The 57,671-nt window shown below is 59.8% G+C and carries 45 protein-coding genes, 1 tRNA gene and 1 pseudogene (1 of these 47 running past the window's edge); 29 read left to right on the top strand and 18 right to left on the bottom strand.

The window, feature by feature from the left end; translation table 11 throughout:
- The 3 genes and pseudogenes from CORAM0001_RS11710 to CORAM0001_RS08350 all read right to left on the bottom strand — a co-directional run.
- Positions 1–312 (bottom strand): annotated as a pseudogene (locus CORAM0001_RS11710) (IS110 family transposase) (its annotated part extends 500 nt beyond the left edge of the window); the annotation flags it as partial.
- Between the two features lie 316 nt (positions 313–628).
- Positions 629–1,606, bottom strand: a complete 978-nt coding sequence (locus CORAM0001_RS08355) for an alpha/beta fold hydrolase (protein ID WP_005511334.1) — start codon at positions 1,604–1,606, stop codon at positions 629–631.
- Between the two features lie 94 nt (positions 1,607–1,700).
- The gene (locus CORAM0001_RS08350; protein ID WP_005511335.1) at positions 1,701–2,201 is read right to left on the bottom strand and encodes a phage holin family protein; all 501 of its coding nucleotides are present in this window, start codon (positions 2,199–2,201) and stop codon (positions 1,701–1,703) included.
- Positions 2,202–2,405: 204 nt separating this feature from the next.
- Between CORAM0001_RS08350 and CORAM0001_RS08345 the strand changes: the two genes are divergently transcribed.
- The gene (locus CORAM0001_RS08345) at positions 2,406–3,413 is read left to right on the top strand and encodes a Fic family protein (protein WP_005511343.1); all 1,008 of its coding nucleotides are present in this window, start codon (positions 2,406–2,408) and stop codon (positions 3,411–3,413) included.
- 24 nt (positions 3,414–3,437) lie between these two features.
- Here the strand turns inward: CORAM0001_RS08345 and CORAM0001_RS08340 are convergent, their stop codons facing one another.
- A complete protein-coding gene (locus CORAM0001_RS08340; protein ID WP_005511336.1) occupies positions 3,438–4,319 on the bottom strand; it encodes an HAD family hydrolase in 882 nt (293 codons plus the stop codon).
- 367 nt (positions 4,320–4,686) lie between these two features.
- Between CORAM0001_RS08340 and CORAM0001_RS11095 the strand changes: the two genes are divergently transcribed.
- The 9 genes from CORAM0001_RS11095 (at position 4,687) to CORAM0001_RS08300 (ending at position 11,060) form a co-directional block, all read left to right on the top strand.
- Positions 4,687–5,070 carry a phospholipase A2 gene (locus CORAM0001_RS11095; protein WP_081451121.1) on the top strand — a complete coding sequence of 128 codons (384 nt, stop codon included), beginning with the start codon at positions 4,687–4,689 and terminating at the stop codon, positions 5,068–5,070.
- Between the two features lie 9 nt (positions 5,071–5,079).
- The gene (locus CORAM0001_RS08335; RefSeq protein WP_040361682.1) at positions 5,080–5,472 is read left to right on the top strand and encodes a hypothetical protein; all 393 of its coding nucleotides are present in this window, start codon (positions 5,080–5,082) and stop codon (positions 5,470–5,472) included.
- A gap of 291 nt (positions 5,473–5,763) precedes the next feature.
- The gene (locus tag CORAM0001_RS08330) at positions 5,764–7,140 is read left to right on the top strand and encodes a CpaE-like family protein (RefSeq protein WP_244262037.1); all 1,377 of its coding nucleotides are present in this window, start codon (positions 5,764–5,766) and stop codon (positions 7,138–7,140) included.
- Positions 7,133–8,290 (top strand): TadA family conjugal transfer-associated ATPase, encoded by a 1,158-nt coding sequence (locus tag CORAM0001_RS08325; protein ID WP_081451120.1) that lies wholly within the window; start codon positions 7,133–7,135, stop codon positions 8,288–8,290. Before CORAM0001_RS08330 ends, CORAM0001_RS08325 begins: the two co-directional genes overlap by 8 nt.
- A gap of 60 nt (positions 8,291–8,350) precedes the next feature.
- Positions 8,351–9,223 carry a type II secretion system F family protein gene (locus CORAM0001_RS08320; protein ID WP_005511344.1) on the top strand — a complete coding sequence of 291 codons (873 nt, stop codon included), beginning with the start codon at positions 8,351–8,353 and terminating at the stop codon, positions 9,221–9,223.
- Entirely contained in the window at positions 9,220–9,873 is a 654-nt protein-coding gene (locus CORAM0001_RS08315; RefSeq protein ID WP_005511368.1) for a type II secretion system F family protein, read from the top strand. The genes CORAM0001_RS08320 and CORAM0001_RS08315 overlap by 4 nt, the downstream gene beginning before the upstream one ends.
- Positions 9,874–10,079: 206 nt before the next feature.
- Entirely contained in the window at positions 10,080–10,352 is a 273-nt protein-coding gene (locus CORAM0001_RS08310) for a DUF4244 domain-containing protein (RefSeq protein ID WP_005511372.1), read from the top strand.
- Complete coding sequence (locus tag CORAM0001_RS08305; protein WP_050773635.1) at positions 10,345–10,698, top strand: TadE family type IV pilus minor pilin; 354 nt, start codon at positions 10,345–10,347, stop codon at positions 10,696–10,698. The genes CORAM0001_RS08310 and CORAM0001_RS08305 overlap by 8 nt, the downstream gene beginning before the upstream one ends.
- Positions 10,695–11,060: an Rv3654c family TadE-like protein gene (locus CORAM0001_RS08300; protein ID WP_040361675.1), complete on the top strand. Its 366-nt coding sequence runs from the start codon at positions 10,695–10,697 to the stop codon at positions 11,058–11,060. Before CORAM0001_RS08305 ends, CORAM0001_RS08300 begins: the two co-directional genes overlap by 4 nt.
- Here CORAM0001_RS08300 and CORAM0001_RS08295 read toward each other — a convergent pair.
- Positions 11,044–13,380 (bottom strand): DEAD/DEAH box helicase, encoded by a 2,337-nt coding sequence (locus CORAM0001_RS08295; protein WP_040361672.1) that lies wholly within the window; start codon positions 13,378–13,380, stop codon positions 11,044–11,046. The two genes, CORAM0001_RS08300 and CORAM0001_RS08295, sit on opposite strands and share 17 nt — an antisense overlap.
- A gap of 316 nt (positions 13,381–13,696) precedes the next feature.
- Here CORAM0001_RS08295 and CORAM0001_RS08290 point away from each other — a divergent pair, with 316 nt between their 5' ends.
- Complete coding sequence (locus CORAM0001_RS08290) at positions 13,697–13,900, top strand: cold-shock protein (RefSeq protein WP_005511370.1); 204 nt, start codon at positions 13,697–13,699, stop codon at positions 13,898–13,900.
- 896 nt (positions 13,901–14,796) lie between these two features.
- Positions 14,797–17,769 (top strand): type I DNA topoisomerase, encoded by a 2,973-nt coding sequence (gene topA, locus CORAM0001_RS08285; protein WP_040361669.1) that lies wholly within the window; start codon positions 14,797–14,799, stop codon positions 17,767–17,769.
- Between the two features lie 46 nt (positions 17,770–17,815).
- Here topA and CORAM0001_RS08280 read toward each other — a convergent pair whose 3' ends face one another.
- Entirely contained in the window at positions 17,816–19,138 is a 1,323-nt protein-coding gene (locus CORAM0001_RS08280; RefSeq protein WP_244262036.1) for a DUF418 domain-containing protein, read from the bottom strand.
- Between the two features lie 238 nt (positions 19,139–19,376).
- On the opposite strand from CORAM0001_RS08280, the gene CORAM0001_RS08275 reads away from it, so the two are divergent.
- Together CORAM0001_RS08275 and CORAM0001_RS08270 are read left to right on the top strand one after the other, a co-directional pair.
- Positions 19,377–19,967, top strand: coding sequence for a hypothetical protein (locus tag CORAM0001_RS08275; protein WP_005511352.1), 591 nt, complete (start codon positions 19,377–19,379; stop codon positions 19,965–19,967).
- Positions 19,968–20,171 carry a helix-turn-helix domain-containing protein gene (locus CORAM0001_RS08270; RefSeq protein ID WP_005511351.1) on the top strand — a complete coding sequence of 68 codons (204 nt, stop codon included), beginning with the start codon at positions 19,968–19,970 and terminating at the stop codon, positions 20,169–20,171.
- An 87-nt stretch (positions 20,172–20,258) separates the two neighbouring features.
- Here the strand turns inward: CORAM0001_RS08270 and CORAM0001_RS08265 are convergent, their stop codons facing one another.
- Positions 20,259–21,785 (bottom strand): adenylate/guanylate cyclase domain-containing protein, encoded by a 1,527-nt coding sequence (locus tag CORAM0001_RS08265; RefSeq protein WP_040361666.1) that lies wholly within the window; start codon positions 21,783–21,785, stop codon positions 20,259–20,261.
- A gap of 82 nt (positions 21,786–21,867) precedes the next feature.
- On the opposite strand from CORAM0001_RS08265, the gene CORAM0001_RS08260 reads away from it, so the two are divergent.
- The 3 genes from CORAM0001_RS08260 (at position 21,868) to CORAM0001_RS08250 (ending at position 24,612) form a co-directional block, all read left to right on the top strand.
- Complete coding sequence (locus tag CORAM0001_RS08260; RefSeq protein WP_040361664.1) at positions 21,868–23,223, top strand: DNA polymerase III subunit delta'; 1,356 nt, start codon at positions 21,868–21,870, stop codon at positions 23,221–23,223.
- 134 nt (positions 23,224–23,357) lie between these two features.
- Positions 23,358–23,430: transfer RNA gene (locus tag CORAM0001_RS08255), tRNA-Thr, on the top strand.
- A gap of 210 nt (positions 23,431–23,640) precedes the next feature.
- A complete protein-coding gene (locus tag CORAM0001_RS08250) occupies positions 23,641–24,612 on the top strand; it encodes an N-acetylmuramoyl-L-alanine amidase (RefSeq protein WP_050773634.1) in 972 nt (323 codons plus the stop codon).
- 8 nt (positions 24,613–24,620) lie between these two features.
- On the opposite strand, the gene CORAM0001_RS08245 is transcribed toward CORAM0001_RS08250, so the two are convergent.
- On the bottom strand, positions 24,621–26,672 hold the full coding sequence (locus tag CORAM0001_RS08245; RefSeq protein ID WP_005511342.1) for an acyl-CoA dehydrogenase family protein: 2,052 nt from the start codon (positions 26,670–26,672) through the stop codon (positions 24,621–24,623).
- Positions 26,673–26,891: 219 nt separating this feature from the next.
- Positions 26,892–28,235 carry an MFS transporter gene (locus CORAM0001_RS08240; RefSeq protein WP_005511356.1) on the bottom strand — a complete coding sequence of 448 codons (1,344 nt, stop codon included), beginning with the start codon at positions 28,233–28,235 and terminating at the stop codon, positions 26,892–26,894.
- 818 nt (positions 28,236–29,053) lie between these two features.
- On the opposite strand from CORAM0001_RS08240, the gene CORAM0001_RS08235 reads away from it, so the two are divergent.
- Complete coding sequence (locus CORAM0001_RS08235) at positions 29,054–30,343, top strand: MFS transporter (RefSeq protein ID WP_005511337.1); 1,290 nt, start codon at positions 29,054–29,056, stop codon at positions 30,341–30,343.
- Positions 30,344–30,472: 129 nt separating this feature from the next.
- Complete coding sequence (locus CORAM0001_RS08230; protein WP_040361700.1) at positions 30,473–31,438, top strand: GDP-mannose 4,6-dehydratase; 966 nt, start codon at positions 30,473–30,475, stop codon at positions 31,436–31,438.
- A 62-nt stretch (positions 31,439–31,500) separates the two neighbouring features.
- On the opposite strand, the gene CORAM0001_RS08225 is transcribed toward CORAM0001_RS08230, so the two are convergent.
- The 7 genes from CORAM0001_RS08225 to CORAM0001_RS08195 all read right to left on the bottom strand — a co-directional run bounded on the left by CORAM0001_RS08225 (position 31,501) and on the right by CORAM0001_RS08195 (position 39,612).
- Positions 31,501–32,496: a DsbA family protein gene (locus CORAM0001_RS08225; RefSeq protein WP_005511359.1), complete on the bottom strand. Its 996-nt coding sequence runs from the start codon at positions 32,494–32,496 to the stop codon at positions 31,501–31,503.
- A 49-nt stretch (positions 32,497–32,545) separates the two neighbouring features.
- Complete coding sequence (locus CORAM0001_RS08220) at positions 32,546–32,968, bottom strand: DUF2304 domain-containing protein (protein WP_005511345.1); 423 nt, start codon at positions 32,966–32,968, stop codon at positions 32,546–32,548.
- Positions 32,965–33,657, bottom strand: a complete 693-nt coding sequence (locus CORAM0001_RS08215) for a glycosyltransferase family 2 protein (RefSeq protein WP_040361698.1) — start codon at positions 33,655–33,657, stop codon at positions 32,965–32,967. The genes CORAM0001_RS08220 and CORAM0001_RS08215 overlap by 4 nt, the downstream gene beginning before the upstream one ends.
- A 23-nt stretch (positions 33,658–33,680) precedes the next feature.
- Positions 33,681–34,502, bottom strand: a complete 822-nt coding sequence (locus CORAM0001_RS08210; protein ID WP_005511348.1) for a glycosyltransferase — start codon at positions 34,500–34,502, stop codon at positions 33,681–33,683.
- Between the two features lie 90 nt (positions 34,503–34,592).
- Complete coding sequence (locus tag CORAM0001_RS08205; RefSeq protein ID WP_005511325.1) at positions 34,593–35,954, bottom strand: lipopolysaccharide biosynthesis protein; 1,362 nt, start codon at positions 35,952–35,954, stop codon at positions 34,593–34,595.
- Positions 35,955–35,972: 18 nt separating this feature from the next.
- Entirely contained in the window at positions 35,973–37,433 is a 1,461-nt protein-coding gene (locus CORAM0001_RS08200; RefSeq protein ID WP_005511358.1) for a M1 family metallopeptidase, read from the bottom strand.
- 10 nt (positions 37,434–37,443) lie between these two features.
- On the bottom strand, positions 37,444–39,612 hold the full coding sequence (locus CORAM0001_RS08195; RefSeq protein WP_005511374.1) for a prolyl oligopeptidase family serine peptidase: 2,169 nt from the start codon (positions 39,610–39,612) through the stop codon (positions 37,444–37,446).
- Positions 39,613–39,694: 82 nt separating this feature from the next.
- Here CORAM0001_RS08195 and lpdA point away from each other — a divergent pair, with 82 nt between their 5' ends.
- Positions 39,695–41,110, top strand: coding sequence for a dihydrolipoyl dehydrogenase (gene lpdA, locus CORAM0001_RS08190; RefSeq protein WP_040361686.1), 1,416 nt, complete (start codon positions 39,695–39,697; stop codon positions 41,108–41,110).
- Between the two features lie 211 nt (positions 41,111–41,321).
- Here the strand turns inward: lpdA and ramB are convergent, their stop codons facing one another.
- Together ramB and aceA are read right to left on the bottom strand one after the other, a co-directional pair.
- Positions 41,322–42,746: an acetate metabolism transcriptional regulator RamB gene (ramB, locus tag CORAM0001_RS08185; protein WP_040361684.1), complete on the bottom strand. Its 1,425-nt coding sequence runs from the start codon at positions 42,744–42,746 to the stop codon at positions 41,322–41,324.
- A gap of 214 nt (positions 42,747–42,960) precedes the next feature.
- Positions 42,961–44,253 carry an isocitrate lyase gene (gene aceA / locus CORAM0001_RS08180; RefSeq protein ID WP_005511364.1) on the bottom strand — a complete coding sequence of 431 codons (1,293 nt, stop codon included), beginning with the start codon at positions 44,251–44,253 and terminating at the stop codon, positions 42,961–42,963.
- A gap of 1,019 nt (positions 44,254–45,272) precedes the next feature.
- Here aceA and CORAM0001_RS08175 point away from each other — a divergent pair.
- The 9 genes from CORAM0001_RS08175 to CORAM0001_RS08135 all read left to right on the top strand — a co-directional run bounded on the left by CORAM0001_RS08175 (position 45,273) and on the right by CORAM0001_RS08135 (position 57,560).
- Positions 45,273–47,483 (top strand): malate synthase G, encoded by a 2,211-nt coding sequence (locus CORAM0001_RS08175; protein ID WP_005511361.1) that lies wholly within the window; start codon positions 45,273–45,275, stop codon positions 47,481–47,483.
- Between the two features lie 313 nt (positions 47,484–47,796).
- Entirely contained in the window at positions 47,797–48,570 is a 774-nt protein-coding gene (locus CORAM0001_RS08170; protein ID WP_005511360.1) for an HAD family hydrolase, read from the top strand.
- Positions 48,571–48,585: 15 nt separating this feature from the next.
- Entirely contained in the window at positions 48,586–51,201 is a 2,616-nt protein-coding gene (locus tag CORAM0001_RS08165) for a glycoside hydrolase family 65 protein (protein ID WP_005511350.1), read from the top strand.
- A 416-nt stretch (positions 51,202–51,617) separates the two neighbouring features.
- Positions 51,618–52,358, top strand: a complete 741-nt coding sequence (locus tag CORAM0001_RS08160) for a succinate dehydrogenase cytochrome b subunit (RefSeq protein ID WP_005511349.1) — start codon at positions 51,618–51,620, stop codon at positions 52,356–52,358.
- A 19-nt stretch (positions 52,359–52,377) separates the two neighbouring features.
- Positions 52,378–54,396, top strand: a complete 2,019-nt coding sequence (locus tag CORAM0001_RS08155) for a fumarate reductase/succinate dehydrogenase flavoprotein subunit (protein ID WP_005511378.1) — start codon at positions 52,378–52,380, stop codon at positions 54,394–54,396.
- Complete coding sequence (locus CORAM0001_RS08150; RefSeq protein ID WP_005511353.1) at positions 54,396–55,145, top strand: succinate dehydrogenase/fumarate reductase iron-sulfur subunit; 750 nt, start codon at positions 54,396–54,398, stop codon at positions 55,143–55,145. Before CORAM0001_RS08155 ends, CORAM0001_RS08150 begins: the two co-directional genes overlap by 1 nt.
- A 40-nt stretch (positions 55,146–55,185) precedes the next feature.
- Positions 55,186–55,584, top strand: coding sequence for a hypothetical protein (locus CORAM0001_RS08145; protein ID WP_005511333.1), 399 nt, complete (start codon positions 55,186–55,188; stop codon positions 55,582–55,584).
- A gap of 190 nt (positions 55,585–55,774) precedes the next feature.
- Complete coding sequence (locus tag CORAM0001_RS08140) at positions 55,775–57,124, top strand: DUF445 domain-containing protein (RefSeq protein ID WP_005511357.1); 1,350 nt, start codon at positions 55,775–55,777, stop codon at positions 57,122–57,124.
- 124 nt (positions 57,125–57,248) lie between these two features.
- A complete protein-coding gene (locus CORAM0001_RS08135) occupies positions 57,249–57,560 on the top strand; it encodes a DUF2516 family protein (protein WP_042388363.1) in 312 nt (103 codons plus the stop codon).
- Positions 57,561–57,671 lie beyond the last annotated feature (111 nt).

The following is a 57,671-nucleotide window of genomic DNA, read 5'->3' as shown; positions in this document are numbered from 1 at the left end:
CAGGCTGGGGTAGATTTGGGTGAGCACGCTGCGTAGCCGGTTGACGGTTCTGGTGCAGTCACGAGGTATGTCATCGTCAAAGCCGGATAGCATCTTGAGGGCTGAGAGTACTTCGCTGTTTCGACCAACCGACCGCAGGGTGTGCGGCATTGTTCGTGCAGTATCGGCGATGATGAAGGCGTCGCGATTGTCGGTTTTCGCCTGTACAGGGTAGGGATTCGTGGCTTTTCGCATGGCCAAGCCTGGTGAGTAGCCGACCTGGCAACCGCGTTGGCGGGCAACCGCAATGGGTAGCGCTCCGATGGTGTTGGGATTTGCCTACATCTAGGCCAAGGAAAATGTCGATGGGAGTATCCTGCGACATGGATGGTTCCTAGGGGGAAACGTGGTGGATTTGCCAGTCGCTGGTGTCATGGCATTCGTGGAGCACACCCACGTCTACATTGAGACCTGGAGATTCCGGCTGCGTCCCTATTAGCTGTCATCGAATGTCCTGGTGCCGGGTGGCACTACTCCCGGATTATTGAAACTACAGGGCGATTAAGTCATGCCCAGCCCAGCGACTATCCCCATTATCGGGGATGACTTCAAGGTAACGGGGCAGGTAGAGGGCTAAAAGGCCCGATCCTTAAGACCCCTCCGGCAACCAGTGCAGGTGATCCCTGATTGCCTGCACCACAGCCTGCGGTTTCTCTACCGGCAGGAAGTGCCCACAGCCCGGGATGACGCGCACATGGGTGGAGCTGAGCTTCACCAGCGCACGTGGGGTACGAGTGTCCTGCTCGCCGACGAGCAGCACCGTGTGCTCATCGCTTGTCGACGACCCCTCCATCGCACCCAACCACTTGCGGAAAGCGACCGGAGCCGGTCGCGTCCACCAATTCATGTGTGCCAGTGCAGGACGGAGTGCCCCACTGGCCAGGCTGTCAGCCATGAGTTCCGCGGTCTGTTTTCCCTTGGGGGCCTCGGCAAACCCCTGCCCGGTGGTGGACATGGACTCGCGCACGATGCGGTCAATGAGCCGCTGCTGGCGAGCCTCAGCCGCCTGTGTGCTGAACTTATTGCGACGCAACCTTGGTACTCGCGGTCGCGAGTCCCACCACGAACGGCGCAGCAGCGGAGCCAGGCTACTGCGGAAGTCCTCCGACCACGGGCTCTTCAACTGGTTGAGCCACACTTTCGGATGCGCAGCACCACAACCAATGATTCCGGCAACAAGGTTTGGCTGTCGCGAAGCCAACGTCCACGCCACCCACGTGCCGAACCCCTGGCAGACCAGCAGCGCGGTCGAGTGCCCCAACGAGCGAATCGACGAGGCGATGTCCTGGGCCGCCTCAAACGGGTCGTAGCCTTGCGGTGTTCGGTCGGACTGGCCGTAGCCACGCATGGAAATAGCCACAGCGTGCACGGGGAGGGGGTCTCCCGAGTCGTCGTTAAGCAGTGGCAAAACCTCGCGCCATTCAAACCAACCGCCAGTCGAGCCGTGAATAAACAACACGAGCGGGTCGGAGGGGCGGCCGCACTCGGCGATGTGTAGGCGCTGGCCGCGGACGTGAATGAGACGATGACGCCAGGGGCCAGTGAGAGAATCGCTGAGGGAGGTCATGAGGCGAAAATACCTTATCCGAAGGGCTTAAACCGGGACTGAATAAGACAAAAGGGTGAGACCAACAAAGTCCCGCCCAATTTCTTTCAAGCCTTTAGGTGTACATACCGTTCGGCTGCGAAGACTTCTTCGCCGACCCCGACGGCACGACCCCCTTCAGCTCCTGCATCGACTCGATGGTCTTCTCCGGCTTGCGGATCGACTTGACCTTCTTCAGACCCAGCAGTGCTGCGACACCGGCGATGACCAGCATCAGAACGAAAACGATGAGGAACGCAGCCCAGGTTGGCAGCCAAACATCCAGCAGCCAGCCGAGGAAGAAGAAAAAGAAGAACGAGGAGTACAGCGCGACGACGCCGGCAACCGCGAAGAAGCCACCGCCAACTGCGCCTTTCTTAGCCTCGCCAGCAATTTCAGCCTTGGCCAGCTCAATCTCAGAGCGAACCAGAGCGGAAATCTGCGAAGAAGCATTAGACACGAGCTGGCCGACGCTAGCATCGCCCGAAGCGTTGCTATCCACATCACTCAGCGGGATAGCGGTAACACGCGGTTCGGTGCCGTCGGTAAAGAGACCCTTCGTATCGTCGTTGCTCACGTGTACTTCCTCCTACGCAGATGGTTGGAAAAGATGGTTTGAAACTTTAAAACTGCAGTTACAAACTGCCATACTACCTCTGATTGTGGGTAGAGCGCGCCATAAGGGCGAAAAAGCCAAGAACTCGTTGAAGTTTTTCTCATCTTTGACCATTTCTATATAAGTTTGTCACTTACTTAGCGGTGAAGAATTAGGGTGTGGGATATGAACAATCAGCCTGAGAACGTGCGTGGAGCCGATGGAGTTGGTGCCGGTGCTAGCAATGGTGTTGGCAATGGCGCCGGTGCCGGAAAGAGTGGCCTAGCTGGCATGAGCCTGGGTGTGTCCTCCGTGTCGGCGAAGAAGCGCGCAGAGCGTGAGGCAGCGCAGGCGAAGGCATCTGAATCGGGTGCCGGTGGCGCTGACAGTGCTCCCGCCGCTGCTATTCCGCAGCTTGACCCCAAAGACCCCCTCGCGCCGCTGTGGCAGCTCGACGGCGTTGCGCACGCGGCAGATGTCGCGGCCAAGGCTATCCAGGCCGTCCACAGGCACAAGGCCAACCTGCGCAAGCACAACGTCACCGGCTCCGAGTCGGTCCTGCGTGGCGCTCGGGCATCGGCGTGGCTAGAAGGCGGCGAGCCATCGCTTCCCGACGACGGCAACATCACCGACCCCGTGCTCGCAGCAGCCCTGCGGGTTGCCGACACCATTTCCCCCGAGTCGATTGGTGAGACCACTCGCGTGTGGCAGCGCGCTCCGCAGCAAGTGCTGGCCAAGTTTGCGTTGAACGCATCGCCCGCAGGTGAGACTGAAGACGGTTCCGAAGCGCGGATGAAGGCCGGCCGTCCGGTCGGTGACGACAAGCTCTCGTCTGCGATGAAGGAGCAGCGTCTGCACGTGCTCGGTGACTTCATCACTGGCCGCAGTCAGGTCCACGCTGGTGTGCTCTCGGCGATTGTGCACGGTGAGCTGCTGACTCTGCGTCCATTCGAGTACCACAACGGCATCATCGCCCGCGCCGCCTCGCGGCTGACAACTGTCGCAACCGGCCTGGATCCGCGTGGCTTGGCCGTGCCCGAGGTCTACTGGACTCGCCACCGTCAGGAGTATTTCGAGGCCGCAGAGGGGTTCGCGTCGGGAAGCGCCGATGGCCTGCGTGCGTGGATTCTCCTGCACCTGGAGGGGCTGAAGGCCGGTGCCGTGGAAGCACGCGGTATCGCCGAAGCTGTGTAGGCGGGCCGGCTGCCGGATGGTGGGTTATTCGGCCTTTGACTCGTCGTCGTTTTTGCGCAGTGCCAACAGCGTCGCACCTGCGCCAAGCGCCAGTGTGACGCCGGCAAGAATTGCAGCATTGCGTTTCGACGGCGCGCGAAACAGCGGGACGGGATTCCGGAATTGGCGCACAGGCCACTCCCGCTCTGTCGCGATCTTGCGCAGAGCGCGATCGGGATTGACCACAACGGGATGGCCGACTGCAGCCAGCATGGGCTCATCAGTGATGGAATCCGAGTATGCGAAGCATTCGGCCAGGTCGAACTGGCGCTTTTCCGCTATCCGACGCATTTGCACGGCCTTGTTTTCGCCTCGGCAGAAGAACTCCGTTTCACCCGTGAAGAGCCCATCGCGGACCTCCAGCTCGGTGGCCACCACGTTGTAGACACCGAGCGCCTGCGCAATGGGCTCAACAATCTGCCGAGCCGAAGCCGAGATAATGAACACCTGATGCCCCTGTGCGCGGTGTTCACGAATGAGCTCCAATGCCTCGGCGTAGATGTACGGCGTGATGTTCTGCTCTAGGGTTTCGATGGCGACCTGGCGCAGCTCCCTGGCGCTGTGACCAGCGATAAGGGCGGAAAACTGCTCGCGGGTGGCCTCCATTTGCGCCTCATCGTGCCCCTGCGACATGTACAGGGCGTGGCTGAGCGCCATTTGCAGCATGTCCGTCGGCGAAATGATGCCGCGCTCGAGGAATTGCTTGTTGAACGCATATGCCGAGCTCTTGGCAATAATGGTTTTATCCAGGTCAAAGAACGCAGCGACGCGAGCGTCAGCGGTGGCGGGGGCATCTTCCGTGATGCGTGTGTCCGTAGAAACGTGCGGCTGCGGCGTTGTTGAAGCCTTGTTCTCGCCGGTGTTCATAGACTCTGAGCTTACCCATGGATGTCGGGCTCGTGGAGAGCATTATGAGTGTTTAACTGCTGGGTGGGGGACTGGGGGGCTGGGGCAGTCCGGTTGGGGCGGTGGCCTTCGGGGCAGCGCGATTAATCGAGGAGACGTGACATCGAACATATTGGGCATTAAATCCTTTAAAAGGTATTTGCAGATTCCTCGGGATATGTAATACTTGGACGTGGCTGGCCCCTTCTAGTTCTTTTTAGAAACAGACTGCGAGGCCGCCCCGGCTCAATCCCCCCCCGAGCCGGTTAAAGACGCCTCGCGCCAATCCCCCCCCCGGCGCGGGGCGTCGCCCCCTTTTTGGCCCAATGTTGAGGGGGATGTAGTAAAAATGCGGGCTGCAAATGTGAAACTGTGCGAGTTTATGACACTACCGGATCATATGCAGCCTGGAGATGATGCAAAACTGTACAAGGGGCGACATGACTGGTGTACCTCATCTCCTGACCAACCTGGTGTGGATTTCAGAGGCCCCTGCGCCCGCCACGACATGTGCTATGACGCTAATCCAAATGCCGTACCTACCGTAAAAAGTGAGGGCAAAATGAACTGTGACGAGGAGTTTCGTAGCAACTTGTATGCCAACTGCAACGAGAAGTACGCTACCGATCCTGACTCCGCGCTCGATTGTCGACGTACTGCGGATGGATACGTCTTTGCCGTTGAACAAAACGGTGGAAAGAGCGGAAACCCCAAGCCGCCAATCTTTAACTAAGGCTTAAGTATGGAACATTCGAATAAAAAACTCATATACCAAGTCGGTTACCCATTTGCACTGCTCGGATCTGCTGCCTGCGTTGCGCTAATTCCATCTCCAGAACGGGGCACCGGAATCATACTCGCTTACGCTTTAGCGTTAGCTATTCAAGTGGTGTGGCTGCTTTTGTTCTTCTCCGACCGGTCAAGCGGAAGGACGTTGTACACAAAATTCGCTGTAGCTGTTAACGTCTTAGCCTTGATTTTGGCCGCCATTGCTATAGTTGCCTATTCGATTAATGGTGAAGTCTTTGGAATTAACTTAGACTTGGCTTTCGGTCCCCCGGTAGCCGCTTTTATTGCTGTCGTTTTGCTACTCCTGTTGGTAATTGGAGCAGTAACCAGAGTTTTTCGAAAGTAGTTTATTCTTCTAGCCCCCTCTCAACCCCGCATGAATCCCTCATGTGGGGTTTTCCGGGTTAATAGACAAAAGGGGATGCGGATGGAATCCTCCAAGATTCCATCCGCATCCCCTTTTGTCACTTAACCCAACGCAGTCACTAACTTGTATTGGCCAGGCCGCGCAGCAGTCATAAGACCAGGGCAACGTAGCGTTCGGCAGTTATCCACAGTTTGAAAACTATCCACAGACAGCGAGGTTTTGGCCTCTTGCGAGCATCATTGAATCCGCCTTTTAGTGCACGCTATGGCCATGGCAATCAAGAAACTGTCCATGGCTCCGCGAACCGAGGCTCCAGCAAATCCAGTAGTCAACGCTGTCGATGATGAAGCGCTGCGTGAAGAGGTCGCACTCATAGTTGCTGCTACCGGTCGTGACTGTGTGCAAGAGACCATGCCACCTGTGGCTGCAGCGCCAGTGGCCGCACAAGCATTGACATCGTCGCCAGCATCACCACCAGTATCAGCCACAGCGTCAGTGCCCGCATCGACCGGAGCGGGAATTTCATCGGCCCTGTGGCGTCGGGCACCAGCGGTGTTCGTTGATGCGTCGGCAGCCCGAAGATTAGCCGGGCGGCCTCATTGCGAGGGAGCAATCTTTCTGGTCCGCAGTGATACTGAGGCGGAAGATACGCAGGTGGCGAAGGTTTTAGCTCCTGTTTACAGCGCCAGTTTGCCTGCGGATAACGTCGATATTGTCGAACTGCTCGGCCGAACCGAGGTACGCCCGAATGGCCCGAGGCTCTCCGATTTCCAACACACCCCAGCGTCACCTGCGAGCGCAGACGTGATTACAGCACCAGGTACAGAACCCGTACCGAACGTGCCAGCAACTACAACCGATTCCACGGCAACGTGCCTGATGTTGGTTCCTGCGGTCGGCGGTGCCGGTGCTTCCATTACGGCGGCAGCGAGTGCATTGGTTCTTTCCCGCGAAAGGCCCATCTGCTTGGTGGACGCAGATGCGCTGGCGGGAGGTATTGATCTGGTGCTCGGGATGGAAACGGAACCGGGGCTGAGGTGGCAAGACTTCTCGGCTGCTGATGGCCGTCTCGACGGGGCGGCACTTTACGAAGCACTGCCATCCTGCCCGCGATCACCCGCGCTGAAAGTGTTGACGTGGACCCGCAGTCGCACGCCCGAGACGGCTTACAACCACGCCTCGGCGGCCACCAAATTCGACAGTGCCGACAGACTCGGCAGAACCGACAGACCCGACGATGTTCGACACATTGCCAGCACCATTAGTTGCCTTATTCATGCCGGAATTACGGTCATCGTGGACTGCCCGAAGCAAGTGGAGTACGTCACCACTCTCGGCGCGCTTGCCGATGACACCGTCATCATCCTGCCCACCTCTGTCCGAGCTATCGCAGCCGGTGGACACCTGGCCAGCGTCTGTGCACAGGCAGGATTCACGCCAAGTCTTGCGGTTCGGCACCAGCAGCACCGCGATATCAGTGTCGAAGAGGTTGAGTACGCGCTCGATCTGCCCATTGCTGGTGAGATTGAGTACTGCAAGAAAGTAGCTCACGAGATAGATGTGGGCGGGCTCGCTGGGGCCGTCGGCAAGCTGACGCGGGGATTGGAAGCGATGTTTGCCCTTGTCGGCGGTGGTGGCGATGGATGATGTCAGGCTGTTGGCGGCGGTGCGGACGGCGCTTGCGGAGCGGCCTGGGGTGGCATCGCATAGCGAGGTCGCCGACATCATTCGCGCGGAGACCGCGGGGGTTGTCTCCGATGTGAAGGTGTTGGAGATTCTGCGCACAATTCGTGAGGAAACAGTGGGCGCGGGCGTGTTGGATGCGCTGTTGCGCCGCCCGGGTGTCAGCGATGTGCTGGTCACCGCGCCCGGCGAGGTCTGGGTCGATGCCGGCAACGGACTGGAGCTGGCCGAGATTTCCTTCGCGGACGAGGGCGAGGTGCGCGCGTATGCGGTGCGGCTCGCGTCGCGGTGCGGACGAAGGCTTGACGACGCGCAACCTTGGGCCGACGGCCATATTCCTGGTGGTGTCGGCGGCTGTGGTGTGCGAGTTCATGCGGTGCTTTCACCACCGTCGGCGACCGGCACTCAGATTAGCCTGCGGGTGCTGCGTCCGGCTCGTCGCGGGCTTGCGGAGTTGTGCGATGTCGGGCTGTTTCCACCGGAGATTCTGCCGGTGTTGCGGGGAATCGTGGCGGGACAGCTGTCGTTTATTGTCGCCGGAGGCACGGGTGCGGGAAAGACGACGCTATTGGCGGCGATGCTCTCAGAAGTTAATCCTGATCAGCGCATTGTGTGCATCGAGGACACTCCGGAGTTGCAACCGCAGCATCCGCATGTGGTGAAGCTGGTGACCAGAGCCGCCAACTTGGAGGGGGCCGGTGCGATTGGGCAGCAGGAGTTGCTGAAGCAGGCGTTGCGCATGCGTCCCGACCGCATTGTCGTCGGTGAGATTCGTGGTGCCGAAGTGGTGGATCTGCTGGCTGCGTTGAACACGGGGCATCGCGGTGGGGCGGGGACAATTCACGCCAACCGGATTGGGGATGTCGTCGCGCGCTTTGAGGCTTTGGGGCTGATCGGTGGCCTTGGTCGCGCTGGGTTGCATGCGCAGTTGGTCTCTGCGGTGCAGGTGGTGTTGGTGGTCGAACGCGCTGATGTTCGCCGGCTGGCACAGATCGGGCTGCTGTGCGGTAACCCACCGGAGGTGGTGGAGGTTTGGACTGCTCGGGACGGGCCGGGGTCGGGGTGGGAAACGTTGCAGAAGTTGCTGGTCGGCAGGGAACAGTCGGTGGAATAACCCGGGGGAAAGTCAGGGGATTAGACGGGGAGATTAACAGCTATGGGGGAGGGATTTAGCGTGACCGTACTCATTGGGGGCGCGGCTGCGGCAGTCGCTATCTGGCCGGACAGCTCGGCGGCGGTGCGCTCGCGAGCGCTGGCAGGCCGTGCCCGTGAGGTGTCCTGTGGACTGAAGTGGTTGCAGCGCATGATTGGACTTGGGGCTGGTTCCACGGGGTCGAGTGCCGCAAGCACTGGCAGTGCGAATAGAGCTGCAGGGCTATCAATCCTCATCGTTGCAGGCCCGGCACTTGTGTTGCTGTGGCTCGCCGGGATTCCAGGTGTCATCGCCGGGCTATTGCTGGGCCGCACCGCAGGGGCCGTAGTGCGCGCTGTGGGGGAGAGGCGCTGTGAACGTCGGGAAGCGGACAGCGCTGCGGTAGCGCTGGAAACCTTGACCGCGCAGTTGCGCGCAGGTGCGGCGGCCTCAAGAGCGCTCAACGCGGCAGCAGCGGAAGTGCGCAGGGCAGAGGACATGACTGTGTTGGCCGATCATCTTGCGCACGCGGCGCACCGCGCGAACTTCGCCGACCCGTGGGAGACCGAAGAGTCTTCGGAGCAACTGCGTCGGATTGGGCGTATGTGGACGGTGGCGCAGCAACATGGTCTAAGTTTGGCCGGGTTACTGGACTGTGCGCGGGGTGATCTGCAGGCTCGTCAGGCACATCGCTCACAGACATCGGCCGCGCTGGCGGGACCACGCATGACGATTGCCATTTTGGCTTCGCTCCCAGTCTTCGGGCTGATTATGGGGCAAGCTTTCGGAGCGTCCCCCTTCGAGTTCCTCAGCCGCGGTATCGGAGGAATTGTGCTGGTCATCGGTGTCGGGCTGGTGTGCGCGGGCATCGAATGGGCCGTCGCCATCATCGATCGTGCGGAGGCCGGACAATGATTGCCGCCGCACTTCTCATCGCCGCCTACCTCTGCTTGCCGACATTCAATCCCGTCCGCAGCCGACTGCCCGAATTGGTAGCCGAGTCGGATGCTCGTACGCGAGGAAGCGTGCGCCGGCAGGTGACCAGTCGGGTGGCGCAGATTGCCGCACAGGTGAGGGAACGTGTGCGAACTGTCATTGGCGGTGAGCGCATCAGCCCGGCTGTGCTGCTCGATGCCGCGGCGGCCCTCGACATCATTGGTGCTTGTTTGAGCTCCGGTATGCCATTGTCCCAGGCCATGGAAGCAGCCGCCGATGGCGCAAACCCTGAGCTGGCCGAGCCACTTCGACAGTGTTCCGCCAGGTTAGCTGTGGGCGCGCACTCGGCTTGGGACAGTCTTGCTGCCACGCCCGCGCTCGAGCCTCTGGCGACGGCTGGGCGCCGCGCAAGCGAATCCGGCACCGTTCTGGCGCAGGCATTGGAGGACACCGCTGCCACATACCGCAGTCAAGCGCACGATGCGGCGCAAGCCGTCGCTGAAAAGGCTGGTGTCCTCATTGCCGGGCCGCTGGCATTGTGCTTTCTACCCGCGTTTGTGGTGCTGGGATTGGTGCCCACAATCGCCGGGCTTGCCGACGAAATGTTTGCAGGACTGATGCCGTCATGAAGCTCGGACAGTTCTGCGCCCAGCTTCGCGCGCTGGCACGCGCCGGATGCAGTGCTGGTTGCGCTTTCGGTTGCGTTCTCGCTTGTGCACGCGGGCCACCTGCCACGCTGCAATCCACCATGCGTCAACGCGGGTCAACGCGCGTCAATGCACATCACACCTCACAACTGACCTGTCACTCGACATCCACATAGGGGGAAACATTCATGACCACTCAAAACTCCAACCGTCCAACCAATGTTCCAACCAATCTTCCAACCAATCCGCTGACCGCTGCACAGTCCCAGCTGCGCTCGTATTTGCACAAGCGTCTGCACGCTCTGGCAACTGAGGAAAACGGCATGTCAACCGTGGAATATGCTTTGGGAACGATCGCGGCCGCCGCTTTCGGGGCCCTGCTTTACACCGTCGTGACCGGCGGGGATATCACCCAGGCGCTCACCGACATCATCGAAAGGGCGCTCAACACCGATGTCTAGCCGCATCCGCTCTACGCTTCATCGCCTGTGCGTCGGCGACGAAGGCCAAACCACGGTAGAAACCGCTTTCGGTCTCGCGGCACTGGTCACGGTCATGGTCACGGCTTTGTCAGGGCTGGTCACCATCGCAATGTACCTAGGGCTTACCGACGCAGCCGGAGCCATCGCACGGGCTGAGGCGCGGGGCGATGCGGAGACAGTAGCCGAGCTCCGCGCCGACGCGGATGGACAGGTCGCGATATCGGAAACCTCCGGTACCGTGCGCGTGACCATTCGGCGCTCAGCGGGGCCATTTTCGCTGGAAGCACGTGCGGTCGCACTGCGGGAAAGAGTGGCATCGTCATGAGAAACGTGACAGCCCGCCTTCTTCGCGAAGAAGAAGGTTCCACCACAGTCGCAGCCGCACTGTTCATCGCCGCTTTCGTCGTTCTGACTTTGGTTGGAGTTACAACCGGGGTGAGGGTGGTGCAGGCTCGGCAGGCAGCGGTAGCAGCGGATCTGGCCGCGGTGGCCGGCGCCGTGGCTGCGCAAGAGAGCGACGACGCCTGCAAAGCTGCGGGGTCAATCGCAAAATCTAACCACGCACGCCTTGTGGCTTGCGAGATTGATGGGGAGGACGTGCAGGTCAGCGTCCAACGAAAGGAGAGAAAAGCCACGTCCAGGGCAGGGCCGGCAGCGGTGGAGGATGCTGCTACTGGCCGTCGTTAAGCGCGCGAGAGACCCCACTGAGCACCTTGATTGCGCCGGCCTTGTCCAACGGATCGTTGCCATTGCCGCACTTGGGCGACTGGATGCACGATGGGCAGCCAGATTCGCACTCGCAGGCAGCGACAGCATCGCGGGTCGCGCGAACCCACTGAGCGAAGGCCTCGTAGCCGCGGTCGGCAAACCCCGCACCACCAGGGTGCCCGTCGTAAACAAAAACGGTGGGCTGCTGGGTATCGGCGTGCATGACCGTGGAAACACCGCCGATATCCCAGCGGTCGCAGGTGGCAATCAAGGGCAGCATGCCGATAGCCGCGTGCTCGGCTGCGTGGAGAGCCCCCGGCGCGATGTCGGAGCCCACACCCCACGAGCGCAGGGTGGACTCGGGCATTGTGTAAGCCACGGCGCGCGTGACCAAACGCTGCGGAGGGTAGTCAAGTTCAACACTGTCGAGAATCTCGCCGGTATCCAGACGACGAAGATAGGAGGTGACCTGGTGAAAGACCTCGACCTGGCAGGAAGCGACCTGTAGGCCCTGGTAGTGGCGCATATCGTCAACGTCCAGAATGCGGATGGTGGTGTCCATGCGCGAGCTGGTGGAATAGCGCGGCTGCTCGGGGTGGACCAGGGCGACGAGGCTGTCGAAGTCCAGCTGGTCGACAAGATAGGACTCACCGCGGTGCAAGTAGACGGCACCGTCGTGGACCTGCTGCATCGCACGGCCTAGATCGATGGTGCCAAGCAGTCGACCATCGGTCTGGTCGACGATGGCTACTTCCTGGCCATCGCCGCCGCGGACGTTCACGGCGTCGTGGGCAGTGGCAATGCGCGGCCCCTCATCGCGGTCGGTCGGGTAGTAGACGGGTTCTTGTCCTTCCCAGGTGCGCTTGCGCAACCAGCCCGCTGACACCATATCTTCGGCTACGGGTAGGGTTCCCCATGCCTGAAGCTGGCTGGTGGTGACGGGTTTCTCCACAGCCGCGCAGTAGAGGTGTGACCACACCACATGCGGGTTGCGGGGATCGAAGACGGTCTTCTCCACCGGCCGGCCCAACAGCGCGGAAGGGTTGTGGACCAAGTAAGTGTCCATGGGATCATCGCGAGCCACCAACACCACCAGCGCGCCCTGACCACGACGGCCCGCGCGGCCGGCCTGCTGCCAGAACGAAGCCACCGTGCCCGGGAAACCGGCCTGCACCACCGCGTCGAGGCCACCGACGTCAATGCCCAGCTCCAGTGCATTGGTGGTGGCTACACCAAGCAGGGTGCCGTCATCGAGCATGCGCTCGATGTCGCGGCGTTCTTCGGCCAGGTAGCCGGCACGGTAAGACTCGATGCGTTCGGCGATATCGCTGCGGCGGCGCTTCTCCAGGCGCTCGCGCACGCCGAGCGCTACCTTCTCGGCACTGCTCCGCGAACGGGTGAAGGTCAGGGTGCGGGCGCCCTCGACGAGCAGGTCGGCCATGATATCTGCGGCCTCTGTCGGGGCGGGGCGGCGCACGGGGGCACCGTTCTCACCTTGGAGATCAGGGAGCAGGCCGGGTTCCCACAGGGCGATAGTCCGCTCACCGACTGGGGCGCCGTCTTCGGTGACGGCCTCGACAGGCTCGCCAATGAGACGACGAGCCTGGTCAGCAGGGTCGTTGGTTGTCGCAGAGGCAAAAATCACGGTTGGCGAGGCGCCATATTCCCGGGACAGCCGCAGGAGGCGACGCAGAATTTGGGCGACGTTGGCGCCGAATACACCTCGATAGGCGTGGCATTCGTCGACGACGATATAGCGCAGGTTGCGCAGCATCCGCGTCCACCGAACATGATTGCCGAGGACCGAAACATGCAGCATATCGGGGTTGGTAAACACCCAACGGGCATGGTCGCGAATCGCGCGCCGGGCGTCTTGCGGGGTGTCGCCGTCGTAAAGCGAAATCAGCGAGCTCAGCGACACCGGTGCCATCGCGCGTGCAGTGTCCAGCTGATCGGCGCCCAGCGCCTTGGTCGGGGAGAGGTACAGCGCGGTGGCCGCGGGGGTGGCGGACAGTTCTGTGAGCACGGGCAGCAGATAGCCGAGCGATTTACCCGACGCCGTGCCCGTCGCGACGACGCAGTGCACGCCCTCGCGGGCGAGGTTCGCGGTTGCTGCCTGATGAGTCCACAGGTTCTCAATTCCGCGATCTACCAGCACTTCTTTCAGCCAGCCCGGCACCCACTCAGGCCAAGGTGCGGTCACGCCAGCGCGTGCAGGAAGATCCGCAATGTGCGTCACCGTCGCCCGCGGATGCGCACGAATAACCGGCCCCAGCAGCTCCCGTCCAAATGACTCCACCGACACCACCCTTTCCTATAAACGCGCACTTCATATGCTTGACGACGCTTCCTGCCAGCCACATTTTCGCTATTCGGCAACCCAGTTTCTCCGAACCCCGAACACGGGTTTACGGGGGTGGCAAGAAGCTGTTCCTAATCGGCGCTCGCGCCCCAAACGTGGCAGACTTTTTGAGTGTATCGCCCGCCAAAGGGCACCCAGCAAAAGCCCGTGCGAGGCGGAAAGGGTGTTCTGGCCGTGTTTACCCCATTGTGTGTGGCCGGATGTGCGTGGCGAATACTTGTTTTATCGAATCCTGAAGTTGGGAAGTTTTGTAATGGCACAGGGTACTGTGAAGTGGTTCAACTCGGAGAAGGGCTTCGGGTTTATCGCCCCAGCTGACGGTGGCAACGACGTGTTCGTTCACTACTCCGAGATCCAGGGCACTGGTTTCAAGACGCTGGAAGAGAACCAGGCAGTCGAGTTCGAGATTGGTGAGGGCCAGAAGGGTCCGCAGGCTCTGGATGTCAAGCCTCTGTAAAACTTAGTAGTTCGGGGCTAAGTTCGGTTCTGAACTGGGCTTTTGTTCAGTTTGGCTCGCGGAATGTTTGGCTTTTTCAAGGTCCATGTTGTGTTCATGGGGTGAGCCTTGATTCTCCCACGTGGAAAGTAATTTCTGCGTGGGTTTTGTGTTTCTGGGGGTTTAGGGTGCGCGGCAATCGCGGGGTAATACACAAAAGTGTGTCTGCTCAGCGTGTCGACCGGCGCATCGGCGGGTGGGCGCCTTCGATACTTACCTCAATGCGAGTTACTGACTGCGTTTATGGCAGCGTCGGCGGGTCGATCCGAGTTACTGACCGCGTTTATGTCAAAAATGGCCCGAAAAATGGCCTGAAAGTGTCATAGACTCGCACAGTTTCACATTTGCAGCCCGTATTCATGTGTGCAGCCCGTATTCACGTGTGCAGCCCGTAATTTTTGGGGTCTGACCAGTCGCTATCTTGAGAATCAGGCGCACTTTTTGACTATTGGCCCGCAGCACGTGCCCGTTTTGACCAGCCGCTGACAGTCACTGGGATGGTCATGGCCAGCCGCAGAGCAGTCGTCGGGCCGGCCACCGGGTATCCCCCAGCCCCCCACAGCAGCCCCTTCAGTCACACCCAAAATCCGCCCGATACTTGAGGATTCCACGCGACAAACTAGATTGTGTGTACGGTATTCCTTATATTCTTCATATTCTTTCCAGATAATCTTCCGGGAGAACGCGGCCGGGAACTGATTTGAACTGATCGGAACCGGTTGGAACCGATTGGAACCGATCGCGGGCTTCTCACAGCTGAAGCCCGGCCAGAGTCCGGCCAAGAACTCCAAGATTTAAACGAAAACAAGAACCTAAACAGTCAAAAACATTCAACGTTGCAGGATAGAAAAACTTCTATGGCGAATTCAGACGGCCTCAAGCGCCTTGTAATTGTCGAGTCGGCGACGAAAGCTCGCAAGATTCAGCCGTATCTCGGCGATGATTACATCGTGGAGGCGTCGGTGGGCCACATTCGCGACTTGCCCCGTGGCGCAGCCGACGTTCCGGCTCGTTACAAGAAGGAGCCCTGGGCTCGTCTGGGTGTGAATGTCGACAACGGATTCGCTCCGTTGTATGTCGTCAGCGCTGATAAGAAGAAGAAAGTCGCCGACCTGAAGGCCAAGCTCAAGGAAGTCGACGAGCTCTATCTCGCAACTGACCCCGACCGTGAGGGCGAGGCTATTGCCTGGCACTTGCTGGAGGTTCTGAAGCCCAAGGTGCCGGTGCGTCGCATGGTGTTCCATGAGATCACCAAGCAGGCCATCTTAGAGGCCGCCGCCAACACCCGTGAGCTGGACCAGAACCTGGTCGACGCCCAGGAAGGTCGCCGTATCCTCGACCGCCTCTACGGCTACGAGGTCTCCCCGGTGCTGTGGAAGAAGGTCATGCCGCGCCTGTCGGCAGGTCGTGTGCAGTCGGTGGCAACGCGCGTCATCGTCGAGCGTGAGCGCGAGCGCATGGCGTTTATCTCCGCTGAGTACTGGGATGTCGCCGCCACTCTGGACACCGGCTCAGCTTCTGCTGACGCCAACCAGCCGAAGGATTTCGTTGCAACCCTGACCAGCGTTGATGGTCAGCGCGTAGCGCAGGGCCGAGACTTCGATGACCGTGGCCAGCTGAAGAAGTCCGATGGCATCCGGGTCGTCGATAAGCAGCTCGCCGAAACCCTGGCGGCGGACCTCGTGGGCTCTGAGCTCAAGGTCGCGTCGGTGGAGGAGAAGCCGTACACGCGCCGCCCGTACCCGCCGTTCATGACTTCTACGCTGCAGCAGGAGGCGGGCCGCAAGCTGCATTACACCTCTGAGCGCACGATGCGTGTGGCGCAGCGTCTGTACGAAAACGGTCACATTACTTACATGCGTACCGACTCCACGACGCTGTCCAAGGCCGGTATTGACGCCGCGCGTAAGCAGGCGCTGGAGCTCTACGGCTCGGAGTACGTCGCCGATGCGCCGCGCCAGTACTCGCGCAAGGTTAAGAACTCGCAGGAAGCGCACGAGGCAATTCGTCCGGCTGGCGAGACATTCGCAACGCCGGGGCAGCTGGCGGGATCGCTGGATGCCGAGGAATTCAAGCTCTACGAACTGATTTGGCAGCGCACCGTCGCCTCGCAGATGGCCGACGCACGCGGCACGTCCATGAAGGTCACCATCGCCGGCGCCACCGACACGCACGCCGTCGAGTTCGCCTCCACTGGACGCACGATTCGCTTCCCGGGCTTCCTCAAGGCATACGTCGAGGTCTCCGCGCTTTCCGACGGCCGCAAGGTCGCCGACAACGCCGAGAAGCGTCTGCCACAGTTGACGGAAGGCCAGGGCCTGACGGCCACGGACTTCAGTGCCGACAGCCACTCCACCAACCCGCCTGCGCGCTTCACCGAGGCCAGCTTGGTGAAGAAGATGGAGGACCTGGGAATTGGTCGTCCGTCGACATACGCGTCGATTATCAAGACCATTCAGGATCGCGGTTACGTCTACTCCCGCGGCAACGCTCTGGTGCCCTCGTGGGTGGCCTTTGCCGTGGTGGGGCTGATGGAGGAAGCGTTCTCCGATCTGGTCAACTACGACTTCACCTCCGAGCTGGAGGATGAGCTCGACGGCATTGCCGCGGGCAATAAGGACCGTACGACCTGGCTGACCGGTTTCTACTTCGGTGATGAGAAGGATCACCGCCACAAGGGAGCCGACGCCATTGCGACCCACGGTGGCCTGAAGAACATCATCGACGTGAACTTGGAGTCGATTGATGCTCGGAAGGTCAATTCTCTCCACCTTTTCGACGATGCCGAGGGCAACCCAATCATCGTTCGCGTTGGCCGCTATGGGCCGTACCTGGAGCGCACGCGCCCGGGTGCCGGTGAAAACGGTGCCGACGAGGTGCAGCGCGCCAACATCCCGGAGGCCATGACTCCGGACGAGCTGGATCTGGCTGCTGCCGAGAAGCTGCTGGCGATGCCGCAGGGCGGCCGTGAGCTGGGCATTAACCCGGCCAATGGTCGAATGATTGTCGCTCGTGATGGTCGCTACGGTCCCTACGTCACCGAGCTGGTCACCGATGAAGAGCGTGAAGGTGTCGTAGCCAAGGCTGAGGAGATCATCGCAGCTGAGCGCGCCGAAGAGGACGCTCAGCGCGCTGCCGAGGGCAAGCGAAAGAAGAACTGGGAAACCAAGACCGCTGCCAAGCAGAAGGAAAAGCGCACCGCGGAAATCATCGAGGAAACTCTGAAGCCGAAGACGGCCTCGCTATTTTCCTCCATGGAGCCGTCGACTGTCACGTTGGAAGAGGCTCTGAAGCTGATGAGCCTGCCGCGTGAGGTCGGTGTCGACCCGGTCGATAACGAGGTTATTACTGCTCAGAATGGCCGTTACGGCCCGTACCTGAAGAAGGGCACGGACTCGCGTTCACTGGCTAACGAAGAGCAGATTTTCACCGTGACTTTGGACGAGGCTCGTCGTATCTACGCTGAGCCGAAGCGCCGCGGTCGCGCTGCTGCGAAGCCGCCGCTGAAGCAGCTGGGCGACAACGATGTCTCCGGTCGCCCGATGTCGGTGAAGGATGGCCGCTTCGGTCCGTACGTCACCGATGGCGTCACCAATGCTTCGCTGCGCAAGGGGGATACGCCTGAGACTCTGACCGATGCCCGCGCCTGCGAGCTGCTGTCTGAGCGCCGCGCGAAGGAAGCCGCAAACGGTGGCACTAAGAAGGCTGCGAAGAAGTCGACTCGCAAGACCACGAAGAAGGCTGCGAAGAAGACCTCAAAAAAGACCGCTAAGAAGACGGTCAAGCGCACCACCAAGCGAGTGGTGAAGGCAACGCGTAAGGGCAAGTAGCGCATTGACCGTTAGCCGCGGCAGGGGCTAACTGGGTGCAGAGCACTTAAGCTGCCGCCGCGCCCGCCACACCTGGCGTGTCCGCAGCACCCGGCATCTCCTGTGGAGCAGGCTTGGGGCCACCGAACCCGGCCAACTCCGCACGCATCGTCGGCCCGTACGACAGCCGCCGATGCACCTTCTCAAACGGTCCCTGCATCCCGCGTCGCTCCATCGCCCACGCGGCCAACAGGGTCACCAACCAGACGCCTACAGCGATGAGGGTTTGCACGAACGCGCCCATGTCTCGCGGTATGTCCAGCATAAACGGGTACACCAGCACAAAGAAGATGACCGACTGCATCAGGTAGCCCGTCATTGAACGCTTGCCGAGCGCCACAATCGGCACCAGCCAACCAGGCACAGCGGCGCCCTCGTTCAGGCGTCGCTGGAGCGGCTGCAGCGCTAACGCCAGCCCTGCTAAGATGCCAGGAGCGGCGAACACTCCGGCAAAACTGTTGATTGTTAGGTAGATCATGTGCTGTTCGGACGGAAGAACATCAATCGCGGTCAGCCCCATGGGAATGCCCACACCGAAAGCAACGACCACTGCCACCACGAGCCACCGAATAAGCAGGGGGCGGTGCGCGTCAACGTCGTCAAGCACGCCTTTGCGCGCCCACACGAAACCAATCATCATCACCGGCAGGTAGAGGAACAGCTGTAGCGGCAGAGTAGTGATGCTCATTGTCAGGGCCTCGAGATTCGCGGCGAGCATATCCGGATAACTTGTTTCAATCGCACCGCCGTTGACGAACTCGCTCATGTCGGAGCCGACGAACTCGGCGTCGGGCATCGCAATTACGAATCCCAAAAACAGCAGGCTCAGTGCAGCGTTGATCGTCAGCGCAATCCACGCGAGAATCGTCAGTACCTTGTTGCTAAGCCCCATAAGCAGCCCCAGGATGATGCCGCAAATGCCATAGAGAAACATGATGTCGCCAAAGAACAGAAACAGCATGTGCGCGATGCCGAACAGCCCCAGGAACGCATATCGCTTTACGACGACCACTCGCGCCCGCGACCGTGGAAAGTTCCTCCTGGCCAAACTTCGGACAATGAGCCCGACACCGAAACCGAGCAGCGTTGCGAACATCGGCAGCCCGCGATTGTGTGCGGTCACAGCGGTAAAAAGTACGGTGACCTTGTCGGCGATGCTGTCGTTTATGACGCCGCCGAAGAATGCTCCGGGCAGCTCGGGGCTTGCAACCAACCAGGCAGTGGCAATGTTTGCGATAGCGATGCCGAGAAGAGCGAATCCGCGCGCAGCGTCGGGGACGAGCATGCGAGGTCTGGGGTTGGTGCTAGAGCTGGAGCGGCTGTCAGTCATTCCTCCAACGTAAAGGATTTGTGGGAGGGTACGCAGGTTGGTGGCGGATGGTGAGGTGGGGACGGCGGTTGTCGTGACGTTAAGTTGTAGAAGTCTTGCGACATATCGAAAAGCGATATAGTATCGAAAAGCGATACATCGAATAACGATGTGTCGGGGTTTGGCTGCAGCTCCAAGCGACCCGTAGGAAAAAAAATTCACTAACCGCGCCAATGACGGTGCAGCAAGGAAACTAGCTATGACATCTCCCCAGGCCAAGAAGCCAAATGGCCCATATGTCAATCAAACTAAGGAACGACGGGATGTAGTTGCGGGCCTTTTTGTCGGAGTGCTTGCGCTGGCTTACATCCTTCTTGAGCTCCGCCACCCGGTTCTTCACCAACAGTTCCCCAGCGATCTGACTCTGCTCCTGCCTGAAGTCCTGGGAAGTGACAAAGGGGTTCCTATCGAGGTTATGAGTGGTGGAGCCCTCTCCTTGTTTATTGCCGCGACTGTTGTTCGATGCGTTATTGTCGCCGCGATTGCCGTGCTCTGCGTGTTGTTCTCACTCTCGTACCTGAAGGGCGAGTTCTTTACGGTTAAGACTGCGCGACGCGTTATGGCTATCTCCTGGCTGGCAGTGATCTATCCGGCAAGTGGTTTCCTGCAACTTATGGGCGAAAACTGGGTCGCGGGTGACCTGATTCTGAGCACGTGGTTCCAGCGCGACCATGCCGATTTCTATCAGCACCTAGGAATATGGTTTGTCCTTGTGATGGTCATCTCCACTCTCGGAGTTATGTTGTTCCGAGCCGCGCGAATGCAGGAAGACCAGGAGGGGCTCATTTAAATGGCGAAGGTTGTGTGCCACTTGGATGAGCTACTGGAAAGCCGCGGTATGACGCTCGCAGCCCTTTCCGAACAGGTCGGGGTCACACCGGTCAACCTCTCAGTGCTCAAAAACAACAGGGCGAAAGCCGTGCGCTTCACGACGCTCACTATGTTGTGTGAAGCCCTGGACTGCCAGCCAGGGGATTTATTCTCGGTGGAGTAGTTGCGCTCGCCGTCTGAGAAGTCTAGGGATGCTAGGCGTCCAACGAGCACAGCATGAGCACCGCGAGACCGACGAGTCCGCTGCCCCCTAGGCCTCGTCGGCAAGCGTCGGGCGCACCGGGCGCGCAAGCTGCGTCATGTGCGTGCGGCCGCGCAGCTCCACGGACTTCAGGGTGGTCCAGCGAGCCTGCTCGTCCTCGTTGGCCAGGCGGATAGTGGAAGCCGTGGCGAGCACGCGGCCCGGGGTGTCCTTGGCCAGCTCGGTCAGACGAGCAGCCTGGTTAACCGCGTCACCAATAACCGTGTACTCAAAGCGGTCACGAGCACCGATGTGGCCGGCGACGACATGACCGGCGGAGACGCCAATGCCAGCGCTGAGTTGGAGGTCGAGCAGTTCCTCGCGCAGTTCACGGGCTGCGGTGAGAGCGTGACCAGCCGTGTCGTCGAGGGGCAGGGGAGCGCCGAAGACCGCCAGAGCTGCGTCACCCTGGAACTTGTTGATAATGCCCTTATTGCGGTGCACACAGTCGACAACGTGGTCGAAGAACGCATTGAGTTCGCGGACAACGACCTCTGGCGAGTTCTTCTCCGCGAAGTTGGTTGAACCAATTACATCCACAAACAGCACCGCGACCAGGCGATTCTCGCCGCCCAAAGTTGGCTTTTCTTCCAGAGCCTTGCGGGCGACCTCAGATCCGACGTAACGGCCAAAGAGGTCACGGACCCGCTGACGCTCCTGCAAGCCACGCATCATTTCATTGAAGCCCGCTTGGAGGACACCCATCTCGGAGCCGTCGTAAATAGGCACGCGCGTATCCACCTGGCCCTGGCGGACCTTGTTAATTGCGCCCGTGAGATCCCGAATCGGGTCAACGATGGACATGCTGGCCAGCATCGTGCCGAAATAGCCGGTAATCAGAGCCAGAATTGCCAGCGCGGTGATGGTGGGCAGCAAATCTGCCGCATCATCTGTGAACATGCCACGGCGCTGCCCCAGGAGCACAAGCAAGATTGCCACTACTGGAACACCGCTGGTCAACACCCACGTCTGGCGCAGACGGTGACCAATCGGCGGCTCCAACGAAGAATCCGGAGCCCTACGTGCCAGCGCCTCCACCGCGACCGGACGCACCATGCGCTCTGCAATTAGGTAGGTCAACAGCGCCACCATGGCACCGCCGAGCACCGAGGTAATCAGCACCATCATGCCAATCTTGCTGTCATAGGCGAACGCGACCGCGCTGAAGACAATCACGCCCAAAGACCAAATGACCGTACCCAAAAGCGCCTGATAAATTGGCACGCGCATGACCAGATAGCGCACCCGCCGCGGATCGTGCAGCTCTGGATGACGCTGCCACTTCAGTAGTGGCTTGAACAGAATCCAGGTAGTGCCGATACCCGCGATAATTGCCAGAACCAGGTACCCAGCCAGGCCATAGATGACCCCATTAGCCAACCGCGGCAAGTGAGTTTCTTGGTTCAGTGGCAACAGCATGCCGAGGAATAAGCCGACAATCATGGCTCCGACAAGGTTGCAGACGAAGATAAATGAGGCATAAGCAGGCCACATTGTCCCGCTTAGCCATTTCAGATTTCGCCAGAGCCGTTGCATGATTACTACTTTAGTGGCAACCCCGGATTGCAGGGAGTTGTTACCTCACAAGATGCTCGTGGGGCGCGCTAGAGTTGTGGCCATGACAGAGCCCATGACAGAGCGCAGCGTGTTTTCTCGTATGCCCGAAACCGGTGGGGTTCGCCAGCGGCTACAGGCTGCTGTGCGCGCTGCGCATTATCGCTTTGCCAATGGTCAACCGCTGGCAGGCGATGGGGTGGAGGTTTCGCCGGAAGGTGGGGACGCGGGGTCGTCGTTAAGCGATGTGCCACGCGACTCGGACATGACGCACGCCTGGCTGTTCACGGGACCTGCGGGGTCGGGGCGGTCGGTGACGGCGACGGCGTTTGCGGCGGCGCTGCTGTGCACGCGACATGACAACCCCGGATGTGGCGAGTGCGAGGGCTGCCGGACGGCGCTGGCGGGAACGCATGGCGATATCAAAATCGTGCGCCCGGAGGGCACCATCATTTCCGTGGCGACGGTGAGGGACGAGCTGCGGCCCTGGGCCTACAAGATGCCCACGACGGCGGATTGTCGCGTGCTAATCATCGAAGACGCCGACCGTCTCAACGAATCCGCTTCAAATGCGCTGCTCAAGGTGGTGGAAGAACCGCCGCTGCGCACTGTCATCATCATGTGCGCACCAACGACGAACGCGGAGGATTTCTCCGTTACGCTCCGTTCGCGCTGCCGCCACGTTTATGTGCCGACGCCGCATATCGACGACGTTGCAAACCTCCTGCGCGCCGAGCGGCCAGAGCTTACCGACGAGCAAGCGGTCTGGGCCGCGACGGTGTCCAACGGTCATATTGGGCGTGCGCGTGGCTTTGTCTCCGATGAGGGTTCGCGTGCCTGGCGGGGTAAGGCCCTGGATTTCGTGGAGGCCGTGTTCGACCCGGCGAAGTCGTATTTGGCGGCGCGAGAGCTAGCCAACGAAGTGGCTGGCGAGGTTAAGCGGCGGATGGAGCCACTAGAGGCTGAGGAGCTGGAGAACCTTGAGCGCTCGTTGGGTGTAGGTGCGTCTGGCAAGGGTGCGCAGGCGGCGCTGCGCGGCTCTAAAGGTGTGATTAAGGAACTGGAGGATAATCAAAAGCGGCGGCGCAGGCGCGCGGAGTCAGATCTGATTGACCTGTCGTTGACCGACATTATGGGTCTTTACCGTGACGCCCTGGTGCTGGCGTTTGGGGCGGAACGTGCTGGGTCGGCTTCTGGTGCTGATTCCGAGTTTGGGAATGGTGCCGTCTACCTCATTAATCCAGACCGTCGTCGGACAGCGACGGAGCTTGCCCGACGTCTTCCGCCGGAGGCGATATTGGCCTCCATTGATGCTGTCACCGAGGTGCGCGGCATGCTCGTGACTGCAGTGAAGCTGACGGTCTTGATGGATGAATTGATGGCTAAATTGCAGATCGCAGGGCAGGTTGGTCGCAGGTAAGCCGGGAAAAGCACCTAATTCATCGGACTGCAGTCCCCATTTTGGTAGCGATGGGGGCAGTGCAGTAGTATTACCGCTTGTACATTTTGTGCAGGGTTATTTCTGCTTGCTTGAAAGCTCGGCGCAATGTGCGTGCCGCCTTAGCTCAGTCGGTAGAGCATCTCACTCGTAATGAGAAGGTCGCGAGTTCGATTCTCGCAGGCGGCTCGGTGTGAAACGGGATCCTTTAAAAGGGGTCCCGTTTTTTATTTTTTGGATCGGTCAAACATGAGGAGAGCGAATCCGGCGGCAGGCCGAGGAGTGGGGTGGTTCCCCGGAAACGAAGAGGGAAGAGTTTTCGGAGCCGGGACTCTCAATCGAGTGTTTGCTACTGTTACTCAGCACATGGCAGGTACGCGGAAACTAGGAGAACGCACTATGAGGCAGCCCGGACACCAGCGACGAGCAGTACAGCAATCAGCAGGACGACTAGCTGTGGCTTTGGTGGCTGCAGCAGTTGTGCCAGCCGGTCTTGTAGCCTGCACCATCGACACGGAGGCCTCCAACGCGCGAAGCGCTCAGCAAGCTGCGTCGACGGAAACTCAAACCTCCTTGGCAGCTGAGGAAGAGGCCATGCAGATGCCGAACCCCACTCCGCCGAATGAGGAGTTTGCAATGCCTGATTCTGCTAACCCTGACGCAGTCGCTCCGGGCGACGCACCACAACAGCAAGCTAATCGCTCTACTTCGCGTGCCGACGGCTCCAGCGCTGTAGCCGGTAAGGTCATCTACCTCGATCCGGGGCACGCCGGCACCCCACCACCTGCTGACCTGATGGTCACTGACGGTCGCGGTGGACAAAAGCCGTGTAATACCTCCGGAACCGCTTCCAATGACGGCTTCCCGGAGCACGAGTTCAACTGGCTGATGGCGCAGGAAATCAAGCAGCTGCTCGAACAGCGCGGTGCTCAGGTGCTGCTCAGCCGCGAGGATGACGCTGGTCGTGCAGATTGCATAGATGCCCGCGCAGAGAAGGAAAATGCTTCCAACGCCGATGCCGTGGTGAGCCTCCACGCTGACGGCGCTGGAGAGGGCAACCGCGGATTCCATGTGTCGGCGATTTCTCAGCCACTCGCCAATAATGACGAGCAGGGCTCTACCGCGCTGGCAACCGCCCTGCGCGATGCCTTTGTTGCCGCTGGTTTTGCTCCGTCTAACTATCTTGGCAGCGAAGGGCTGAATCCGCGCGCAGACCTCACCGGACTCAACCTATCGACGAAGCCAAAGGCACTGATCGAATACGGCAACATGCGCGACAGCAGCGATATTGCCCTCTTAAACTCCAACGAAGGCCGTCAGCGCTTGGCAGAGGCCACTGTGACTGGGCTGGAAGGTTTCTTGGCGCAGTAGCCAACCCGCTAACTAGCCGGGTTGGCCTTAGCCTTTGGCGTCATCGCTTCATAAGGCTCCATCATGGGGATATCCAGCATGGTGCTGGGGACACCAAAGGCGTCGACAAGTACCTCAGACCAGGGACCAAGGGAATCAACCAGATCGGCCAAGCCCGCCCGCGCGCCCTTGGTACGAGTACCGGTGAGTAGTGACTGCTCCAAGAACCAGCCGGCGTTATCGCAGACAACCGACAAGAAGAACACATCACGAACCTGCTCGAGCACTTCTTGAGAGCGCTCGTCTGTGAGCGTGGATTCGGCTTCGAAGAATGCTTCCAAGATCATGCGATCGATATGCGCCCACGCACAGGAAATCATGTGATCCTGGACCTTGTCCACCAGCTTCGCGGCCTTCTCAACAGGCAATTTCCGCGCCGGGCGCAGCCTGCGAGCAAGGGACTTGAGAAGTCGGTTCTCGCGCTCGATGAGCAGTTGCATCTGGCTGGCGGGGTCAAAGAGCGAGGACTCATCAGCGTCAGTCAGTGCGTCCAAGAGATTCTGGACGACGGCATCCGCACCGGTGCGACGGCGCAATATGCCACTGAAATTGTCGAGGCCGAAGCGCACCATTTCCAGGTTGGAAAAACTCTGCACCTCCCGAGCGAAACCACCCAAGAGTTCTTTGGTGACCAGCTGTAACATCACCACGTTGTCGCCCTCAAAGGTGGTGAATACGTCAGAGTCTTCCTTGAGGATGGTCAGCAGGTTTTCTGCCATGTAGCCAGCTCCACCGGTGGCCTCACGCATCTCCTGGATGGCATCGGTGGCATGTGCGGTGTTGGCAACCTTCAATGCGGCGGCATGCGCCTCCGCTTCACGCAGATCGCGAGCCTGCTCCGGGGTTAGATTCGCGCGGTCCAGACCTTCCGCTTCGAGGTCGTGAATCCGCTTGATTAGCAGGTTGGTGGCAAATTGCAGACCGTACGAACGCGCAATGCGGGGGAGTAGTCGGATTCGGTGCTGGCGGTGCTCAATGAGTTTCTTTTCCGGCATCGAATCGTCGGGAGCAAATTGGCGCCGCAAGTGTGCGTACTTGGTGCCGATGGTCAGTGCGGTGCGGGTTGCCGCACCAGCGGCCGCACCGACTGTCACGCGGCCGCGAACGAGGGCACCGAGCATTGTGAAAAACCGTGCATTGGGGCTGTCAATATCGCTGCTGTACTCGCCAGTGGCCGAGACATCTGCAAAACGGTTAAGCAGATTCTCCCGTGGCACGCGGTAATGATTGAACATGAGAGTGCCGTTGTCCACGCCCAAGAGGCCCCCCTTGGTGCCGTGGTCGCCGATAGCAACCCCGTCGACAGGCGAACCATCATCATTGCGGATTCGAACGACAATGCAGTGCACACCATGGGATTCTTCCTGCCCTGGTGTGTAGAGCTGGCAAAAGACCGCAGCCCAGCGCCCATCGCGCGCGGCGTTGCCCAAAAACCACTTCTCGGAGGAAGCCGTAGGGGAATTGAGGATGAATTCTTCCGTCTCGGAGTCGTAGTGCGCCGTGGTCTCGAGTGATTGCACGTCGGAGCCGTGGCCGCGTTCGGTCATCGCAAAACAACCGAGTGCGCGCAGTTCAATGAGATCCCGCACCAACTCACCGTGACGCTCAGTTCCCAAGTTGCTGACAGCGCCGCCGAAGAGCCCCCACTGCACTCCGGACTTCACCATCAACGACAAGTCGGTGTGGCCAAGCATTTCAATCCCGGTGAGAGTGCCACCGGTATCTCCTGTGCCGCCCTGGTCAGTGCGGAAAGCACCATAGGGCATGCCGGTCTTAAGCACCTTGGAAAGCGCCTCGGTGGTGTGCTGCCTGGCCTCCTCCACGGTCAGCCCAGAGGTGGGCCGTAGAGAGGGGTCTTCTAAAAGGGCGCGGACATCAGCGCGCGCCTCGGGGAAATAGCCGTCCAGGACCTTTTGCAGCGCGCTTGCCACTTCCGGTTCAGGACGGGAGGGGAGTGTCTTCGGAGCGTCGGTCGAGCGACGGCGGGGGATTCGCGTGGAGCTGGAAGAAGTCTGTGCCATAACCCAACGTTAATGGGATATCTGGGGCTTGTCAGCCGCTTTCGACTGAGAAGCTCATGAGGAAATCGGGGCCGCGGCAAGAGAAAAACCAGTTACCGAGATAAAAGAAGGTGGAAACGCAAAAGCCGTCGTCAAGCAAATGCTGCGTTGTGCAGTGCTTGACGACGGCTCGTGAAATCAGGTTCCCGAAATGGGAGACAAACCTTTTTGCCAGGGGTGCTAGACGCGTGCCTTGACCTCGGCGACCGTAGTTTCCGGGTGCTCAATGAGGTCTCGGTCCTCGAGGCCCTTCGGCAGCAGGAACAGCGCAATCAACGCCGGGACGGCCATAATAATCAGGTAGACCGAAATGTAGAACGGGTTACCAGTGGAGTCCATGATCATCTGGGCAATCATCGGTGCGAATGCGCCACCCAAGACGGCACCGATGGCGTAGGCGATGGAAGCGCCGGAGTAGCGGACCTCCGCCGGGAACATCTCAGAGTACATAGCCGGCTGTGGGCCAAAGGTCAGGGCCAGTGGCAGGGTGAGGATTGCCACGGTCATGACGTAGAGGAACGGACCCTGCTCCAGGAGGTTCCACATGACGACTTCCCAAATCATGATGAGGACGTAGCCGATGATGAAGGTCTTGGCGCGACCAATTCGGTCGGACCAGGCGCCAGCGAGGAACATGAAGATGGTCCAGCAGATACCTGCGACGAGAGTACCGGTCCATGCAACGGTTGCGGGGTATCCCAGAGTCTTCTGCGCGTAGGCACCGAAGAATGCAATCACAAGGTAACCGGTGGCCTGCTGAGCGGCAAAAATCAGCGCGCCCTGGAGAACCTTGCCCCAGTGGTTGCGGAAGAGCTCCGGCAGCGGGGCAGAGCGCTCTGCTGCCTCAGCCTGCATTGCCTGGAAGACAGGGGACTCGTCGACGCTGCGGCGAATCATGTAACCAATCAGGACCAGAATGAAGGACAGCAGGAACGGAACACGCCAGCCCCACTCCATGTAGGCCTCCTCGCCGACGATGGACATCACAATCAGCATGGTGCCAGTGGCCAGAGTCAGCCCCAGCGGGACACCGGCCTGCGGGAATGCACCGTAGAGGCCACGCTTTTTCTTCGGTGCGTACTCCACGGACATCAGGGCTGCGCCGCCCCATTCGCCGCCGGCGGAAATGCCCTGGAAGATACGGAGGAGAACCAGCAGGATTGGTGCAGCCACACCAATCGATGCATAGGTCGGCAACAGGCCGATGCAGAAAGTAGCGGTACCCATACCGATGAGGGTGAAGACCAAGATCATCTTGCGGCCGTAGCGGTCACCAATATGGCCGGCAATCACTGCGCCGAGTGGGCGGAAGAGGAATGAAATGCCCAAAGTGGCCCATGCGAGCACCTGAGCTAGCTGTGGATTCGCTTTCGAAGCCGGCTCAATGAAGTTCGGAGCGAGCACAATGGCCGCTGCCTGAGCATAAATCAAAAAGTCGTAGAACTCGATGGTTGTACCCACGAGAGTTCCCGTGAGCACCTGGCGGCGCTGTTTGGGATCAGTCGCGATAATCGAAGTGGTCATAAATAACAAGACTTTCTTTACATACCCGTCCGCACGGCCATCGAGGACCTTGGCGATCTTAGCGGTCGTGCAGAAATCGCCCCAGGTTTTTCTCAGCCAGCGTTTGGGGAATGGACAGATTGTTTGACGGTGTCGAATTCTTACACAGTCAGACCGGTAGCGACTAGCGTTCGAACTTCAGCGAGCGATGACAAAAAGTGAACAACGGGGGTAATTGGGGGCTGGTGAATGGCGGTAAAGTTCCTTTATTTGTGACTGATTTCATTCCCTGCATGTCTGGAAAAGGGGGGAATCGGGGGTAGGTGAAGAGTATGGAAAGGGTGCTGCTTAGCGACGGGTCGTTTCGGGCCTAATATGCGCGATCTGATGGCTGTTTGTGTGTGAGGCCGTATTAAATGCGGGAAATCTGCGTTTTATGGCAGTTCGGCTACCCCTATATTGGACTGATTTGTAATTATATAATCAGAAATTGTGTGAATGGTGTGACAAAAGTGACGCAAGACATGAAAGAAGTAACGGAACAATAACGATGTAGTGTCGAAAAGGTCATTGCCCCCGGATGGGGCAGGGATGCAAGGTCGGCAACGCGCCACCCTGAGACGGGGGTGTGAGCCCCAGGTTTCAGGGGCATTTGTGCCGAAGACAACCCGAGGTGACCAAACTGGGCACGCCACTGCGCTAGCCGCCACTCCACTAGTCGACTCAGTTGCCCCGCTCCGCTTGCTCAGCTACCTCGGCACGCCACTTGTGGTTAGCCCCTGTGACTCAATCTCCGCGATTGTGCGTAAGGCGCTGGGGACCGTCGTAAAGTAAACGACATGTCTTCTCACGCAGGAACTAACGGCAATGAAAATGAGGTACCTCACGGCAGGGCCAAATCCAATAAGGGCACGCCGTTGTGGTTGCTCGCCGCAATTGCAGTTTTCGCCGTCGCGTGGGGTGGCAATGAATTCACACCGCTGATGGTGATGTACCGCGAAAACGCCGACCTGGCGCCAGTCTTCATCGATCTTCTATTGCTGGTCTACGCCCTCGGCATCGCGCCGGCGCTGCTGATTTCGGGCCCAATCTCGGACCGTATCGGCCGTAAGCCGGTGATGCTCGCCGCGCCGGTGCTCTCGATTCTGGGCTCGACCCTCATCGCGCTGGGTGAGACTACCGCACCGCTCATCCTCACCGGTCGCTTTATCTCGGGCTTGGCGGTCGGCATTGTCATGGCCGTGGGTGGCTCGTGGGTAAAGGAACTTTCCGATCCGCGCTTTGACCTCAAGGCCAAGTCCACCTCGGGTGCGAAACGTCAGTCCATGGCGTTGACCTTGGGGTTTGGCCTGGGTGCGGGTATTGCCGGCACGCTGGCGCAGTTCGCGCCGCTGCCGGGGCAGTTGGCTTATATCATCCATATCCTGATTTCCATACCGACAATCTTCGGTCTTTTGGCTGTGCCGGAGACCCGCCAGTCGCCGCACCTGGGCGGCAGCAATGCTCCGCGCGAGACCGTCTGGGAGTCCCTACGTACCCCTTCGGTAACTAACCGTCGCTTCCTGCTCGTCGCCGCGATGGGAGCGCCGTGGGTCTTCGGTGCAGCCGGTGTTGCCTACGCAATCATTCCGTCGTTGCTGCAGGATCACGTCTCCCAGCCAGTGTTCTACTCCGCGATGGTCACACTGTTTGCGCTGCTCTGTGGTTTTGGAATTCAGCAGATTGGTCCACGCTTTGTGACCGAGTACAACGCCCGCGGTTCGCTTATCGCAATTGGCATTGTGGTTATCGGTATGGGCCTGGCCGCATGGATGTCCACCAACCCCACCGCAGTGACGGCGTTTATTGCAGCGCTGGTGCTGGGCGCTGGCTACGGCCTGTCCATGTTTACCGGCCTCAATGAGGTACAGCGCATCGCCGGCCCGCGCGATATGGCTGGGCTGACCGGTATCTTCTACTGCCTGACTTACATCGGCTTTGCATTCCCTGCAATTCTGACCAAGCTATCCGAGTCCATCTCCTGGATGACCTACCCGGTCATGCTCGGTGGCGGTATGGTCATCGCCATTCTGATGGGCTTGGTTATTTTCTTCAATTCCACTGTCAACCTGCCACAGCGCGCTGAGTAATCTCGCATTCCTCGGAAGACTAATCAACCCCGTCAATGTGAGGTTGGTACACGTACAAGCGGTTTTCCTTACTAAGCGCCTATAGTTCTTCCTATGGAGAAGCACAAGAACGAATCACCGGCCACCGCGATGACAGAATCGTCGGTAAGCGCGAAACCGCGTGCGCTGGTGACGGGTGGTGCGGGATTTATCGGTTCGACGCTGGTTGACCGGCTGCTGGCTGAAGGGTACGCGGTCACGGCGCTGGACGATCTCTCCCACGGAAAGCTGGAAAACCTCCAGCAGGCATCGCTTAACGACGACTTTGAGTTCATAACCGCCGATGTGCTGGAGGTGGACTGGGACGAGCTGCTCGAACGTAGCCGCCCGGAGGTTATTTTCCACCTCGCAGCGCAGATTGATGTGCGGATTTCCGTGGCCGACCCGGTGCGGGATGCGACGCTGAACATCATTGGCACAATCAAACTTGCCGATGCGGCTCGAAAGCACGGTGTCCGCAAGGTTGTGTTTACATCTTCGGGTGGTTCCATCTACGGCACGCCGGAGGAGCTTCCGGTGTCGGAAAGCGTGCCGGTCAATCCGATGAGCCCCTATGCCGCTTCAAAGGCGACGGGCGAACTGTACTTGAATATGTTCCGCAATCTTTACGGGCTCGAATGCTCGCACATCGCGCCGGCGAATGTGTACGGCCCGCGGCAGGATCCGCACGGTGAGGCCGGTGTGGTAGCTATTTTCGCCCAGCGACTGCTGGCGGGAGAGCCGACCAAGGTATTCGGTGACGGCGGAAATACCCGCGACTATGTGTATGTCGACGATGTGGTGGATGCTTTCTACCGCGCATCCGGCGAGGTCGGTGGCGGGATGCGCTTTAATATTGGCACCGGTGTGGAAACCTCGGATCGGCAGCTGCACTCGTTGGTGGCACAGGCTGCGGATGCCGAGGATAATCCGGAGTTTGCGCCGCCGCGCACTGGTGATGTGGCACGGTCGGCGTTGGATCCCACGCGGGCACGTGAGGTACTCGGCTGGGAGCCAGCTATGAGCATTCACGAGGGTGTTGCTCGTACTGTGGAGTACTTCCGGAATCAGGGCTAGCGCAACTTATGCGGGCGGCTTCGTGCACTCGCCCGCGTAAGTTAGCAGTCAGTCAGCGCAGCTTACTTGCCAGCTTCTTCCATGCGCTTAGCGTGGATGAGAGCCAGCTCGATATTGTCCTCGAACACATCGAGAGGCTGTGCGCCCGAGACGAACTGAGTACCAACGAGGAAGCCCGGAGTACCGGAAATGCCCAGCATGGAGCCGAACTGGGTGGCATTCTCTACCGCCTCGGTCCACTTGCCGTCCTTAAGTTCCTTTTCAAAGCGCTTCATGTCCGGCACACCGGCCTCGCGAGCGACGGCAATCAGTTCCTTTTCAGTGAACTCCGGGTGGCCCTGGCCCTTTTCCCCGGCCTTCTTAAACAGTGCACGGGAGAATTCCCAGAACTTGCCCTGAGCTGCCGCAGCACGTCCGGCCTCAGCATCCTTGGTAGCCTTCTCGCCGTTGATGGCCATGTCGTTCCACTCCAATCGGACCAGACCCTCATTGACATACTTTTCCACGAGGTCAGGCTCGGTTTCGTTTGCGAACTTCGCGCAGAACGGGCATTCGAAGTCCGAGTAGATCGAGATTACGACCGGCGCATCCACTGCACCGAGAGCAAAAGGATCATTTTCATTGCGGCGGTGGACATTATCCATATCCTCCGGGGACTTCAGCTGTGCTCCCGCCTTTGGCCCGTAGATGCTGGCATCAAAATCCCCGTTCGGGCCAGGTACAGGCGCAATCTCCCCCTTGCCTGGTGCAACGCCCGCCATGTTGACGGTGCTCACGCCGTTGAAGCTAGCCGAACGCGAACCAGCGAAGAAGCCCGCTGCGCCGACAATAATCAATGCGACGACAGCTAGCGCCCATGCAGCGTTCGGAATCGAGTACCACGACTTGGTTTTTCCATCACTGTCGGCAGACCAGGACTCCAGGTCCTGCTCAGTGGGTACCGGCTGAGAAGCCTGCTGGGGTTCCTGCTGTGTCCCCTGCGGCGCTGCGTCTGCCGGGGGCTGCTGCGGATCGCCGCTGTTGTCAGCGGCGGCGTTGTCCTTATTTGCTTCGCTCATGGCTTCTATGGAACCACAGCCTCAGATTCACATGCGCTTAGCGTGCCGATTAGTCCGACGGAGCGTTCTTCTCGACATTCGTCGAGCTGTCTTTTTGGCTGCTGTTCTGGCTGCCCGAAATCACAATTTCTTCTTCCGGACGCACAGCGGTCTTCAACGCCACTGCACGAGCCAGTCGTGCGTAGCGTAGCTCCTGTTCGCGGAAGCGAATGTAGGACGACACCGTGGTAAACACGAACGCCAACACCAGTACGTAGAGCAGCAAATCGGTGCCCCGAGTCACACCAATCCAGTTGGCCACCACGGTCAGATCGTCGGGACGCACGATTGCCCATAGGCACGCGATGACGAAAACGACGAATCCCAGCTTCACGCCCGCCTTGGCGCGCGCTTTACGACGGTTAGCGACGAAGTAAGCGACCAGGCCCACCATCGCCAGCAGCAAAATAATTTGAACGATGGATGCGGTCATGGCAGCCTCTTCGAAATCAGGGAGTCGGCAAGGATATTGACACCGTTGAACAAGGATTGACCTTTAGACATGGAGTATTCCGTGTAGAGGATATCCACCGGCTGTTCAGCGGTGCGCCAACCTCTGCTGTCCATGACCTCGACAAATTCGGAGGCATGGCTCATGCCGTTCATGCGTAGGTTCAGTTGCTCTGCCACCGTGCGGTTGAAAGCGCGCAGGCCGTTGTGGGCGTCGGTAAGCCCGAGCCGGCGCGTGCGTGGTGACAACATGACCACCGTCTTGAGGACAATTCGCTTAATCAGCGGCACCTGGTCATCCTCGGCGCGACGGCGGCCGAAACGGGTTCCCACGATGATGTCGATTGGTTCGGTGCGCAGTCGCTGCACCATAGCGACGACGTCCTTGACCTGGTGCTGGCCATCGGCGTCGAAGGTGACAAAGTACTTCGAGCCAGCCTGCGCGCGGGCGTATTCCACGCCGGTTTGGATAGCGGCACCTTGACCCAAATTGACAGGGTGGTTGACCAGGTGAGCGCCGGCCCTGTGGATCTCCAGGCTGGAATTATCCGAAGAGCCGTCGTTGACCGCGACAATGTTGGGGAAGGTCTCGCGAGCGTGCTCGAGAACCTCACGAATAACCTGGCCCTCGTTGTAGCACGGCACAATCAGCCAGGTGTCCGAGAAATCCATGTTGTCAGTCATCGCTCCGAAGCCTACCGCACAAACAATCGTCGATATGCGCGTGACATGAGCTGAGTTGGCAAAAGTCGGAAAAGTGTCCGCACCGCCAAGTTAAACACCGCCCGCGGCCGGGAAATCAGTCCCTCAGCTACCAGCGTGCGCTGGAGCTGGCGTTCACCGCGGATGATGCCGCGCGAGGTTCGTCGCTCGAACATGCCGTCGGCGCGGAAGTACACCAGCGGCTCGGGCAGATTCTCAAACTTCGCGCCGGCGGCCATGAGGCGCACCCAGAGGTCATAGTCCTCCATCAGACGGATGTCGCGATACCCTCCGACCTCACGCACCTTCGCCGTGCGCAGCATCGAGGAGGGGTTATTTACAGGCGAATTGATCTTGATATAACGCGCAATCTCGGCGTGCGTCTGCGGCAGAGTCCGCACGCGTACCACATTGTTCGGCGTGCCCTCGAACTCCGCCATTGCACTGCCCAATACATCCAACTCCGGGTCAGCGGTCAGCGCGTCCCACTGCTTTTCAAATCGGTCCGCACGCGCAATATCGTCCGCATCCAGCCGCGCCATCCATGGTGTTTCCACCAGCTGAAGACCCGCCTGCGAAGCCACTCCCGAGCCACCATTTTCCGCACATCGCAGCACTGTCATCTCCGAATGCGCCTGCTCATGCTTGACGACGACCCGGTCGAGTTCCCGCCCGATCGGGCCATCGATGACCACAATGACGTGCGCGGCCGGACGCGTCTGGTTCCACAGCGACTGCAGCGCAGCATCGAGCTGGTCGGGGACGACGCGGTGGTAGACGGTCATGAGAACCGTGAGGTTAGTGATGGTGGACATGTGAGTCTCGAGCCTCGGGGTTTAAGTGGAGGGGGTAGGGAACGGGGACTATTGGGGAAGGGGACTGTTGGGACACGGTGCTGGAAGAATCTACTCCACCGCGAATGCCTCCGATACCGCAGACCTGGCGGCTTTCGGGGAAAGTGTGCGCAGCGCAAGCAGGTGAATGACAACACCTACCGCAGAGCCTACGGCGATAGCCGCGACCGTGCGTACCGACAGGTGCCCAGGAAGGAAAAGAATGGCAACGGCGATCGTGGTCGCAGCCAACCAACCGATCAGATACATATGGTGCTTTTCCACTGCCAAGGTGACCGAGCCGGTAATCATCAACATGGCGGTCAACGTCGCACCGAGCGTCAGCGCCGCGAGCACCGGCCCGGACACGTGATAGCTATCGTCCAGGATGAGAGTCATAATCCACGGGCCGATGAGCCATGCCAGGCCTGCGCCAAAGGTGCCGAAAGCAGCCAGCGCTCCCAACGGCTTGGCCAGCGCTGCCAGTACGCCCTCGGAGCGGTGCCGGACAAAGCTCACAATGATGGCGTTTTGGAACTTCTCCAAGGGCATGAGCAGCGGAGCGCGGGTCAGCGTTACGGCGTAGGCGATACCCGCAATGGTCACCGCTGCGGTGAAGTTGTTGGCATGCGGCGGGGTAAGCGACTCGGCTATCCCGGCGCCAGTTGTGACCGCTTCGCCGGCAACCTTGACGATTGTCGGAAAACCTGTGACCAGCACAGCAGATGCACCGGATGCGCCCATGGCCGTGACCATGAGAGTGGTGAAGCGGCGCACCGGGACGTCGGCACGCGCGAACATGACCGAGCGGGTTGCCGGGGAAAACAGCGCGAGAATAAGCCAACTGACTGTGCCGAACACCGTGATAATCAGCCACGCCAGCAGGCCCCAGCCGAAGTACCAAGCGACGAGTGCCAGTGCCACGCGCACGAGAATGTCAATCATGATTAGCGCGGCGTATGGGCCCCACAGTTGGCGGCCGCTTAGCAGACCCGAGGTGGTGGCCTGCATGGAGTACAGCGCCAGACCGAAAGCCATGAGCAGAATTGCAGTGCCGGCGTCATCCTGCACGACCAGTGGGGCCCACAGTGGACCCGTCACTGCCATGGTGATGAAGGTAACTGCGGCGACGCCCAGGGAAACTGTGATGGGGCGAGCGCCGAGAGTTTGATCTGCTTCCGAGGCTCCCTGCTCCTGCCTCTGCTCCTGCTCTCGATTCTGCTCCCGATCCCGCGATTCCGCAGCGCCGATTGCGCGCGTGGTCTCCTGCATCAGCCCGCCGAGAACACCCGTGAGCGCGAAGAAAAGCCCCCAGAATGCCACGAACTGCAGGTTTACAGCATTGGGAAGTGCGCGAGCCGAGATAATCAGCACCGCGAAGCTGCCTATCGCCGCGACAATCGTGGCCAGGGACAACCATTTGAAACCGGACATTGACGTGCCTCTAGCTCTCTAGTCCTTGGCCTTCGAGTAGCCGAGCTTTTCAAACTGAGCGGCCAGTTCCTCGTCCACGATCGGAGCACCATTATTGCCGATGCCCTGGTCAGCAGGGGAGCGCGTCGGGTCAGTGGGGAAGTCTGGCAAGGAGCTGCGTGACAGCCAGGAGTCAAAGATGACATCCAGGTGCGAGGTGGTGATGCCGCGCTCACGGCACACGCGGTTGGCCAGTGCGCGGAAGTCCACTGCATCGACCACACTGTGGCGGTTGGTGGTGGTCCACTTGCGCACCAGGTCAAAGAACACCTCGTCGCCCAGCAGCAGACGCAGAGCGTGCACAGTCAGCGCGCCGCGCTTGTACAGACGGTCGTCGAACATCAGCTTGGGCCCTGGGTTGGCGATGACGATGTCCTGATCTTCTTCAAGCAGGTCCAGGTAATGCTTGCGGGCATGCACATCCGCGCTGGCACCGCCGCTGACCTCGGACCACACCCACTCGGAATAGCAGGCAAAACCCTCGTTGAGCCAGATATCGCGCCACTGCGAAATGCCGACACTGTTGCCGAACCACTGGTGCGACAACTCATGGGCAATCAGTCGATTCCACGTGTCCTTGCCGTCGGCGTGGTTGGCTCCGAAGATGGACAGACCCTGTGCCTCGATGGGGATCTCCAGGTCGTCTTCACAAATGACCACCTGGTAGGCGCGGAAGGGGTAAGGGCCAAAGAGCTTGGCGAACTCATCGAGCATGCGCCCCTGGTCGCGGAAATCATGGCGGGCATTGGCCACCAACTCAGAGGGCACCCAGGCCACCACGGTCGAGGTCTGGCACGGCAGCTCGACCTTCTTAAACTGGCCGACATTGATGGTGGCCAGGTAGGAGGCCATAGGCTCCTCGGTGACAAACCGCCAGCGGCGGCGCGATCCGCCCACGTTCACCGGAGCGTCGGCAAGCCCTGGTGCGACGACCTCGTAGGGAGCGTCGGTGACCATCGTGAACTCGTAGAACGCCTTGACCTCGGGATCGTCATCGCAGGGGTACCACGACGCCGCGCCCACCGGCTGCGATGCCACGAGCGCGCCATTTTCGAGTTCCTCCCAGCCAATGTCGCCCCACTTCGAGCGCACCGGACGTGGCGTGCCCGAGTAAGTGACAATCAGCCGCAGCGTCTCGTCCGGAGCCAACTCGCGGTCGAAGGTGACGCGCAGCTTGCGTCCCGAATGGCGCCAGCGCTTCACATCGATGGAGTGTGCCTGCGAATCGGAAATCGCATCCACCGAATCGGCCCCCAGCGCATCCGCGAAGTCGAGGGTGATGTGCGAGGTCCAGGCGTTGATCTCGATATGTAGAGTCGCCGTCGCCTTCAGACGATTCGGCCCGACCCGATAATCGAGGTCCAGCTCGTATTTATTCACCCGGAAACTCAGGTTGAACGCAATACCGGTATAAGGATTAGTGAAATCAGCGCTACTCACGGCTGTTACCTTACTTCAGCTTGTTCCACAGCCACGTAGATATGAGCGCCTCGACGAACGCGACCTGCGAATTATCCGCCGCGCCCGCGTGCCCGCCCTCTGTGTTTTCGTGATAGTCCACCGGCTGTCCCGCTTCCTTCAACAGCCACGCCAGGCTCCGCGCATGCGCCGGGTGGACGCGGTCGTCCCTGGTAGACGTCGTAATCAACGCCGGTGGGTAGGCGCGCTGCTCTCGCTTGACGACGCGCTGGACCGGCGAATACTGCGCAATCGCAGCTTGCTCGGCGGGAATATCCGGGTTTCCATACTCGGCCATCCATGAAGCTCCTGCGGACAGCCTGTGGTAGCGCATCATGTCCGCCAGCGGCACCTGGGACACCACCGCTCCTACTAACTCCGGGTAGGAGGTGAGGCAGACAGCGGTCAGCAGCCCGCCGTTGGAACCACCGCGCACGCCCAGCTGTTCGCGCGTGCAGTAGCCACGTGCAACCAAATCGCGCAGCACGGCCTGATGATCCTCATAGACCCTCATCCGCTCAGTCTTGACCACCGAGGAGTGCCAGGTCGGGCCGAATTCACCGCCGCCACGCAGGTTGGCCTCCACGAAGTAGCCGCCGCGCTCGAGCCAGGTTAGCCCACGAATCGCCGAGTACTGCGGGACCAGCGAGACCTCGAAACCGCCGTAGGCGTGCACGAGGGTAGGGGCTGGGGTCGGAGTGGGTGCGTCTGTGGTTGTCTCTGCGCCTGCGTCAGCACTTGCACCAGCCCTCGAGCCGAAGCGGCCAGTGATGCGGTACGGAATCCGCGTGCCATCGGCCGAGGTTGCCCAGTGCTGCCGCGTCTCCAGCCCCTCGCTATTGAAGAGCGCCGGAGCACGCCGCACTTCCGTGAGTTGGCCGCCGACCTGCCCGTACCAGAGGGTTGCCGGCTGCGTTGCCGAGGTCGACACCAACCAGATCTCATCATCGCGTTCAGAGGCCGTATCAATCACGCTCACAGTGGCCTGTGCAGGTAACTCGCCGAAGGCCTCCACCGGCTCCCATGAGCCCTCCTGCAAGACAACCAACTTCGTCGCGACATCCTCCAACAGTGTCAGCACCAGGAAGTTCTTCGTCCACGCGAGCTGCTGGAACGACGTGTGCGCATCCGGGGTGAAAATCACCTCCACCTCACGCGAGCCCGCCAGCCACTTATCCAGCTCCACAATGGCCACGCCACCAGCCGGAATGCCGTTGAACTCCGTGCGCGGCATCAGCACCAGCCACTGCCTATGGACACTCATCCGACAGTCCTGCGGCACCTCCAGAATCTGCAGCGAAAAATCCCCGTTCTGCTGCGCCGCCAACTTGCCCGGGCGCTCCGCCGCTACGAACCGCTGCGAATTATAAAAATCATGCGCACGCTCGACAAACAGCCGCTCGAAACCCTCCGTCGCGTCGAACCAGCCGCCCACGGCCACATCATCACTGTGGCCCGAGAAAATCACATCCGCGCTTGACGACGGCATGCCGCGCCGCCACCTACGCACCTGCCGCGGGTAACCCGAATCCGTCAGCGATCCCGGACCAAAGTCACTGCCAACGAGAATCTCGTCACGGCCCAACCAACAGACATCGGACTTCGCCTCCGGGAGGTAGAACGGCTCATCCTCGACAAAAGTGCAATTGACGAGGTCAAACTCCCGCACCACGGTGGCATCGGCGCCGCCGCGAGAGAGCAGAATCAACGCGCGGTCATACTCCGGATAACGGCACACCGTGCCCTTCCAGACCCAGTTTTCTCCCTCGGCTTTCGCCAGCGCATCGAGGTCAATCAGTGTTTCCCACTCGGTTGCCTGCGGATCTTCCTGGCCAGCCAGATAGCTCTGCAACGAGGTGCACCGCCACAGGCCCCGCGGCTGCTCGGCATCCCGCCAGAAGTTATAGAGGTACTCGCCGCGCCGCACCGGGTATGCGATCCGGGCATCGGTGTTGAGTGCAGCCAGGATGCGTTGTTCCAGGTTGGTGCGGTCGCTGGTGTCGTCGGCAAGCGAATCGACGCCTGCGACGGTGGCCTCCGACTGCGCGCGAGCCCACGCAAGCGCCTGGGAGCCGTCGATATCGTCCAGCCAATCGGGGACAAGGTCAGTGGAGAGGAAGGAGAAATCGTTGCCCATGTCGGTGTCCGTGTCGGTGCCCATGTCCACCACCGTAGCCGACCGCAGTAGGTAAAACCGGGACTCGCGCGTGAAGTAAAGGCAAGTCGTGCGTAGACTTGTGCACGTGGCTGAACATTTTGATCTTGTAGTACTCGGCGGCGGTCCTGGCGGATACGTCGCAGCAATCCGTGCATCCCAGCTGGGTCTGAAGACTGCTGTGGTGGAGAAGCAATACTGGGGCGGTGTCTGCCTCAATGTTGGCTGTATTCCATCCAAGTCTCTGTTGAAGAACGCCGAGGTGGCGCACATTTTCAACCATGAGGCTAAGACCTTCGGTATCTCCGGCGATGTCTCCTTTGACTTCGGTGCCGCACACGCGCGTTCGCGCAAGGTGTCCGCGGGCATCGTCAAGGGCGTTCATTTCCTGATGAAGAAGAATAAGATCACCGAAATCAACGGTTTCGGTGAATTCACTGGCCCGACCTCCATGGCCATCACTGATGGCGATGACAAGGGCAAGGAAATTACCTTCGACAAGGCGATTATTGCGACCGGCTCTGTCGTCCGTTCCCTGCCGGGTGTTGAGGTCGGCGGCAACATCGTTTCCTACGAAGAGCAGATTCTCTCCGACGAGCTGCCGGACTCCATGGTTATCGTCGGCGCTGGCGCCATCGGTATGGAGTTCGCATACGTGTTGGCTAACTACGGCGTGGACGTCACCATCGTCGAGTTCATGGACAACGTTCTGCCGAACGAGGACGCAGACGTCTCCAAGGCTATTGCCAAGGAATACAAGAAGCTGGGCGTCAAGCTCATGACCGGGCACAAGACCACCTCCATCGTGGACAATGGTGACTCGGTTGAGGTCAAGGTCGAGGCCAAGGATGGTGGCGACGAGCAGACTCTGACCGTCGACCGCGTTATGGTCTCCATCGGATTCGCACCGCGCACCGAGGGCATCGGTCTGGACAAGGCCGGTGTTGAGCTGGGCGAGCGCGGCGAGATTGTCATCGACGAGTACATGTGCACCAACGTCGACAACATCTACGCCATCGGTGACGTCACCATGAAGCTGCAGCTGGCACACGTCGCTGAGGCACAGGGCGTCATCGCAGCTGAGCACATGGCGGGACACGAGACCGAGACCATCCCGGATTACCTCATGATGCCGCGCGCAACCTTCTGTAACCCTCAGGTCGCTTCCTTCGGTAAGACCGAGGCGCAGGCCAAGAAGTGGGCAGAGGAGAACGGCCGCGAGATTAAGGTTTCCACCTTCCCGTTCTCTGCAAACGGTAAGGCCCAGGGTCTGGCGGAGCCGGCTGGTTTCGTGAAGCTCATTGCAGATGCCGAATACGGCGAGCTGCTGGGTGGCCACATGGTGGGCGCCAACGTTTCCGAGCTCATGCCGCAGCTGGTTCTGGCTGAGAAGTACGAGCTGACCACTGAGGAAATCGGCCGCGCCGTCCACATTCACCCGACAATGTCCGAGGCGATGAAGGAAGCAGCCGAGGGCGTTATGGGCAAGATGATCAACCTGTAAGAGGTTGTGGCTTTGGCCTGGGGCCAGTTTTCGCTGGTCCGGGCTCAGGCAGATACGAGTTAGTGCTTAAGTTTATGACAGTTTGACCGTGAAAATCGGTGCGAAAGTGTCATAGACTTAAGCACTTTCATTTGGGGTCTTCCTTTTTGGGGCATCGTGCGCAAACCGAGCCCCCGCAAACAGGCCGGCTCTGCGCCCGTCGTAAAGCGAACTAGTACGGCGAGACGGTGGAGCGGTGCATGTTGATGTCGATATCGCGATGAATCGGCGGGAACGCGCGCTGCGGACATGCCTCGCGGGAGCAGACCCTGCAGCCAGCACCGATCGGAGTGGCGGCGTCGAGGTCCGCGAGATCGAGACCATCGGCGTACACGGTGCGCTCAGCGTGACGGGCCTCGCAGCCCAAACCGATGGCAAAAACCTTACCTGGCTTGCCGAAACGTGCCGCGTGATGTTCCACGGTCCGCGAAATCCACATGTAGGGGCGACCATCCGGCATGAGTGCGACCTGTCGCATGACCTTGCCTGGGTAGGAGAAGGTCTCGTAGACGTTCCACAGCGGGCAGGTACCGCCCGAATGCGTGAAGTGGAAGCCCGTGGCGGATTGGCGTTTGGACATGTTGCCCGCGCGGTCGACGCGCACGAATGTCCACGGGATGCCGCGCAAGCTGGGGCGTTGCATCGTGGACAGTCGGTGGCAGATGGTCTCGTAGCCGACTCCGTACGTGCGCGAGAGCAGTTCGATGTCGTAGCGCTTCGACTCCGCCATTGCATGAAACGACTCATACGGCAGAATCAGCGCCGCTGCGTAATACGTCGCGACTCCGCGCTGCGCCAGCTTTCGCGACTCCTCCGACATGAAATGCCCGGACGCGACGGCCTCGGAAATGGTTTCGCCCTGCTCCAAAAACCCCAGCTCAGTGGCCATGCGGAAAGCTCGCTGCCCCGGGGAGAGGTGCCGCGCGAGGTAGAGCGTCTTGGTCCGACGGTCAAGGCTGTGCTGCACATCGCCTAACGACGATTCCAGCGCAATCCGAATCCCATGGTCGCTGGAAAGCCTGTCGGCCAGCACAGAGACCACATCGGTGGTCTCGTCGGTGATGCGCAGCTCGCGGGCCAGCTCCTCGGCGGCGGTGTCGACCGAAGCGATGTAGTTCTGGCGGGCGTAGAAGTAGTCGCGGACTTCCTCGTGTGGCATGGTCAGCGCCTGTGAGCCGGAGGCGGTGTCGGTGCTGTTGCCGAAGTTGCGCTCCTCGGTGGCGAGGGAGAGTTTGTCGGTGACGTTGCGGTAGCGGCGGTGGATATCCACCATGATGCGGGCGATGTCGGGGTGGTCGCGGACCATCTCCGAGATTTCCTGCAGGTCCATGGGGGACTTGGCGATCTCCTTGTCCATCACCACGTCCTGAACTTCGGCGAGGAGGCGGGAGTCATCATCGCGGGAGAAGAAAGTCGCATCAACGCCGAATGTGTCCGTGATACGAAGCAGAACAGGGACTGTTAGTGGGCGGACGTCGTGCTCGATCTGGTTGACGTAACTAGCCGAGAGGCCCAACGCCTGCGCGAGCGCGGCCTGGCTGAGGTCGCGCTCGCGGCGTAGCTGGCGGAGGCGAGATCCGACATAGGTTTTCGACATACTGCCCAGCATATCGCGGACTTTGCTGAATTTGTGTAGAAAGCCGTTGCAACCTTTGCTTAGGTGCGTAGGCGCTCAGGTTCTCTGGCACGCTTCACGACGGCGCGGAGCCGACACGTCGATGAACACACAAAAACACCCAGCGGTGGCTGCAAGTGCAACCCTCGCTGGGTGTTGAAGTTAGGTCCTTGACCCAAGCCCTAAGCCGAGTGACTTAGAACTGGCCCTCCTCGGTGGAGCCCTTCAGGGCGGTGGTGGAGGAGTTCGGGTCGACGGTGGTGGCGATGCGGTCGAAGTAGCCAGCGCCAACCTCGCGCTGGTGCTTGACAGCAGTGAAGCCGCGCTTCTCGGCAGCCTCGAACTCGCGGTTCTGCAGGTCGACGAATGCGGACATCTGCTCGCGAGCGTAGCCGTAAGCCAGGTCGAACATGCCGTAGTTCAGGGCGTGGAAGCCAGCCAGGGTAATGAACTGGAACTTGAAGCCCATCTTGCCCAGCTCGTTCTGGAACTTGGCGATCTCGTCCTTCTCGAGGTGAGCGGACCAGTTGAAGGACGGGGAGCAGTTGTAAGCCAGGAGCTGGTCCGGGTACTCAGCCTTGACGCCCTCAGCGAACTTCTTAGCCAGCTCGAGGTCCGGAGTACCGGTCTCCATCCAAATCATGTCAGCGTACGGAGCGTAGGACTTCGCACGATCGATGCACGGCTCCAGGCCGTTCTGGAGGTGGTAGAAGCCCTCAGAGGTGCGGTCGCCGGTGATGAACTTCTGGTCGCGCTCATCAACATCGGAGGTGATGAGGGTAGCGGCCTCAGCGTCGGTGCGGGCGATGATGACGGTCGGGGTGTTGGAGACGTCAGCAGCCAGGCGAGCAGAGGTCAGGGTACGGATGTGCTGCTGGGTCGGGATCAGGACCTTGCCGCCCAGGTGGCCACACTTCTTCTCAGAAGCGAGCTGGTCCTCCCAGTGGGTACCAGCGGCACCAGCGTTGATCATGGCCTTCTGCAGCTCGTAGACGTTCAGAGCGCCACCGAAGCCAGCCTCACCGTCAGCGACGATCGGCAGCAGCCAGTTGTCGACGGAGTCGTCGCCCTCAATGCGAGCGATCTCGTCTGCGCGGAGCAGAGCGTTGTTGATGCGACGAACGACGTTCGGCACGGAGTTAGCCGGGTACAGGGACTGGTCCGGGTAGGTGTGGCCGGAGAGGTTAGCGTCACCAGCAACCTGCCAACCGGAGAGGTAGACAGCCTTCAGGCCAGCGCGAGCCTGCTGAACGGCCATGTTGCCGGTCAGTGCACCCAGAGCGTTGATGTAGGAGTCATCCTTAACGTTGACGCCTTCCCACAGGATCTCGGCGCCACGGCGAGCGAGGGTGTTCTCCTCGACGACGGTGCCCTGGAGCTCAGCAACCTGCTCAGCGGTGTAGTCGCGGGTGATGCCTTCCCAGCGCGGGTTCTCGTCCCAATCCTTCTGGATTTCGGCGGCGGTACGTGCCTTACCAACGTTAGACATAAACGGAGTCACTTCCTTTTGCTTGCTTTTCGAACTCCGGGTGCTGACTTAAGAACAATTCCGACAGAACCGATCTACATGCTGACCCGATAGTGACCGCGGTGTCACGTGAATGCAGGGGGTGCTAGCAAAATGCTGTACCCCTGCACGCAAACACGCGAACAAAAACAATGTCCGCTTCCGCGTGCCATGTCTCACATTTTGGGGCATAGCGCTAAGTTCGTCAAGCAACTCCGGATGTGAATTCAAGTATGTAACCCGGATAACACTTGTGAAGATTGCAAACATTGCAATGTGTAGCTTGGCTTTAGCTATTTTCGCCTGTGACCGGGTGGTACATTTGTACTGTTATTTTCCTATGATGACCTCGTTAATAATGTTCCCCCCCGCTTTGGGGTGATTTATATTTTGGTAATTATCAAAGCTGGTCGTTAACGGTGTTTGGGGTTTAGGGGGTGGTTCGCTACCCCCGAAATCGCGGCCGTAAAGGTAGAAACGGGCTTCTAAATACACTGCCGTTACACCGTCAATACCCCGCCGGGGCATCCCTGGATTGTGGCCAGAGCTTCGGTTGCCATCTCACTTTTATGGTCTGGTTTGAAGGTGGAGGCTGTCGCGACACGATTGGTCGGTGGCCGTTGATGCGCAGGTCGCAATAGTAAATGTCCGTGAGGCGCGACACTTTCCCATTGCGTGTGTTGTTCCGTGGCTGGAGGAAAGAATGCGAGGGATGCTGCGGTCGATGCGGGTGGGGGAGGGCTGGTTGTGGCGTCAGGATTGAATGCCCGAATGGTCATCGGGGAGGGGTGGGGTCTGTTCGCGGGGTGCTCGTCGTAAAGCGAATGAAATGGCAAATGTGAGCGGCGCTATACCGGGCTGGCGGTTGGGGGTTATGAAAAAAGACGGTCCATAAGTGCGCCGAATCACATACAGTAGGGGAACAACGCATCCAGTGCGTGAGCCGCTGACGTGGCTGTGGCTGGATGGGCAAATTGCAATCAATAGTTTTGAGGAGAGCAATGGCACAGCGTATTTCGGCAGGTGGAATGCAGGTCGCGAAGGTTCTTTACGACTTCGTTAATGACACCGCACTCCCCGCCGCCGGCATTGAGGACAAGGACGCGTTCTGGAACGGCTTCGGTGACATTGTCGCTAAGTACACTCCGCGCAACCGTGAGTTGCTGGCCAAGCGCGATGAGCTGCAGGAAAAGCTCGACGCTTGGTACAAGGAACACCCAGGTAAGCAGAACCAGGACGAGTACGTCGCATTCCTGAAGGAAATCGGCTACCTCGTTGACAACCCGGGTGACTTCCAGGTCACCACCGAGGGCGTCGACACCGAGATCACTTCCACCGCTGGCCCGCAGCTGGTTGTGCCGGTCCTCAACGCTCGTTTCGCCATCAACGCTGCGAACGCACGCTGGGGCTCGCTTTACGACGCGCTGTACGGCACCAACGCTATTCCTGAAGATGGCGGTGCGGAGAAGGACACCCCGGGCTACAACAAGGTCCGCGGTGACCGCGTTATCGCATGGGGTCGTGACTTCCTGGACAAGGCTCTGCCGCTGGTCGACGGTTCCCACGCGGACGTCACCTCTTATGACATTGTCGACGGTCACCTGCAGGCAACCCTGGAAGGTGGCGCTACCTCCGGTCTGCGCGAGCCGGAGACCCTGGTCGGCTACACCGGCGACAAGGACGCACCGGAGTCCATTTACTTCAAGCACAACGGTCTGCACATTCAGCTGCTGATTGATCCGGAGTCTCCGGTTGGCAAGACCGACAAGGCTGGTGTCAAGGACATCATCCTGGAAGCCGCTGTCACCAACATCATGGACCTCGAGGACTCTGTCGCCGCAGTCGACGCTGCCGACAAGACCCTGGGTTACACCAACTGGCTGGGCCTGAACGTCGGTGACCTCGCAGTCGAGTTCACCCGTGGCGGCAAGAAGCTGTCCCGTACTATCAACGACGACCGCACCTACACCGCTCTTGACGGTTCCGAGGTCACCCTGCACGGTCGTTCCCTGAACCTGGTCCGTAACGTCGGCCACCTGATGCAGAACCCGGCCATCCTCGACCGCGACGGCGAGGAGATTTTCGAGGGCATCATGGATGCCGTCGTCACCGCTGTGTGTGCAATCCCGGGCCTGGACCAGGACAACGCACGTAAGAACTCCCGTACCGGCTCCATCTACATCGTGAAGCCGAAGCAGCACGGCCCGGACGAGGCTGCATTCACCAACGAGTTGTTCGCAGACGTTGAGAAGCTGCTGGGTCTGCCGCACAACACCCTGAAGGTCGGCCTGATGGACGAGGAGCGTCGTACCTCCGTCAACCTGGACGCCGCCATCAAGGCTGTTTCCGAGCGCGTGGTCTTCATTAACACCGGCTTCATGGACCGCACTGGTGATGAGATCCACACCTCCATCCAGGCTGGTCCGATGTTCCGCAAGGCTGTCCAGAAGACCGCTCCGTGGATGCTGGCTTACGAGGACAACAACGTTGACTCCGGTCTGGCACACGGCCTGCAGGGCAAGGCTCAGATCGGTAAGGGCATGTGGGCCATGACCGAGCAGATGGCCGAGCTGCTGGAGCAGAAGATTGGTCAGCCGAAGCAGGGTGCTTCCACCGCGTGGGTTCCGTCCCCGACCGGTGGTGTGCTGCACGCTACCCACTACCACGAGGTTGACGTTTTCGGCGTTCAGGACAAGCTGCTTACCGACGGTCGCCGCGACACCTTCGGTGATCTGCTCACCATCCCGGTAGCGGCAGCTAAGGCTGGTGAGCCGGGCGCTGACTGGTCCGATGAGGACAAGGCTAACGAGCTGGACAACAACTGCCAGTCCATCCTGGGTTACGTTATCCGCTGGGTTGAGCAGGGTGTTGGCTGCTCCAAGGTGCCGGACATCAACGATGTTGACCTGATGGAGGACCGCGCTACCCTGCGTATTTCCTCCCAGACTCTGGCTAACTGGCTGCTGCACGGTGTTGTCACCGAGGAGCAGATCATTGATTCGCTTCAGCGTATGGCCGAGGTCGTTGACCGCCAGAACGAGGGCGATGAGGCATACCTGCCGATGGCTCCGGACTTCGACAAGTCCATCGGTTTCCAGGCTGCCAAGGAGCTCATCCTTGATGGTGTGAACCAGCCGTCCGGTTACACCGAGCCGATTCTGCACCGTCGTCGCCTGGAGTTCAAGAAGCGCGAGGGCATCGACCAGGACTAATTCTTGGTCTGGCTAGGGTTAGCAGGCGGCTGCCGAGCCTGAAATAACAAAATAGCTACCCAAACTGCCGGTGTGTATGTGTTGTTGGCAAACCTCTGATGCCAATTCCGCATGCGCGCCGGCAGTTTTGTTTTTCGGTGCAGGGCGAGCGTGCGCTGGGAACGCCCGCGTTGGGTGCCCCATGGTGGAAGCATGCGATGCCCTCCGCCGAGATACCCGGGTTCACAAGCGGGGTAGGGGCAACGTTGCTAGCGTTGATTGAGAAGTTAATTGCGAATATGCAGTCTGCAACGTCCAAGGAGCTGCGACCCCCATGACTAATTCCACGACCGACAGTGCTACCAACCTTGCCAAGGCCAAAGAATTCCTCCATAGCGCGGGCGCAATCCTCTTTGACCTCGACGGAGTGATTACCCCTACCGCCGATGTTCACGAGCAGGCGTGGGCGGACATGTTTAGCGACTACTTTGAGCACAAGGGTGTCTCGGCCTACACAGAGGAGGACTACTTCACCTACCTCGATGGCCGCCGCCGCGATGAGGGCATCGCAGCAATCCTGGAATCTCGCGGCATCTCGCTGCCACACGGTAGCGATGAGGACACAGCGAAAGACGAGACGATTGTGGGGCTCGGGAAGCGCAAGAATGATGACTTCTTGGCGCGAGTCGAGAAGGGAATTGAGGCTTACCCGGGGTCGGTTGCGCTGCTCGACGAGTTACAGGGCGCGGGGGACTCGTCGGCAAGCGAAAAACCGCAGTTGGCGGTGGTCAGCTCGTCGAAGAACGCGGTGCCGGTGCTGACGGCCGCTGGGCTGCGTGAGCGGTTCGTGGAGATTGTTGACGGCGTGGTGGCGCACGAGAACAACCTGCCGGGTAAGCCAGCCGGCGATACTTTCGTGTACGCGGCGGAGAATCTGGGAGTGGCGCCGCGCGATGCTGTGGTGGTTGAGGATGCCATCAGTGGTGTGCAAGCGGGTGCAGCCGGCGCATTTGGCCTGGTCATTGGTGTTGACCGCGGTGCTGGTGCGGAAGCGCTGAGCCGAGCGGGCGCCGACATTGTGGTCAGTGACTTGGCGGAACTCGTCTAGGCTGGCTCGAGACAAATGGCTGAGAGAAAACCGGAAGGCATCATGGCCAACGATTCGACCACAGCAGCAGTCGACGAGACCGAGCGTGTGATTCCGCAGGGGCAGGGTCACGACGCGGAGACCGCCGAGGCTGAAAAACAGGAGGAGACGGTGTCCCCAGTTCGTCGTAAGCAGCGTCGTAACTTCCCGGCGGGTCGTGCGGATAAGCACCACCACCTGGTGAATGCCGAGGGGCTCATGGACCGAGACATCGCTCCGGTCGATGAGTGGCGTCTGATTGAGACGAAGCCGAACGGCCTCCCGCTCGGTTTGGGCGAGACGCTGTTTGCGCTGTCGAACGGGTACATCGGCATGCGTGGCAACCCGCCGGAGGGCCGTGACTCCAGTGAACACGGCACTTATATCAACGGTCTGCATGAGACATGGCCGATTAGGCACGCCGAGGACGCCTACGGCCTAGCCCGCCAGGGGCAGACGATTGTCAACGCTCCGGACGCCAAGGCAATGCGTCTCTACATTGATGATGAGCCCCTGCGTCTCGGCAATGCTGAAGTCAGCGACTACGAACGTAGTCTGGATTTCCGTGAGGGTGTGCTGCGTCGTCGGTTCATCTGGCGCACCCCGGGTGGCAAGCACGTTCGCGTCACCTCTGAGCGCATGGTGTCTTTCCAGGAAAAGCATGTCGCCGCGATGAGTCTGGAAGTCGAGCTGCTGGATGCGGATGCTGCGGTGATGATCAACTCGCAGATCCTCAACCGCCAGGACGGCGAGGACGAGTACCACGATGCTGCCAAGGCGCAGGGCACCGAACTGGATCCCCGTCGCGCCGAGGCGCTGGAAGACCGCGTGCTCATTCCAGCATTTCAGTCGGAATCGGCGCACGGGCAGCGCTCGACGCTGGGCTACCGCTGCGCGAACTCCGGTATGACCGTGGCCACTTCCATGGACCACACCTTTACTGTCCGCACTCCCGACGGCACGGAGCCGTTCGTAGAGGTTTCGCAGTCGACCGAGCCCGATGTGGCCAGCTCCCTGTTTAACCTGGATGCGCCGGTCGGCACTGTCATACGCCTGGAGAAACTGGTCGCGTACCACTCCTCCCGCAAGGTGCGCGCCGAAGAGCTGGCATTCCGCTGTGAGCGCACACTGAACCGCGTCAGCCGCATCGGCATGTTGGGGCTGATGGAGAACCAGGAGGAGTGGCTCGAGCGCTTCTGGGAGCGCTCTGACGTGGTCATTTACAATCAGCCGGAGATTCAGCAGGCAGTGCGCTGGAACATTTGGCAGATTATCCAGGCTGCCGCTCGTGCCGAATTCCAAGGTGTGCCGGCCAAGGGAATGACCGGCACCGGCTACGGCGGCCACTACTTCTGGGACACGGAAATCTACGTGACCCCATTCCTTACCTATACGTCGCCACAATTCTCGCGCAATGCCATGCGCTTCCGCTGGGACATGCTCGAAGCCGCGTGGGCGCGTGCCGACGAACTGGCGCACGACGGTGCCCTCTTCCCTTGGCGCACCATCAATGGTCAGGAGTCCTCGGCCTACTTTGAGGCCGGCACGGCGCAGTACCACATCGATGCGGACATCGTGTACGCAATGATGAAGTACGTCTACGCCTCCGGGGACGAGGAGTTCCTGCTCAAGGAGGGCACGGATCTGCTGCTCGGCACGGCCAGGTTTTGGATGTCGCTGGGATTCTTCGATGCCGAGCATCGAGAGTTCCAGATTCACAGCGTCACCGGTCCAGATGAGTACAACACGGTGGTGAACAACAACCTGTACACCAACGTGATGGCGCAGTATAACCTGCGGGTTGCTGCGGACGTCGTCAGGCAGATGAAGCGTGATCGCCCTGCTGCCTATCGTGAACTGACCAACCGCTTCGACCTTACCGAGCGCGAGATTGAAGAGTGGGAGCAGGCCGCTGAGGCGATGTACATCCCGTTCGATGAGAAGCTCGGCATTCACCCTCAGGATGATCAGTTCCTACTGCGTAAGCGCTGGAATCTCGACGATCCCGAGGTTGGCCCCCTGCGTCCGCTGCTGCTGCATTACCATCCGCTGACGATTTACCGTCACCAGGTCATTAAGCAGGCGGACGTCGTCCTCGCACTGTTCCTCATGGGCAATCGCTTTACGACGGAACAAAAGCGCGCAGACTACATGTATTACGATCCGCTCACCACTGGTGATTCCTCGCTGTCGGCCGTTGTGCAGTCCATTGTTGCGGCCGAGTTGGGTTTGCAGGAGCAGGCAATGGACTTCTTCCTACGCGGACTCTATGTGGATCTGGCGAACTTGCATGGCAACGCTGCCGATGGTGTCCACGTCGCATCTGCCGGTGGTGTGTGGCAGTCCCTGGTCTATGGTTTCGGTGGTTTCCGCGATCATGACGGCCGCTACAGCATTGACCCGCGCCTTCCGGAGGGCTGGAGTGGTCTGACGTACCGAGTCACTATTCGTGGTTGTCGTATCCGGGTGACGGTGCGCGGCCGCACGGTGGAAGTCGTCCTGGAGGAGGGCGACCACCAGGTTGGGCCGATTATGGTCGCGGGCCATGAGGTGATCATTGGTCCGGAGCCGTTGACCGTGGTGATGGCGAACTCGGATCAGAGCGAGGATTAGTCGGACGGCTTCGGCCGTATACGGCGCCAATGGGGGGGGGAATTGCCTGTTGGGGGTGGCTGTTTGGGCCTTTGGGGAATTCGGCAGGGGTAAAAATAAAGAATTTCGCAACATAATTATTGAGTATTAAAACCGTCCACCTGAGAAAAGTGGGCGGTTTTTTATTTTCGTGCTATTTATGTTGCGTTATTAGCTGGTTTGGGCAGGTGAAAAATCGGCAAAAGTCGGGGTAGGGGCGTTTTTATGGTGGGGAAGAGGATTTATACAGCGACGACGTCAGAAGTGGCTAAAATGCGATAACCTGAGAAAAGGCGGAGAAAAGACCTAGGTAACCTGTGAAAATCCCCACCCAAAAGGGGGAAAAATGTTTACCAGGCGCTGTGTGACTTTAGAGTGAATATGACACTGGAGGTGCCATGACTGTTAAAAGTTCAAACCGTGACGCAATCGCGCACGGCAAAATTAATGTAGAACCGCTGCGCGAGCAGCCTAAATACCCTTCATGGGCTCTGAAGCTGACCATGGCCGTCACTGGCGTGCTGTTTGGCCTCTTCGTTATTGTCCACATGCTGGGTAACCTAAAGATTTTCGCTGGCAAGGAAGACTTCAACGCATACGCGACCTTCCTGCGCACTGTCGGTGCTCCGGCAGTTCCGAACGAGGGCGTTCTGTGGATTCTCCGCATTGTCCTGCTGGTAGCTATTGTGCTGCACATTTTCGGTGGCCTCACCCTGGCTGCACGTGCTAAGCAGTCCCGCGGCAAGTTCCGCCGTCAGGGCATGGTGTCCAGCTGGAACACCTTTACCGCACGTTCGATGGTAATCACCGGCATTGTGCTGCTGGCCTTCATCATCTTCCACCTGCTGGACCTGACCATCGGTGCTGGCGTTGCTCCGTCTGCTTTCGAGCACGGTGAGGCGTACCAGAACGTGGTTGCGTCCTTCTCGCGTCCGGGTGTTGTTGTTTGGTACATCATTGCGCAGCTCGCTCTGCTGCTGCACCTGTCCCACGGTCTGTGGACTGCTACTTCCGACCTCGGTATCACCGGTAAGCGCTGGCGCAAGGTTCTGCTGTTCCTGTCCGGCCTGCTGCCGCTGCTGGTTGTTGTCGGCAACATCTTCATCCCAGTCGCCGTCCTGACCGGTCTGGTCTCGTAGGTCGAGGAGGAAATTTACTATGACTAACACTGAAGCAACCGTCGCTGCGGACTTCCGCGCGCCGGAAAGCGCTGTCGACGGGGTCAAGATCGGCAAGGTTCTGTCCGATAACTCCCCGGGTGACAAGGTCTCCATGAAGGACCACTGGCAGTACCAGAAGGATCACGCCAACCTGGTCTCGCCGTTGAACCGTCGTAAGTTCCGCGTCATGGTCGTCGGTACCGGCCTGGCTGGCGGCGCTGCCGCTGCTGCCCTCGGTGAGCTCGGCTACGACGTGAAGGTTTTCACCTACCACGACGCTCCGCGCCGTGCGCACTCCATTGCTGCACAGGGTGGTGTCAACTCCGCTCGCGGTAAGAAGGTCGACAACGACGGCGCTTACCGCCACGTCAAGGACACCGTTAAGGGCGGCGACTACCGCTGCCGCGAGAACGACTGCTGGCGTCTGGCTGTCGAGTCCGTCCGCGTCATCGACCACCTGAATGCAATTGGTGCTCCGTTCGCTCGCGAGTACGGCGGTACCCTGGCAACCCGTTCCTTCGGTGGTGTGCAGGTCTCCCGTACGTACTACACCCGTGGTCAGACGGGTCAGCAGCTGCAGCTGTCGACTACCTCGGCTCTGCAGCGTCAGATTGGTCTCGGCAACGTCGAGATCTTCACCCACAACGAGCTGGTTGACATCATCGTCGCCGACGGTCGTTGCCAGGGTGCCATCATGCGTAACCTCATCACCGGCGAGTTGACCGTTCACACTGCTCACGCAGTTATTCTGGCTACCGGTGGTTACGGCAACGTCTACCACATGTCCACGCTGGCCAAGAACTCCAACGCTTCGGCCATCATGCGTGCGTACGACCAGGGTGCTTACTTCGCATCCCCGTCCTTCATCCAGTTCCACCCGACCGGTCTTCCGGTCAACGCGCACTGGCAGTCGAAGACCATTCTGATGTCCGAGTCCCTGCGTAACGACGCACGTATTTGGACCCCGAAGAAGAAGGGCGACGAGCGCCCGGCCAACGACATCCCGGAGGACGAGCGCGACTACTTCCTGGAGCGTCGCTACCCGGCATTCGGTAACCTCGTCCCGCGTGACGTCGCTTCCCGTGCCAACTCTCAGCAGATTAACGCCGGCTACGGTGTTGGCCCGCTGAAGAACTCCGTCTACCTGGATTTGCGTGACGCAATTGAGCGCCTGGGCCAGCCGGTCATCAAGGAACGCTACTCGAACCTGATTCAGATGTACGAAGAGGCAATCGGTGAGGACCCGTACAAGGTTCCGATGCGTATTGCTCCGACCTGCCACTTCACCATGGGGGGCCTGTGGTCTGACTTCAACCAGATGACCTCCATCCCGGGTCTGTTCACCGGTGGCGAGGCATCCTGGACCTACCACGGTGCAAACCGCCTGGGTGCAAACTCCCTGCTGTCCGGTTCGGTCGACGGTTGGTTCACCCTGCCGTTCACCATTCCGAACTACCTTGGCCCGCTGCTCGGTACCGACCGCCTGGCTGAGGATGCCCCGGAGGCCAAGGAAGCACTGGACCGCGCTCAGGCACGCCTGGACAAGCTGATGAGCATCCAGGGCAAGCACGGCGCTGAGTACTTCCACCGCCAGCTCGGTGAGATTCTCTACCGCGACTGTGGTGTGGCCCGTAACAAGGAAGACCTGGCTCGCGGTATCGAGGAGATCCGCGAACTGCGTAAGGCATTCTGGTCTGACCTGTTCATCCCGGGTGAGCCGAACGAGATGAACCAGCAGCTCGAGTACGCTAACCGCGTTGCTGACTACATCGACCTCGGTGAGCTCATGTGTGTCGACGCCCTCGACCGCGATGAGTCCTGCGGTGCTCACTACCGCGATGACCACATCTCCGAAGATGGCGAGGCAGAGCGCGATGACGCTAACTGGTGCTTCGTTTCCGCATGGGAGCGAGGCAACAATGGTCCTGCATGGGATCAGTCCGGTCACGAATTCATTCGCCACGCCGAGCCGCTCACCTTCGAAGCCGTCCCGCTCATGACAAGGAACTACAAGTAATGAAACTGCACCTTGAAATCTGGCGCCAAGCAGGTCCGAACGTCGAGGGACACTTTGAATCCGTTGACGTTGACGACGCCGTCGCAGAGATGTCGATTCTGGAGCTGCTTGACCACGTCAACTCCAAGTACGTCGAGTCCGGCAAGGAGCCGTTCGCGTTCGCATCTGACTGCCGTGAGGGTATCTGTGGTACCTGTGGTCTGAACGTCAACGGTCGTCCGCACGGCCCGGGCCAGAACACCCCGACCTGTCAGCAGCGTCTGCACCAGTTCAACGATGGTGACACCCTGAAGATCGAGCCGATGCGCTCCGCCGCATACCCGGTCATCAAGGACATGGTCGTTGACCGCTCCGCTCTGGACCGTGTCCTCGAGCAGGGTGGCTACGTCTCCATCAACGCTGGTACCGCTCCGGATGCAGATACTTTGCACCTGAACCACGAGACGGCTGAGTTTGCACTTGACCACGCAGCCTGCATCGGCTGTGGTGCTTGTGTCGCAGCCTGCCCGAACGGTGCTGCACACCTGTTCACCGGCGCAAAGCTGGTTCACCTCTCCCTGGTCCCGCTGGGTAAGGAAGAGCGTGGCAAGCGTGCCCGCAAGATGGTTGACGAGGTCGAAGGCACCTTCGGTCCGTGCTCCCTCTATGGTGAATGTGCTGACGTCTGCCCGGCCGGTATCCCGCTGACTGCGGTTGCCGCCGTTACCAAGGAACGAGCTCGTTCGTTCTTCCGCGGTAAGGACGACTAAACTCTTTCTCGATTAGAGTTTTCCAGAAGGGACATAGATTATGGCGAATGCAGTCAAGCGTTACCAGGGCGAAGAGCACTTCGTCGACGGTTACGTGCCTCAGAGCATGAATGCCGAATACTCCTCGCTTCACAAGAGCATTACCTGGATTGGCATGGGTCTCATGCTCGCCTCTCTGGCGGCTTGGGGTACCTTCATTTTCGGTCTCGCAACGACCGTTTTTGCCGACGAAACCACTGCTTCTCACAGCAACGGTTTCCTGGCTAAGGATGCCGCCAACTACACCGACTACACCGGTGGTTGGAACTTCGACGGCAGCGTGTTCATGTGGGCTGGCCTGGTAGTCGCACTGGTTATGGTTATTGCGGGTGTGGCCTGCATCTCCATCGGTCGTCGTGACTACAAGGCTTACCGAAAGGAATTCGGCACTCACCACTAAAGGCTTGCCCCAGTTTAAAGGGGCTCGCCTCTAGGCGGATGCAACGCTAGCCTTTTGAACTAGCACCTCCACAGTTGATGCCACCGTGCACAGTGTGCTGAGGTAGGGAAGTACTGAGAAGTACTTCTCTCACCAACAGCGGACTGCAGCGCGGTGGCATTTTCGCGTTTTCGGCGCCTAATCTATACACATGGATAACAACCCCGCTAAGCTCCCGGCAGCTGTCGATTCGGTCTCGGACCGTCTCGAAGTTCCCGGGCCATCACCAGAGGTTGAGGCGGAAAAACGTGCGCAACTGCGTAAGGCCAAGGCCTTCGCTACGATGCTGCTGGTCATCGCAACCGCTGTGTATTTCGCATGCCGCGGTATTGAGTCTTCACACGTATCCGCAGGCGAAGTTGTGCCCGCGTGGGTGGGCTACGTTCGCGCTGCTTCTGAGGCCGGCATGGTCGGTGCCCTCGCCGACTGGTTCGCAGTCGTAGCTCTGTTCCGCCACCCGCTCGGCATTCCTATCCCACACACCGCTATCGTCCGCCGCAAGAAGGACCAGGTCGGTGAGTCCCTGGCGCAGTTCGTCGGAGACAACTTCCTAAACCCCGCTTTGATTGTGGACAAGGTGCGTAAGGCTGAGATCCCTGAGCGTATCGGCGAATGGCTGGTAGCGCCGGGAAACGCCGACAAAGTGTCAACAGAGGTCGGTAAGTTCACCGGAAATGTGCTGGAGGCGATTAATCCCGACGATGCCGCCGCAGTGCTGAAGTCAGCAGTCATCGACGAAGTTGCAGCCCCGGAGTGGGGGCCACCAGCGGGTAAGGTTCTCGAGCAGCTCATCGAAGAGGGGCGCACCGAGCCTATTGTCCAGCAGATGGCTGAGTGGCTGCACCGGAAGTCGCTGGGCTCGCAGAATCTTATCGACCGCCTCGTCGGAGAGCGCGCCCCATCCTGGGCGCCGAGCTTTGTCAACGATCTTATCGGCGACAAGGTTTATCGCGAGCTGGTTGATTGGACCTGGCAGGTGCAGCATGATCCTAAGCACGACGCGCGCCTGGCGCTCCACCGATTCCTCACGCAGCTCTCCATTGATTTGCAGAACGACGAGAAGACCATCGCCAAGGTCGAAGAAATTAAGACTGACATTCTTTCGTCCGCCGCCGTCACACAGGCACCGGCGAAGATTTGGGCATCAACATCCGCAAAGCTTGTCGACGCTGCCCGCGACCCGGACTCCCTGCTCCGTCGGAAGGTCTCGGAAACGGCCGCCCGCTACGGCGAGCGGATCCAGTCCGATCCTGAGTTGCGCAAACGAATGGACCGCCGTCTGGAAGCGGCTGTCGTCTTCATCGCCGAGAATTACGCGGGCGAGATTACCTCGATCATTTCCGAGACAGTTGAGCGTTGGGATGCCGATGAGGCTTCCGACAAGATTGAACTGATGGTCGGTCGCGATCTGCAGTTCATTCGCGTTAACGGCACGGTTGTCGGATCACTGGCCGGTTTGGCTATTTACACCCTGTCGACCTTGGTGTTTGGGGCTATTTAGCAACACAACCCAGCACATCAGACCGTGTGCGTTAGCATGTAAAAAGCAATGCATCCCTGTTAAAGGAGTTGTTCCCCCGGTGCGCCTGTTACCACCTTTGCCCAGTCTTGCGGACTCGCCGCTAATGGCGATTTCCGTCTATGTGGACGTCCTGTTTCAGTTCGCCATTCCGTTTGTCATCGGCATCTTGGCGCTAATCGGTGCGGTGCTTGTCATCACCACCCGCGCGGATGCCTTTGACGCTGCAGACCGCAAGAGCCGAAACGTCTGGGCCGGCATGCTGGTCGGTTCGGCTATCTTCCTGCTCCTGCCGTGGTTGGGCTGGGCAATGCTGGGCATCCCGCTGATTGCCGGGCTAGTCATCACGGGAATTTACTGGTTGGACGTCCGCCCACAGATCAAGGACATTTTGTCGAACGCACAGGGCGGATATTAGTCCAGGGCGGGTGGTAGCCCGCACAACTTTTTAGCCCACATAGCCGAGAAAGTGTCCCCGCTTATGGCAAAATGACTGGGTTTTTTCACCCAGAAACCGCCATAAGCGGGG

It is taken from the genome of Corynebacterium amycolatum SK46 (assembly GCF_000173655.1).
GTDB classification, from domain to species: Bacteria; Actinomycetota; Actinomycetes; order Mycobacteriales; family Mycobacteriaceae; genus Corynebacterium; species Corynebacterium amycolatum_A.
This window is presented reverse-complemented; position numbering and strand designations above follow the sequence as displayed.

Bases quoted from the DNA above. Each gene is read 5' to 3' on its own strand.
- CORAM0001_RS08355 (WP_005511334.1), bottom strand. From the start codon at position 1,606: ATGACCTCCCTCAGCGATTCTCTCACTGGCCCCTGGCGTCATCGTCTC.
- CORAM0001_RS08345 (WP_005511343.1), top strand. From the start codon at position 2,406: ATGAACAATCAGCCTGAGAACGTGCGTGGAGCCGATGGAGTTGGTGCC.
- CORAM0001_RS08340 (WP_005511336.1), bottom strand. From the start codon at position 4,319: ATGAACACCGGCGAGAACAAGGCTTCAACAACGCCGCAGCCGCACGTT.
- CORAM0001_RS11095 (WP_081451121.1), top strand. From the start codon at position 4,687: ATGCGGGCTGCAAATGTGAAACTGTGCGAGTTTATGACACTACCGGAT.
- CORAM0001_RS08335 (WP_040361682.1), top strand. From the start codon at position 5,080: ATGGAACATTCGAATAAAAAACTCATATACCAAGTCGGTTACCCATTT.
- CORAM0001_RS08330 (WP_244262037.1), top strand. From the start codon at position 5,764: ATGGCAATCAAGAAACTGTCCATGGCTCCGCGAACCGAGGCTCCAGCA.
- CORAM0001_RS08325 (WP_081451120.1), top strand. From the start codon at position 7,133: ATGGATGATGTCAGGCTGTTGGCGGCGGTGCGGACGGCGCTTGCGGAG.
- CORAM0001_RS08315 (WP_005511368.1), top strand. From the start codon at position 9,220: ATGATTGCCGCCGCACTTCTCATCGCCGCCTACCTCTGCTTGCCGACA.
- CORAM0001_RS08310 (WP_005511372.1), top strand. From the start codon at position 10,080: ATGACCACTCAAAACTCCAACCGTCCAACCAATGTTCCAACCAATCTT.
- CORAM0001_RS08305 (WP_050773635.1), top strand. From the start codon at position 10,345: ATGTCTAGCCGCATCCGCTCTACGCTTCATCGCCTGTGCGTCGGCGAC.
- CORAM0001_RS08300 (WP_040361675.1), top strand. From the start codon at position 10,695: ATGAGAAACGTGACAGCCCGCCTTCTTCGCGAAGAAGAAGGTTCCACC.
- CORAM0001_RS08290 (WP_005511370.1), top strand. From the start codon at position 13,697: ATGGCACAGGGTACTGTGAAGTGGTTCAACTCGGAGAAGGGCTTCGGG.
- topA (WP_040361669.1), top strand. From the start codon at position 14,797: ATGGCGAATTCAGACGGCCTCAAGCGCCTTGTAATTGTCGAGTCGGCG.
- CORAM0001_RS08280 (WP_244262036.1), bottom strand. From the start codon at position 19,138: ATGACTGACAGCCGCTCCAGCTCTAGCACCAACCCCAGACCTCGCATG.
- CORAM0001_RS08275 (WP_005511352.1), top strand. From the start codon at position 19,377: ATGACATCTCCCCAGGCCAAGAAGCCAAATGGCCCATATGTCAATCAA.
- CORAM0001_RS08270 (WP_005511351.1), top strand. From the start codon at position 19,968: ATGGCGAAGGTTGTGTGCCACTTGGATGAGCTACTGGAAAGCCGCGGT.
- CORAM0001_RS08265 (WP_040361666.1), bottom strand. From the start codon at position 21,785: ATGCAACGGCTCTGGCGAAATCTGAAATGGCTAAGCGGGACAATGTGG.
- CORAM0001_RS08260 (WP_040361664.1), top strand. From the start codon at position 21,868: ATGACAGAGCCCATGACAGAGCGCAGCGTGTTTTCTCGTATGCCCGAA.
- CORAM0001_RS08250 (WP_050773634.1), top strand. From the start codon at position 23,641: ATGAGGCAGCCCGGACACCAGCGACGAGCAGTACAGCAATCAGCAGGA.
- CORAM0001_RS08245 (WP_005511342.1), bottom strand. From the start codon at position 26,672: ATGGCACAGACTTCTTCCAGCTCCACGCGAATCCCCCGCCGTCGCTCG.
- CORAM0001_RS08240 (WP_005511356.1), bottom strand. From the start codon at position 28,235: ATGACCACTTCGATTATCGCGACTGATCCCAAACAGCGCCGCCAGGTG.
- CORAM0001_RS08235 (WP_005511337.1), top strand. From the start codon at position 29,054: ATGTCTTCTCACGCAGGAACTAACGGCAATGAAAATGAGGTACCTCAC.
- CORAM0001_RS08230 (WP_040361700.1), top strand. From the start codon at position 30,473: ATGACAGAATCGTCGGTAAGCGCGAAACCGCGTGCGCTGGTGACGGGT.
- CORAM0001_RS08225 (WP_005511359.1), bottom strand. From the start codon at position 32,496: ATGAGCGAAGCAAATAAGGACAACGCCGCCGCTGACAACAGCGGCGAT.
- CORAM0001_RS08220 (WP_005511345.1), bottom strand. From the start codon at position 32,968: ATGACCGCATCCATCGTTCAAATTATTTTGCTGCTGGCGATGGTGGGC.
- CORAM0001_RS08215 (WP_040361698.1), bottom strand. From the start codon at position 33,657: ATGGATTTCTCGGACACCTGGCTGATTGTGCCGTGCTACAACGAGGGC.
- CORAM0001_RS08210 (WP_005511348.1), bottom strand. From the start codon at position 34,502: ATGTCCACCATCACTAACCTCACGGTTCTCATGACCGTCTACCACCGC.
- CORAM0001_RS08205 (WP_005511325.1), bottom strand. From the start codon at position 35,954: ATGTCCGGTTTCAAATGGTTGTCCCTGGCCACGATTGTCGCGGCGATA.
- CORAM0001_RS08195 (WP_005511374.1), bottom strand. From the start codon at position 39,612: ATGGGCACCGACACGGACACCGACATGGGCAACGATTTCTCCTTCCTC.
- ramB (WP_040361684.1), bottom strand. From the start codon at position 42,746: ATGTCGAAAACCTATGTCGGATCTCGCCTCCGCCAGCTACGCCGCGAG.
- aceA (WP_005511364.1), bottom strand. From the start codon at position 44,253: ATGTCTAACGTTGGTAAGGCACGTACCGCCGCCGAAATCCAGAAGGAT.
- CORAM0001_RS08175 (WP_005511361.1), top strand. From the start codon at position 45,273: ATGGCACAGCGTATTTCGGCAGGTGGAATGCAGGTCGCGAAGGTTCTT.
- CORAM0001_RS08170 (WP_005511360.1), top strand. From the start codon at position 47,797: ATGACTAATTCCACGACCGACAGTGCTACCAACCTTGCCAAGGCCAAA.
- CORAM0001_RS08165 (WP_005511350.1), top strand. From the start codon at position 48,586: ATGGCTGAGAGAAAACCGGAAGGCATCATGGCCAACGATTCGACCACA.
- CORAM0001_RS08160 (WP_005511349.1), top strand. From the start codon at position 51,618: ATGACTGTTAAAAGTTCAAACCGTGACGCAATCGCGCACGGCAAAATT.
- CORAM0001_RS08155 (WP_005511378.1), top strand. From the start codon at position 52,378: ATGACTAACACTGAAGCAACCGTCGCTGCGGACTTCCGCGCGCCGGAA.
- CORAM0001_RS08150 (WP_005511353.1), top strand. From the start codon at position 54,396: ATGAAACTGCACCTTGAAATCTGGCGCCAAGCAGGTCCGAACGTCGAG.
- CORAM0001_RS08145 (WP_005511333.1), top strand. From the start codon at position 55,186: ATGGCGAATGCAGTCAAGCGTTACCAGGGCGAAGAGCACTTCGTCGAC.
- CORAM0001_RS08140 (WP_005511357.1), top strand. From the start codon at position 55,775: ATGGATAACAACCCCGCTAAGCTCCCGGCAGCTGTCGATTCGGTCTCG.
- CORAM0001_RS08135 (WP_042388363.1), top strand. From the start codon at position 57,249: ATGGCGATTTCCGTCTATGTGGACGTCCTGTTTCAGTTCGCCATTCCG.